This is a genomic window from Chryseobacterium sp. KBW03 (assembly GCF_003852415.1).
GTDB lineage: Bacteria > Bacteroidota > Bacteroidia > Flavobacteriales > Weeksellaceae > Chryseobacterium > Chryseobacterium viscerum.
Window position 1 is genome coordinate 57,672 of sequence record NZ_QAJO01000004.1, and the last position, 55,722, is coordinate 113,393.

At 36.6% G+C, this 55,722-nt stretch carries 67 protein-coding genes (2 of these 67 running past the window's edge); 18 read left to right on the plus strand and 49 right to left on the minus strand.

The window, feature by feature from the left end; genetic code table 11:
- Positions 1 to 247 carry the 5' portion of a winged helix-turn-helix transcriptional regulator gene (locus tag DBR39_RS08210; protein ID WP_124532164.1) on the minus strand. Its footprint begins 140 nt before the window's first position, so only the first 247 of its 387 coding nucleotides appear in the window; the start codon lies at positions 245 to 247; the stop codon falls past the left edge of the window.
- A 121-nt stretch (positions 248 to 368) separates the two neighbouring features.
- Here DBR39_RS08210 and DBR39_RS08215 point away from each other — a divergent pair, with 121 nt between their 5' ends.
- Together DBR39_RS08215 and DBR39_RS08220 are read left to right on the plus strand one after the other, a co-directional pair.
- Entirely contained in the window at positions 369 to 1,163 is a 795-nt protein-coding gene (locus DBR39_RS08215; RefSeq protein WP_124532166.1) for an SDR family oxidoreductase, read from the plus strand.
- Positions 1,164 to 1,180: 17 nt separating this feature from the next.
- Positions 1,181 to 1,504, plus strand: a complete 324-nt coding sequence (locus DBR39_RS08220; protein WP_124532168.1) for a nuclear transport factor 2 family protein — start codon at positions 1,181 to 1,183, stop codon at positions 1,502 to 1,504.
- A gap of 63 nt (positions 1,505 to 1,567) precedes the next feature.
- Here DBR39_RS08220 and DBR39_RS08225 read toward each other — a convergent pair whose 3' ends face one another.
- The 6 genes from DBR39_RS08225 to DBR39_RS08250 form a co-directional block, all read right to left on the minus strand.
- Positions 1,568 to 2,854, minus strand: coding sequence for a citrate synthase (locus tag DBR39_RS08225; protein ID WP_103231534.1), 1,287 nt, complete (start codon positions 2,852 to 2,854; stop codon positions 1,568 to 1,570).
- 84 nt (positions 2,855 to 2,938) lie between these two features.
- Entirely contained in the window at positions 2,939 to 4,231 is a 1,293-nt protein-coding gene (gene eno, locus DBR39_RS08230) for a phosphopyruvate hydratase (protein ID WP_124532170.1), read from the minus strand.
- 309 nt (positions 4,232 to 4,540) lie between these two features.
- Positions 4,541 to 4,870 (minus strand): hypothetical protein, encoded by a 330-nt coding sequence (locus DBR39_RS08235; protein WP_124532172.1) that lies wholly within the window; start codon positions 4,868 to 4,870, stop codon positions 4,541 to 4,543.
- A 97-nt stretch (positions 4,871 to 4,967) separates the two neighbouring features.
- The gene (locus DBR39_RS08240) at positions 4,968 to 5,756 is read right to left on the minus strand and encodes a sensor histidine kinase (protein ID WP_124532174.1); all 789 of its coding nucleotides are present in this window, start codon (positions 5,754 to 5,756) and stop codon (positions 4,968 to 4,970) included.
- A 618-nt stretch (positions 5,757 to 6,374) separates the two neighbouring features.
- The gene (locus DBR39_RS08245) at positions 6,375 to 7,184 is read right to left on the minus strand and encodes a hypothetical protein (protein ID WP_124532176.1); all 810 of its coding nucleotides are present in this window, start codon (positions 7,182 to 7,184) and stop codon (positions 6,375 to 6,377) included.
- 6 nt (positions 7,185 to 7,190) lie between these two features.
- Positions 7,191 to 7,823: a response regulator transcription factor gene (locus DBR39_RS08250; protein WP_124532178.1), complete on the minus strand. Its 633-nt coding sequence runs from the start codon at positions 7,821 to 7,823 to the stop codon at positions 7,191 to 7,193.
- A gap of 356 nt (positions 7,824 to 8,179) precedes the next feature.
- Here DBR39_RS08250 and DBR39_RS08255 point away from each other — a divergent pair, with 356 nt between their 5' ends.
- Positions 8,180 to 8,614, plus strand: a complete 435-nt coding sequence (locus tag DBR39_RS08255; protein ID WP_124532180.1) for a hypothetical protein — start codon at positions 8,180 to 8,182, stop codon at positions 8,612 to 8,614.
- Between the two features lie 47 nt (positions 8,615 to 8,661).
- On the opposite strand, the gene DBR39_RS08260 is transcribed toward DBR39_RS08255, so the two are convergent.
- From DBR39_RS08260 to DBR39_RS08405, 30 genes are all read right to left on the minus strand, one after another.
- On the minus strand, positions 8,662 to 9,486 hold the full coding sequence (locus DBR39_RS08260; protein ID WP_124532182.1) for an N-acetylmuramoyl-L-alanine amidase: 825 nt from the start codon (positions 9,484 to 9,486) through the stop codon (positions 8,662 to 8,664).
- A 113-nt stretch (positions 9,487 to 9,599) separates the two neighbouring features.
- Positions 9,600 to 10,112, minus strand: coding sequence for a 50S ribosomal protein L17 (gene rplQ, locus DBR39_RS08265; protein WP_103231543.1), 513 nt, complete (start codon positions 10,110 to 10,112; stop codon positions 9,600 to 9,602).
- 6 nt (positions 10,113 to 10,118) lie between these two features.
- Positions 10,119 to 11,114: a DNA-directed RNA polymerase subunit alpha gene (locus tag DBR39_RS08270; protein WP_103231544.1), complete on the minus strand. Its 996-nt coding sequence runs from the start codon at positions 11,112 to 11,114 to the stop codon at positions 10,119 to 10,121.
- Between the two features lie 33 nt (positions 11,115 to 11,147).
- Complete coding sequence (gene rpsD / locus DBR39_RS08275) at positions 11,148 to 11,756, minus strand: 30S ribosomal protein S4 (protein ID WP_103231545.1); 609 nt, start codon at positions 11,754 to 11,756, stop codon at positions 11,148 to 11,150.
- Between the two features lie 19 nt (positions 11,757 to 11,775).
- Positions 11,776 to 12,165, minus strand: a complete 390-nt coding sequence (gene rpsK, locus DBR39_RS08280) for a 30S ribosomal protein S11 (protein ID WP_047491454.1) — start codon at positions 12,163 to 12,165, stop codon at positions 11,776 to 11,778.
- Positions 12,166 to 12,177: 12 nt separating this feature from the next.
- Entirely contained in the window at positions 12,178 to 12,555 is a 378-nt protein-coding gene (gene rpsM / locus DBR39_RS08285; protein ID WP_002983260.1) for a 30S ribosomal protein S13, read from the minus strand.
- A 9-nt stretch (positions 12,556 to 12,564) separates the two neighbouring features.
- Entirely contained in the window at positions 12,565 to 12,681 is a 117-nt protein-coding gene (rpmJ, locus tag DBR39_RS08290; RefSeq protein WP_007839480.1) for a 50S ribosomal protein L36, read from the minus strand.
- 63 nt (positions 12,682 to 12,744) lie between these two features.
- Positions 12,745 to 12,960 carry a translation initiation factor IF-1 gene (gene infA / locus DBR39_RS08295; RefSeq protein ID WP_034684855.1) on the minus strand — a complete coding sequence of 72 codons (216 nt, stop codon included), beginning with the start codon at positions 12,958 to 12,960 and terminating at the stop codon, positions 12,745 to 12,747.
- A 3-nt stretch (positions 12,961 to 12,963) separates the two neighbouring features.
- Entirely contained in the window at positions 12,964 to 14,343 is a 1,380-nt protein-coding gene (secY, locus tag DBR39_RS08300; protein ID WP_103231546.1) for a preprotein translocase subunit SecY, read from the minus strand.
- Positions 14,344 to 14,352: 9 nt separating this feature from the next.
- Positions 14,353 to 14,802 carry a 50S ribosomal protein L15 gene (gene rplO, locus DBR39_RS08305; RefSeq protein WP_124532184.1) on the minus strand — a complete coding sequence of 150 codons (450 nt, stop codon included), beginning with the start codon at positions 14,800 to 14,802 and terminating at the stop codon, positions 14,353 to 14,355.
- Positions 14,803 to 14,823: 21 nt separating this feature from the next.
- On the minus strand, positions 14,824 to 15,000 hold the full coding sequence (gene rpmD / locus DBR39_RS08310; protein WP_027371710.1) for a 50S ribosomal protein L30: 177 nt from the start codon (positions 14,998 to 15,000) through the stop codon (positions 14,824 to 14,826).
- A 10-nt stretch (positions 15,001 to 15,010) separates the two neighbouring features.
- Positions 15,011 to 15,532: a 30S ribosomal protein S5 gene (gene rpsE, locus DBR39_RS08315; protein WP_045491132.1), complete on the minus strand. Its 522-nt coding sequence runs from the start codon at positions 15,530 to 15,532 to the stop codon at positions 15,011 to 15,013.
- 19 nt (positions 15,533 to 15,551) lie between these two features.
- The gene (gene rplR, locus DBR39_RS08320; protein ID WP_103231548.1) at positions 15,552 to 15,905 is read right to left on the minus strand and encodes a 50S ribosomal protein L18; all 354 of its coding nucleotides are present in this window, start codon (positions 15,903 to 15,905) and stop codon (positions 15,552 to 15,554) included.
- A gap of 15 nt (positions 15,906 to 15,920) precedes the next feature.
- Positions 15,921 to 16,466, minus strand: coding sequence for a 50S ribosomal protein L6 (rplF, locus tag DBR39_RS08325; RefSeq protein ID WP_103231549.1), 546 nt, complete (start codon positions 16,464 to 16,466; stop codon positions 15,921 to 15,923).
- 17 nt (positions 16,467 to 16,483) lie between these two features.
- Positions 16,484 to 16,882 carry a 30S ribosomal protein S8 gene (rpsH, locus tag DBR39_RS08330; RefSeq protein ID WP_076353268.1) on the minus strand — a complete coding sequence of 133 codons (399 nt, stop codon included), beginning with the start codon at positions 16,880 to 16,882 and terminating at the stop codon, positions 16,484 to 16,486.
- 143 nt (positions 16,883 to 17,025) lie between these two features.
- Positions 17,026 to 17,295 (minus strand): 30S ribosomal protein S14, encoded by a 270-nt coding sequence (rpsN, locus tag DBR39_RS08335; RefSeq protein WP_076353267.1) that lies wholly within the window; start codon positions 17,293 to 17,295, stop codon positions 17,026 to 17,028.
- Positions 17,296 to 17,298: 3 nt separating this feature from the next.
- Positions 17,299 to 17,850, minus strand: a complete 552-nt coding sequence (rplE, locus tag DBR39_RS08340; protein WP_089734598.1) for a 50S ribosomal protein L5 — start codon at positions 17,848 to 17,850, stop codon at positions 17,299 to 17,301.
- A gap of 11 nt (positions 17,851 to 17,861) precedes the next feature.
- A complete protein-coding gene (gene rplX, locus DBR39_RS08345) occupies positions 17,862 to 18,188 on the minus strand; it encodes a 50S ribosomal protein L24 (RefSeq protein ID WP_103231552.1) in 327 nt (108 codons plus the stop codon).
- A gap of 21 nt (positions 18,189 to 18,209) precedes the next feature.
- Entirely contained in the window at positions 18,210 to 18,578 is a 369-nt protein-coding gene (rplN, locus tag DBR39_RS08350; RefSeq protein ID WP_002983226.1) for a 50S ribosomal protein L14, read from the minus strand.
- Between the two features lie 2 nt (positions 18,579 to 18,580).
- On the minus strand, positions 18,581 to 18,835 hold the full coding sequence (rpsQ, locus tag DBR39_RS08355; protein WP_027371715.1) for a 30S ribosomal protein S17: 255 nt from the start codon (positions 18,833 to 18,835) through the stop codon (positions 18,581 to 18,583).
- A 12-nt stretch (positions 18,836 to 18,847) separates the two neighbouring features.
- On the minus strand, positions 18,848 to 19,033 hold the full coding sequence (rpmC, locus tag DBR39_RS08360) for a 50S ribosomal protein L29 (RefSeq protein WP_103231553.1): 186 nt from the start codon (positions 19,031 to 19,033) through the stop codon (positions 18,848 to 18,850).
- A 12-nt stretch (positions 19,034 to 19,045) separates the two neighbouring features.
- Positions 19,046 to 19,471, minus strand: a complete 426-nt coding sequence (gene rplP, locus DBR39_RS08365; RefSeq protein WP_029297776.1) for a 50S ribosomal protein L16 — start codon at positions 19,469 to 19,471, stop codon at positions 19,046 to 19,048.
- Between the two features lie 98 nt (positions 19,472 to 19,569).
- Positions 19,570 to 20,319, minus strand: coding sequence for a 30S ribosomal protein S3 (gene rpsC, locus DBR39_RS08370; protein WP_076353263.1), 750 nt, complete (start codon positions 20,317 to 20,319; stop codon positions 19,570 to 19,572).
- Between the two features lie 7 nt (positions 20,320 to 20,326).
- A complete protein-coding gene (rplV, locus tag DBR39_RS08375; RefSeq protein ID WP_034694674.1) occupies positions 20,327 to 20,725 on the minus strand; it encodes a 50S ribosomal protein L22 in 399 nt (132 codons plus the stop codon).
- 2 nt (positions 20,726 to 20,727) lie between these two features.
- Positions 20,728 to 21,006, minus strand: coding sequence for a 30S ribosomal protein S19 (rpsS, locus tag DBR39_RS08380; RefSeq protein WP_034702850.1), 279 nt, complete (start codon positions 21,004 to 21,006; stop codon positions 20,728 to 20,730).
- 2 nt (positions 21,007 to 21,008) lie between these two features.
- A complete protein-coding gene (rplB, locus tag DBR39_RS08385) occupies positions 21,009 to 21,830 on the minus strand; it encodes a 50S ribosomal protein L2 (RefSeq protein WP_103231554.1) in 822 nt (273 codons plus the stop codon).
- A gap of 22 nt (positions 21,831 to 21,852) precedes the next feature.
- Positions 21,853 to 22,143: a 50S ribosomal protein L23 gene (rplW, locus tag DBR39_RS08390; RefSeq protein WP_047380577.1), complete on the minus strand. Its 291-nt coding sequence runs from the start codon at positions 22,141 to 22,143 to the stop codon at positions 21,853 to 21,855.
- 3 nt (positions 22,144 to 22,146) lie between these two features.
- Complete coding sequence (gene rplD, locus DBR39_RS08395; RefSeq protein WP_124532186.1) at positions 22,147 to 22,776, minus strand: 50S ribosomal protein L4; 630 nt, start codon at positions 22,774 to 22,776, stop codon at positions 22,147 to 22,149.
- Entirely contained in the window at positions 22,767 to 23,390 is a 624-nt protein-coding gene (rplC, locus tag DBR39_RS08400; RefSeq protein ID WP_103231555.1) for a 50S ribosomal protein L3, read from the minus strand. The genes rplD and rplC overlap by 10 nt, the downstream gene beginning before the upstream one ends.
- A gap of 248 nt (positions 23,391 to 23,638) precedes the next feature.
- Positions 23,639 to 24,403, minus strand: a complete 765-nt coding sequence (locus DBR39_RS08405) for a DeoR/GlpR family DNA-binding transcription regulator (protein ID WP_124532188.1) — start codon at positions 24,401 to 24,403, stop codon at positions 23,639 to 23,641.
- 116 nt (positions 24,404 to 24,519) lie between these two features.
- Between DBR39_RS08405 and DBR39_RS08410 the strand changes: the two genes are divergently transcribed.
- The 7 genes from DBR39_RS08410 (at position 24,520) to DBR39_RS08440 (ending at position 33,882) form a co-directional block, all read left to right on the plus strand.
- Positions 24,520 to 26,118 (plus strand): glycerol-3-phosphate dehydrogenase/oxidase, encoded by a 1,599-nt coding sequence (locus tag DBR39_RS08410; protein ID WP_124532190.1) that lies wholly within the window; start codon positions 24,520 to 24,522, stop codon positions 26,116 to 26,118.
- A 10-nt stretch (positions 26,119 to 26,128) separates the two neighbouring features.
- Positions 26,129 to 27,625, plus strand: coding sequence for a glycerol kinase GlpK (gene glpK, locus DBR39_RS08415; protein ID WP_124532192.1), 1,497 nt, complete (start codon positions 26,129 to 26,131; stop codon positions 27,623 to 27,625).
- 25 nt (positions 27,626 to 27,650) lie between these two features.
- Entirely contained in the window at positions 27,651 to 28,382 is a 732-nt protein-coding gene (locus DBR39_RS08420; RefSeq protein WP_103231559.1) for an MIP/aquaporin family protein, read from the plus strand.
- A gap of 4 nt (positions 28,383 to 28,386) precedes the next feature.
- The gene (locus DBR39_RS08425; RefSeq protein WP_124532194.1) at positions 28,387 to 29,199 is read left to right on the plus strand and encodes a hypothetical protein; all 813 of its coding nucleotides are present in this window, start codon (positions 28,387 to 28,389) and stop codon (positions 29,197 to 29,199) included.
- 220 nt (positions 29,200 to 29,419) lie between these two features.
- Positions 29,420 to 29,839, plus strand: a complete 420-nt coding sequence (locus tag DBR39_RS08430) for a hypothetical protein (protein ID WP_124532196.1) — start codon at positions 29,420 to 29,422, stop codon at positions 29,837 to 29,839.
- Positions 29,840 to 30,097: 258 nt separating this feature from the next.
- Entirely contained in the window at positions 30,098 to 31,075 is a 978-nt protein-coding gene (locus tag DBR39_RS08435; RefSeq protein ID WP_124532198.1) for a hypothetical protein, read from the plus strand.
- A gap of 80 nt (positions 31,076 to 31,155) precedes the next feature.
- Entirely contained in the window at positions 31,156 to 33,882 is a 2,727-nt protein-coding gene (locus DBR39_RS08440; protein WP_124532200.1) for a hypothetical protein, read from the plus strand.
- Between the two features lie 58 nt (positions 33,883 to 33,940).
- Here DBR39_RS08440 and DBR39_RS08445 read toward each other — a convergent pair whose 3' ends face one another.
- From DBR39_RS08445 to rpsL, 9 genes are all read right to left on the minus strand, one after another.
- Positions 33,941 to 36,202: a zinc-dependent metalloprotease gene (locus DBR39_RS08445; RefSeq protein ID WP_124532202.1), complete on the minus strand. Its 2,262-nt coding sequence runs from the start codon at positions 36,200 to 36,202 to the stop codon at positions 33,941 to 33,943.
- 158 nt (positions 36,203 to 36,360) lie between these two features.
- Entirely contained in the window at positions 36,361 to 36,852 is a 492-nt protein-coding gene (locus DBR39_RS08450) for a low affinity iron permease family protein (protein WP_124532204.1), read from the minus strand.
- Positions 36,853 to 36,957: 105 nt separating this feature from the next.
- Positions 36,958 to 38,154, minus strand: a complete 1,197-nt coding sequence (locus tag DBR39_RS08455) for a PepSY-associated TM helix domain-containing protein (protein ID WP_124532206.1) — start codon at positions 38,152 to 38,154, stop codon at positions 36,958 to 36,960.
- 275 nt (positions 38,155 to 38,429) lie between these two features.
- Complete coding sequence (locus tag DBR39_RS08460; protein WP_124532208.1) at positions 38,430 to 39,047, minus strand: hypothetical protein; 618 nt, start codon at positions 39,045 to 39,047, stop codon at positions 38,430 to 38,432.
- Between the two features lie 16 nt (positions 39,048 to 39,063).
- A complete protein-coding gene (locus DBR39_RS08465) occupies positions 39,064 to 41,319 on the minus strand; it encodes a TonB-dependent siderophore receptor (protein ID WP_124532210.1) in 2,256 nt (751 codons plus the stop codon).
- Positions 41,320 to 41,648: 329 nt separating this feature from the next.
- A complete protein-coding gene (rpsJ, locus tag DBR39_RS08470) occupies positions 41,649 to 41,954 on the minus strand; it encodes a 30S ribosomal protein S10 (protein WP_002661363.1) in 306 nt (101 codons plus the stop codon).
- A 16-nt stretch (positions 41,955 to 41,970) separates the two neighbouring features.
- The gene (gene fusA, locus DBR39_RS08475; RefSeq protein WP_124532212.1) at positions 41,971 to 44,088 is read right to left on the minus strand and encodes an elongation factor G; all 2,118 of its coding nucleotides are present in this window, start codon (positions 44,086 to 44,088) and stop codon (positions 41,971 to 41,973) included.
- 6 nt (positions 44,089 to 44,094) lie between these two features.
- A complete protein-coding gene (gene rpsG, locus DBR39_RS08480) occupies positions 44,095 to 44,571 on the minus strand; it encodes a 30S ribosomal protein S7 (RefSeq protein WP_089734635.1) in 477 nt (158 codons plus the stop codon).
- A gap of 23 nt (positions 44,572 to 44,594) precedes the next feature.
- Complete coding sequence (gene rpsL / locus DBR39_RS08485; protein ID WP_027381287.1) at positions 44,595 to 45,008, minus strand: 30S ribosomal protein S12; 414 nt, start codon at positions 45,006 to 45,008, stop codon at positions 44,595 to 44,597.
- A 457-nt stretch (positions 45,009 to 45,465) separates the two neighbouring features.
- Between rpsL and DBR39_RS08490 the strand changes: the two genes are divergently transcribed.
- The 4 genes from DBR39_RS08490 (at position 45,466) to DBR39_RS08505 (ending at position 48,578) form a co-directional block, all read left to right on the plus strand.
- Positions 45,466 to 45,942, plus strand: a complete 477-nt coding sequence (locus DBR39_RS08490) for a Dps family protein (protein ID WP_124532214.1) — start codon at positions 45,466 to 45,468, stop codon at positions 45,940 to 45,942.
- Between the two features lie 95 nt (positions 45,943 to 46,037).
- A complete protein-coding gene (gene pncB, locus DBR39_RS08495; RefSeq protein ID WP_124532216.1) occupies positions 46,038 to 47,216 on the plus strand; it encodes a nicotinate phosphoribosyltransferase in 1,179 nt (392 codons plus the stop codon).
- Positions 47,217 to 47,344: 128 nt separating this feature from the next.
- Positions 47,345 to 47,815, plus strand: coding sequence for a YciI family protein (locus DBR39_RS08500; RefSeq protein ID WP_124532218.1), 471 nt, complete (start codon positions 47,345 to 47,347; stop codon positions 47,813 to 47,815).
- The gene (locus tag DBR39_RS08505) at positions 47,787 to 48,578 is read left to right on the plus strand and encodes a hypothetical protein (RefSeq protein WP_124532220.1); all 792 of its coding nucleotides are present in this window, start codon (positions 47,787 to 47,789) and stop codon (positions 48,576 to 48,578) included. The genes DBR39_RS08500 and DBR39_RS08505 overlap by 29 nt, the downstream gene beginning before the upstream one ends.
- 34 nt (positions 48,579 to 48,612) lie before the next feature.
- Here the strand turns inward: DBR39_RS08505 and DBR39_RS24210 are convergent, their stop codons facing one another.
- Positions 48,613 to 48,780, minus strand: a complete 168-nt coding sequence (locus DBR39_RS24210; RefSeq protein WP_185147153.1) for a bacteriocin-like protein — start codon at positions 48,778 to 48,780, stop codon at positions 48,613 to 48,615.
- Positions 48,781 to 49,044: 264 nt separating this feature from the next.
- Here DBR39_RS24210 and DBR39_RS08510 point away from each other — a divergent pair, with 264 nt between their 5' ends.
- From DBR39_RS08510 to DBR39_RS08525, 4 genes are all read left to right on the plus strand, one after another.
- Positions 49,045 to 49,281, plus strand: a complete 237-nt coding sequence (locus DBR39_RS08510; protein ID WP_124532222.1) for a hypothetical protein — start codon at positions 49,045 to 49,047, stop codon at positions 49,279 to 49,281.
- Between the two features lie 71 nt (positions 49,282 to 49,352).
- The gene (locus DBR39_RS08515; protein ID WP_185147154.1) at positions 49,353 to 50,327 is read left to right on the plus strand and encodes a DUF6624 domain-containing protein; all 975 of its coding nucleotides are present in this window, start codon (positions 49,353 to 49,355) and stop codon (positions 50,325 to 50,327) included.
- A gap of 216 nt (positions 50,328 to 50,543) precedes the next feature.
- Positions 50,544 to 50,786 carry a hypothetical protein gene (locus DBR39_RS08520; protein ID WP_124532225.1) on the plus strand — a complete coding sequence of 81 codons (243 nt, stop codon included), beginning with the start codon at positions 50,544 to 50,546 and terminating at the stop codon, positions 50,784 to 50,786.
- A gap of 76 nt (positions 50,787 to 50,862) precedes the next feature.
- Positions 50,863 to 51,618 carry a DUF5995 family protein gene (locus tag DBR39_RS08525; protein ID WP_124532227.1) on the plus strand — a complete coding sequence of 252 codons (756 nt, stop codon included), beginning with the start codon at positions 50,863 to 50,865 and terminating at the stop codon, positions 51,616 to 51,618.
- 59 nt (positions 51,619 to 51,677) lie between these two features.
- Here the strand turns inward: DBR39_RS08525 and DBR39_RS08530 are convergent, their stop codons facing one another.
- Positions 51,678 to 54,776: an efflux RND transporter permease subunit gene (locus tag DBR39_RS08530; protein ID WP_124532229.1), complete on the minus strand. Its 3,099-nt coding sequence runs from the start codon at positions 54,774 to 54,776 to the stop codon at positions 51,678 to 51,680.
- Positions 54,776 to 55,722: the 3' portion of an efflux RND transporter periplasmic adaptor subunit gene (locus tag DBR39_RS08535; protein ID WP_124532231.1), read on the minus strand. 169 nt of this gene lie beyond the right edge of the window; 947 of the gene's 1,116 nt are visible here — the last part of the coding sequence; the start codon falls outside the window, past its right edge; it ends in the stop codon at positions 54,776 to 54,778. Before DBR39_RS08535 ends, DBR39_RS08530 begins: the two co-directional genes overlap by 1 nt.

A 55,722-nucleotide genomic window follows, 5' to 3' on the forward strand; every position in this document is an offset into this window, starting at 1 on the left:
TGTATTCTACTTTTGGGGGTAAAACAGGATAAATTTTCTTAGTCACGAGATCATGCTCTTCAAGTTCTTTCAACTGTACATTCAAAACTCTACGGGAAGCATCAGGAATCTTTCTCTGCAGCTCGCTGGGTCTTTGATATCCCTCATTAATAAACCACAGCAAACGGATTTTCCATTTACCATACAACACTTCTGCAATCAGATCGAGACCGCAGTTCAGGTTGGGTGGGATTTTTCTTTCATACATAAAACAAATGTAGCACAAAGACATGATACCACAATAGGGGATAAATTTATCCCTATGTGATTCGTAACCCCGTACTTGTATGAGCCCGTCATACTCCTGAAATTTGTACAAAAAAGAAATCATGACAGAATCATTTAATTTCAACAACGAATTATCAGATAAAATCGCTTTGGTAACAGGGGGAACAAAGGGAACCGGAAAAGCAATTGCCGAAAGATTATTAGCTGCAGGCGCCATTGTAATTGTCACTGCAAGAAATCAACCTGAAAATATGAACAACCGCCTTCATTTTATTGCAGGCGATCTGAGTCAGCCAAAAGAAACCGAAAAATTGGTACGGGAAGTTCTTTCCACATTTGGCAGACTGGATATTCTGATTAATACCCTTGGCGGTTCAGATACGCCCGGTGGTGGTTTTGCTGTTCTCAGTGATGAAGATTGGGAAAACACCATTCAGACGAATCTTCTCGCGCCAGTCCGTTTAGACAGAGGATTTCTCCCCCAAATGCTGGAGCGAAAGAATGGAGTAATTATCCATATTGCCTCTATTCAGGGAAGATTACCTTTATTTGATTCTACATTACCCTACGCAGCTGCTAAAGCTGGACTTATCAACTACAGTAAAGGTTTATCAAAAGAAGTTTCCCCAAAAGGGATCCGTGTACTCACTGTTTCTCCGGGCTGGATTATGACTTCATCAGCAACCCGAATGATGGAACGTATTGCTGATAGTTCAAAGATCACTATTGAAGAAGCTACGCAAAGTGTTATGGATGCACTGGGAGGGATCCCTATCGGTAAACCGGCACAACCTGAAGATATTGCAGAGTTTGTTGGTTTTCTAGTTTCTCCAAGGGCTGGATATTTAACAGGAACCGAATATGTAGTAGATGGCGGCACCATTCCTACTATTTAATTATTAAAAATAACAATATGAATCTACCGAACATTTTACAGGAATTTTTAAAAGCACAGAAGCTTTTTGACAGTACATCTTTTTCCAATTGTTTTTCGGATCAGGCAACTGTGTTTGATGAAGGAAAAATATATAGCGGAAAAGAGGAAATAAGGCAATGGAATGAGATATCTAACAGTGAATTTCAAACATTGTTTGAAGTACAAGATTTTTCAACAAGGGATCATACAATTCTTTTAAGGATCAATATTTCCGGTTCTTTCGATGGAAGCCCAATACTGCTAAATTTTCATTTCAGAATTGAGAGCAATCTTATAACAGCTTTAATTATTACTGAATAAGTTGTAAAAAAAAAAAATCCCAAAGTAAACTTTGGGATTTTTTTATTATGATAAAAGCAAATATTATCTGCTTGCGATATCGATATAGTTTCTTTCCTGAGCACCTTGGTAAACCTGTCTTGGTCTTCCAATCGGGTCTCCTTTTAGTCTCATTTCTTTCCACTGAGAAATCCATCCTGGAAGTCTTCCTAATGCAAACATTACGGTAAACATTTCTGTAGGAATTCCTAATGCTCTGTAGATAATTCCTGAATAGAAGTCTACGTTTGGATATAGTTTTCTTTCGATGAAGTACTCATCCTCAAGTGCTACTCTTTCTAACTGCATTGCAATGTCAAGAGCTTTATCCTGAATACCAAGTGCAGTAAGGATATCGTCAGCAGCTTTCTTGATGATTTTCGCTCTTGGGTCGAAGTTTTTGTAAACTCTGTGTCCGAATCCCATTAGACGGAAGTTATCATTTTTATCTTTAGCTTTAGCAACATATTTAGATACATCACCACCATCTTTCTCGATAAGCTCAAGCATTTCGATTACAGCCTGGTTAGCTCCACCGTGAAGTGGTCCCCAAAGTGCAGATACTCCAGCAGAGATAGAAGCGAAAAGACCTGTGTGAGCAGAACCTACCATTCTTACTGTAGAAGTAGAACAGTTTTGCTCGTGGTCAGCGTGAAGAATTAATAATTTATCTAAAGCACCTACCACTACCGGATCAATTTCAAAATCAGCGTTTGGTAATCTGAATGCCATTTTGTAGAAGTTCTCTACATAGTTTAGGTTGTTATCTCCGTGGTTTAATGGTAAACCTTGAGTTTTTCTGTAAGTCCAAGCACAAAGGTGAGAGAACTTAGCAATCATCAGCTCAGCTGCATGATCCATTTCTTCTTTAGAGTTTACATTAACTGCTTTAGGATTAAAAGCTGTCAATGCAGAAGTCATAGAAGATAAAACTCCCATAGGGTGAGCAGAACGAGGAAAAACATCAATGATCTTTTTCATTTCGTCTGCGATGAAGTTATATTTTTTAATATTATTGTCGAATGAAGTAAACTGATCCTGGTTAGGTAATTCTCCATGTAATAAAAGATACATTACTTCAGTGAAGTTAGATTTTTCAGCAATTTGCTCAATTGGATAACCTCTGTAGAATAATTCTCCTTTATCTCCGTCTAAGTAAGTGATGTCGCTAATAGTAGCTCCTGTATTTTTGTAACCTAAATCCAGAGTGATCAAACCTGTCTGGTCTCTTAATTTTGAAATATCAATCCCTCTGTCTCCGATAGTACTATCCACGATTGGATATTCATATGAATTACCGTCGTAATTCAATATTACTTTGTTGTCTGACATTATTTATTTATTTTTTTTAAATATACCACTTTCCATAAAATACGGCAAACAAAAATTATCGCTTGCCGTTATTTATAAATTCAATTATCTTTTTATTTTAAATGCTTCTAATCCTGGGAAAATTGCAGTTTCACCTAGTGCTTCTTCAATTCTCAACAGCTGGTTGTATTTTGCCATTCTGTCTGATCTTGAAGCTGAACCTGTTTTGATTTGTCCACAGTTCATTGCTACAGCTAAATCAGCAATAGTAGAATCTTCAGTTTCTCCTGATCTGTGAGACATTACTGAAGTGAATTTGTTATTCTGAGCCATTTGTACCGCTGCCATTGTTTCAGAAAGAGAACCAATCTGGTTTACTTTTACAAGGATAGAGTTGGCAATATTTTCTTTTACTCCTCTTGATAGCCTTTCTACGTTGGTAACAAATAAATCGTCTCCTACTAACTGAACTCTGTCACCGATTTTATCAGTTAACATTTTCCAACCTTCCCAGTCATTTTCCTGCATACCGTCTTCGATAGAAATGATTGGATATTTAGCCGCCAATTCCGCAAGGTAAGAAACCTGTTCACTGCTTGAAAACTGAGCTGCATCCGGAGTCTGGAATTTTCTGTAATCGTAAATTCCATCTTTGTAGAATTCAGAAGCGGCACAGTCAAGTGCTAACATAATGTCGTCACCTGGCTTATAGCCTGCTTTTTCAATTGCCTGAAGTAATGTATCCAAAGCATCTTCAGTTCCTTTGAAAGTAGGAGCAAAACCACCTTCGTCACCTACCGCAGTAGATAAACCTCTTGAATGAAGAATAGATTTAAGATTGTGGAAAATCTCAGTTCCTTTTCTCAATGCATGAGAGAAAGAATCTGCTTTTACAGGCATAATCATGAATTCCTGGAATGCGATAGGAGCATCTGAGTGAGATCCACCATTGATAACATTCATCATAGGAACAGGAAGTGTGTTGGCATTCACACCACCAACATATTTATATAGAGGCATTCCTAATTCTGCAGCTGCAGCTCTTGCTACGGCCAAAGAAACACCAAGAATTGCATTAGCACCAAGATTTCCTTTGTTTGAAGTTCCGTCAAGATCAATCATAATCTGATCGATATAGTTTTGTTCGAAAACCGGTTGTCCAACTAAATTCTCTGCAATTACTTCTTTTACATTTTCAATAGCTTTCAGAACTCCTTTTCCCTGATATTCTGAACCACCGTCACGTAATTCTACCGCTTCGTGTTCTCCTGTAGACGCTCCTGAAGGTACAGCAGCACGGCCCATTGCCCCACTTTCTGTAAATACATCTACTTCGATGGTAGGATTTCCTCTGGAATCTAAAATCTGTCTTGCTTCTATGTAAGAAATTGCACTCATTTTTTATTTTTTTAGTTTAGACAAATTTAATCAAAATTAAACTTTCAGGGGTATTTCAAGGGATTTTTTTGAAATAAATGCAAGTTAAATTTTAGTTAATTTATATTATGATAACTCTACAATTTCTTTGGGTGGAATTTGCAGTTTAAAATGGGAAAAAGAATCATAAAAAAACTCCAGATATCAAAATACTGGAGTTTGAAATTAATTTTAAGGTCACTTATCTTCTCGTTTTGTTCTGATAGCCCTAAAAAAGGACAATACAGCAATACCGTTTCATTTTTAAAGCTTTCATGAGATGTTGTTATTTTATTTTCTGGGGGAAGGAGATAATAAACCCGCTAAAGCGCCTATTGATCCTGAGGAAATGGTTGCAAAGATTGTCACTAATTGAGCATCAGGAGATTTCCCTTGATTCCAGAAAGAGATAAGAATAAGTCCTGCTATAATGGCAATCACTGCCAATCCAAGCATCAGTACAATAATTCTGTAGATCCAATAATCTGTGTCTTTCGGATTTTTTATCTCAACATTTTTAATAGCCTCTACAGGATTTGTTTTGAATTTATCCTGAAGATCACTGTTGTTTTTTAAAGCAATTTCTAAGTCTCCAATACTGTCGTTAATAAGAGTTTTCATGGCTTTTGGTTTTATAGATCAAATTTCCATTAAAAAACCATATCTGTCAATTACACAAAAGGGTAATTTATAAGAGTGATGCTGTCATTATGTTGATCTATAATGTTATTTTGAAGATCAAAGAAGTTCCTGGATTTTGGGATAAGATATTGCATTCACCAGATAATTCAGTCATTCTCCTTTTCATATTTCTGAGGCCGTTTCCTTTTGGCTGGTCATCTGAAATCCCCATTCCATTATCTTCGATTTTCATATAAAAGTTATCTTTATCCTGAGAAAATGAAAGTTTCAAAGTATTTGCCTGACTGTGTTTATACACATTATTGACCGCTTCTTTCAAACAGAGAAAAAGATTACGCCTCATTTCCGCGGAAATAGAAGTTTCAGTAATGATATCTTCACATTCTGAACGTAATACTATTTTTGTTTTCTTTAAAAAATTTCCGGTATACAAGATCGCATAATCGATAAAACTCCCCAATGTGTCATTTCCTGAGTTCAGACTCCAGAGCATTTCTCTCATGGAGATGTTCATTTCTTCAGAGGTCTTCAGAAGTTCATCGATATCACTTTGCAGATCATCGTCTTCTGCTTTCTGTTTCAGAAATTCTGCCTGAAGTTTCAATGCTGAAATTCCTGCTCCCAGGTCATCATGCATATCGAGGGAAATACGTTCCCGTTCCTGTTTCAGCACTTTTTGTTTTTCGAGTTCTTTCTGCAGGAGCTGGTTTTGGTGTTCGGCTTCTTTGAGCTGTTGTTCTTTCAGGTATAAAAGCTGCTTTCGATTGTACATTAATACGACGAAAATGGTAAAAGCAACCAAAAGCACAACCAGTAGTAATGCTATTAAAAAAATAAGTTTTATTTCTGAGGGTAAAGACTTCATTTTTTATCCATCGATTTATATTTGTGTAATGCAATAAAGAATAAGACACAGCATACAATATTGATTATATTTAATATCTGTTTCAGAAGTTTTAGAAACGGTTTATCAATTTCATCCAAAAGATACATCGGAATAATTCTGAAAAGAAAAAAACAGCTCCATAAAAGTATCGAAGTTGAAATCCAAAAGACGGGATCTTCTGTAATTTTTGATTCACTGATATTGTTTAATTTATAACTACACCAATACAATACCTGTAGTATATTGACCACACAATAAGTGATCGCAATATTCAAATTATACTTATCAACATAAAAAAGCTCAATATTCAATAGTATTGCTATTAAAGCTATTATTACAATGGTAATTACTATTTTCTTGTTTTTAATGTAGCGGAAATAAAAGGTGATAAAATAAAAACTATTGAAAAGATTCAGATAATTATACTGAATTGATTTAGTTGAAATAAGATTAATTTCTGAAAAAAAATCTACAGCAAAATTGACGATTAAATACAACAAAAAATAGTCTTGAGAGGATAATTTTCTTCCTCTCAAAACTATGATACCTTTTATCAACACCATAAAAGAAATGATATAGTAGGCTGTAATAAGCATTTTATGGTTCTAAACTTCCTTGATCGTAATATGGGAAAAAGCTTAGGGAGCCTTTATGATCTATCGGGAGAGACACTAAGTAAAATGCTTCCCTAGAATCTTTTGCAGATGGTTTTTCTCCTAGGCAATATGTAAATCCAATCTTAATAATATCTGTATTAAAATCATGGCAATATTTATTTAACGTATCCATGTATTTTGAAACTTTTGCCAAGTCATATTTAATTTCACAAGTAAGGTAATTATCCTTTGAAATATTTTTAAGCTTAAGAGCAGTTGTTGTTTTGCTGAAATCATTTATCATTTTGTCTGAGATAAATTTTGAATCACGTTCTGCATAGCGAACATTAAATAAAAAATAATTTTTTACAATATTATTTGGTGTTTGCTTAAATTTCACAATGATATAAAGGTCGTTTTTAAATTTAGCAAGAGCGTCTTTGTTATCAGAATTAGATATACTGCTTAATAAAGTATCATTTAATTCTACAAATGAAAAATATATTTCATCATATCCTAAACTTTCATAATATTTCACCTTTTGACTAAATACAGTGAAGTCTAAATAGAGATCACATACATCGTTAGGCAATTTAGAAAGGAAATTCATATTGTCTTCAAATACTATATAATCAGGTATTGGCTCTTGAACTCTAATTTTATCTCGATTTCTATCTCGATGCCTTTCTATGAAATTTCTAACTAACATCTCCTCTTCTGTCAATTCTTTATCAGGAGAAAAAAAATCTTCTCCAAATAATTTTTGAGATGCAATACTTAGAATTTCTAACTGATTTTCATTTTTTTCCATAATTTCTTAGTTTTTAAAATTGTTAAACTTATTGATAGCCTCCACTTTATTGTTTACGTGGAGTTTTCTGTAGATATTTCCAACATGTTTTTTGACGGTATCAATACTGATAAATTTCTGATCCGCAATTTCCTTGTATAGAAGACCTTGCGATAGAAGTTCCAGAACTTCTTTTTCCCGTTCCGTAAGTTCGTCGAAGCCTTTAATTTCCGGAAGTTTTTTTTCAAAATGTTTAAGAACTTTTCGGGCAATAGAAAAACTCATTGGAGCTCCGCCATGGTATACATCCCGGATAGAAGAAAGAATCTTGTCCATGCTTTCTCCTTTCACCAAATACCCCATAGCGCCAGCTTTTAGAGAATTAAAGATCTTTTCATCATCGTCAAAACTGGTACACATGATGAACTGCGTATTGGGCATTTCTTTTCGTAGCTTTTCTATGATTTCGATTCCGAGCATATCTTGCAGCTGGATATCCATCATCACTACATCCGGAGAAAAATCGGGTAGATTTTTCATAGCATCATTCCCATCAAAAAACTGAGCGATTACTTTCATGTCCTCCTGGTAATTGATGACTTTCTTCAACGCATTGTTGTAGTTCTTTTCGTCCTCTACTATGGCGATGGAAATGCTCATGACCTTTTTTGTTTGTAGCAAATTTCAACAGAAAACAAATGGAAATCAATTACACCTTTGTGTAATATTGACATCTGAATTGATAGTTATGGTTCAGTCTTTTAGTTTTTACTAAATCTAATCAATTTTTCGTTGCAAAAACAACATTAATTTAAATCAATGCCAACATAATAAAAGAAACAATGAATAAATACCCAATAAAGCTTTGAAAAAGAGGCTCTCTAACATTATTTTATTTTCTTCATTAAAAAAAGAGAATTATATATGAATATCAATCGAAAATTCCCATATTGTCAGGCATGATTTTTGTAAATTTCAAAGAATAAAAATCATAATAAATATCAAAAAAAATAATCATGAAAAAAGGTCTTTTAGCACTTGGTGCTGTACTTGCATTAACAGCAGTAAGCTGTAAAAAAAGCGAAAGCGGAAACAAAAGCGTTATCAAAACAGACAGTTCAACAACTGTAGTTACGGACAACAATGGAAAAATAGATTCGGTAACACAAAGTTCTTCCACTGTAGATATCAATGGACAGAAAACTGAGAAAACAGATTTTGTTTATAAAGCTACAGATGGGACATTGGTAAAAGTTGTTTTCAAAAATGATCCGAAGGAAAGTACAGTAGCCATTACCAGCAATAAGAAAACGTTTACATTACCTAAATCAGAAACTAAAGGTGATGAAACAATTTACAAGAAAGATGATATGACTGCAAGGGTAAAAGGAGACAGTCTCCACCTTGAGCAAGGCAATAATATTATTGAACTGAAAAGAACAAAGATTTAAAATAGAAATGTCCCTTTTATTGAGGGACATTTTATTTATATAAATTTTTAAACTTTCTTCAACAGATCACTATTGATCCAACCATATATAGGTTCACCATCTTTTCCTGCTTCCATCAAAACATATACATAGAACCATCCCAGTTTACTTTTAATAAACTCGACCTGGGTATTTTTCTTAAGTTTAACCACTGTTTCAAATGCTGTCCCTGCACCAGTTCTTACATTAGCATATTCAGCACTTACTTCAAACATATCTGCAGTATCATCTTCTCTTCCCAATAGCTTCGCTCTGAAACTTTCCATAGGAAATGCCGGACCCGGATCGTTTTTTCTGAAAGGAGCGATATCATCATGCCCTAGAATATCTTTAATATTGTAGGTTTCCATCAACAGTTTACAAACCTGAAAACAGGTTTCCAGTTGTTTCTCTGTAAAGCTATGCCAGTAAGAAGTAGTATTTTCATGTTTATGCTTAGCTGCTACTACAACATCTTTAGAATATTCTTTTTCAAACCATGCATAAAACCGTTCATTTACTTTTGTAAGTCTTCCCGGGTTTTCGAGCTCAATACCAATAGAAAAATCATTGAACCCTGAACGGTCGGCCCATCGGCTTCTTCCCGCATGCCAGGCTTTCTTATTAAATTCTACCATTTGGGTAATCCTGCCATCTCTATCGATAATAATATGAGCTGAAGCTTTTGCTGTAGGATCCTGAAACCAGTTTATTGAATTTTCAGCTCCGCGTCCTGCTGTGAAATGAATGATAATGTATTCCGGAATAATAATTCCCTCTTTATTGGGAGATTCTATAAAGGTAATGCTCTCCCCGGAAATTGTTTTTCCTAACTTATCTTTTGCGATGATCATGATCAAGATTTTTTAAACCCTCAAAGTTATTCTAAATATATTAATTAAACATTAATGAAATAAAAAAAAACCATCCGTATTACGAATGGTTTTATTATATATCTGAATGAATATTATTCTTCAGTTTTTTCTTCAGCAGAATCAGCTTTAGCTTCTTCTACTTTCTCTTCTACTACAGGAGCATCAGCAACTACTGCTGTTTTAGCCGTTGTAGATCTTCTGCTTCTTCTCGTAGCTTTTTTCTCTTCAGCATTAGGGTTGTAAAGCTCGTTGAAATCTACCAATTCGATAAGAGCCATATCAGCAGCATCACCTGGTCTGAAACCTGTCTTAATGATTCTTGTATAACCACCGTTTCTTTCAGCGATTTTAGGAGCTACAGTTCTGAATAATTCAGCAACCGCAAATTTATTTTGAAGGTAAGAGAATACTACTCTTCTGTTGTGTGTAGTATCTTCTTTTGCTTTTGTTAATAGAGGCTCAACATATACTCTTAAAGCTTTCGCTTTAGCTACAGTAGTGTTGATTCTTTTATGCTCAATTAGAGAACAAGCCATATTAGAAAGTAAAGCGCTTCTGTGAGAAGCTGTTCTTCCTAAGTGATTGAATTTTTTACCGTGTCTCATTATTAATTATTTATCAGCGTCTAACTTATATTTTGCAACGTCGAAACCGAAGTTAAGACCTTTTGAATGCACTAATTCTTCTAGTTCTGTCAAAGATTTTTTACCAAAATTTCTGAATTTCATCAAATCAGACTTACTGTAAGAAACCAATTCTCCAAGAGTTTCTACTTCAGCTGCTTTAAGACAGTTAAGGGCTCTTACTGAAAGATCCATATCTGCTAATTTAGACTTAAGTAGTTGTCTTGTATGAAGAGTTTCCTCATCATATTGGATAGATGCTTTTACAGCTTCAGTTTCAAGCGTTATTCTCTCATCAGAGAATAACATGAAGTGATAAATTAATATCTTAGAAGCTTCTGTTAAAGCATTCTGAGGGCTAATAGACCCGTCAGTTTCTATATCTAATACAAGTTTTTCGTAGTCTGTTTTTTGCTCTACACGATAATTTTCAATGCTATATTGTACTTTCTTGATCGGCGTAAAAATAGAGTCGATAGCAATAGTTCCTACAGGAGCATTGTTTGACTTATTTTGTTCAGAAGGCACATACCCTCTACCTTTTTCAATATTGAAAGTAATTTCGAAAGTTACATCACTGTTTAGGTTACAAATCACTAAATCTGGGTTTAGAACCTCAAATCCATTGATAGATTTCCCTAAATCACCAGCAGTAATAACCGTCTGACCTGAAACTTTAGCAACAACCTGCTCGTTAGCCTGGCCTTCTGCTGAAGCTTTTAATCTTACCTGCTTAAGGTTAAGAATAATTTCGGTAACGTCTTCGATTACTCCTGGAATAGTTGAAAATTCGTGCTCTACACCTTCTATTTTGATAGATGAAATAGCGTATCCTTCCAGAGAAGAAAGCAACACTCTTCTCAAAGCATTACCGATTGTAAGCCCGAAACCTGGTTCTAAAGGTCTAAATTCGAATTGACCTTTAAATTCATCAGAGTTAAGTAAAATTACTTTATCGGGTTTTATGAATTGTAAAATTGCCATATTATTGGGTTGAGCAAAAATTTGATTAAAAAATTATTTAGAGTAAAGTTCGACGATAAGGTTTTCCTTAATGTCCTCCGGAATCTGGATTCTTTCAGGAGCAGAAATGAAAGTACCTTCTTTCTTCTCATCGTTGAATTGTAACCACTCATAGTTTGACTTAGAAGCCAATGAATTGGTAACAACTTCAAGAGACTTAGACTTTTCTCTTACAGTGATTACATCACCAGCTTTTACCAAGTAAGAAGGGATATTAAGAATTTCTCCGTTCACAGTGATGTGTCTGTGAGAAACCAATTGTCTAGCTCCAGATCTAGTTTTTGCAAACCCTAATCTGTATACTACGTTATCCAATCTTGATTCACAAAGCTGTAAAAGTACTTCACCTGTTACACCTTTGCTTCTGTGTGCTTTTTCAAATAAATTAGCAAACTGTCTTTCTAAAATACCGTAAGTATATTTAGCTTTTTGTTTTTCAGCTAACTGAACTGCATATTCTGATTTTTTAGCACCTCTTCTTTTGTTAGGACCGTGTTGTCCTGGCGGTTGGTTCTTTCTTTTTTCGAAGTTTTTATCATCTCCGTAGATTGCAGCACCAAACTTTCTAGCAATCTTAGTTTTAGGTCCAATATATCTTGCCATAATGGGTAAATTCTAAAAATTAAACTCTTCTTCTTTTTGGTGGTCTACATCCATTGTGTGGCATTGGAGTCACATCAACGATTTCACTCACTTCAATTCCTGAGTTGTGAATAGTTCTGATTGCAGATTCTCTACCTGCACCAGGACCTTTAACGTATACCTTTACTCTTCTTAATCCAGCTTCGTGAGCAACATTAGAGCAATTTTCAGCTGCCATTTGAGCAGCAAATGGAGTATTCTTTTTAGAACCTCTGAAACCCATTTTACCGGCAGATGCCCAAGAGATAACTTCTCCGCTTTTATTTGTTAAAGAAATGATGATGTTATTGAAAGAAGCTTGAATATGTGCTTCACCAATAGCTTCAACTTTTACTTTTCTTTTTTTAACTACTTTACTTTGTTTTGCCATAATTCCTAACGATTATTTACTTGCCTTTTTCTTGTTAGCAACTGTTTTTCTCTTTCCTTTACGGGTTCTAGAGTTGTTTTTCGTTCTCTGGCCTCTTAAAGGTAATCCTAGTCTGTGACGTATTCCTCGTTGGCATCCTATGTCCATCAATCTCTTGATGTTCAATTGCACTTCAGATCTCAATTCTCCTTCTACTTTAACGTTTTCGGAGATATATGTTCTGATTGCAGCCAATTCATCGTCATTCCATTCGTTGACTTTCTTGTCTTCGCTGATACCGGCAGCTTTAAGGATTTCAGAAGAAGTACTTCTTCCTACTCCATAGATGTAAGTTAAACCGATAACACCTCTTTTGTTTTTTGGTAAATCAATACCTGCAATTCTCGCCATAATTTAATGTTAACCTTGTCTTTGTTTAAATTTTGGGTTCTTCTTGTTGATTACGAATAGCACACCTTTTCTGCGTACAATTTTGCAATCAGCGCTTCTTTTTTTAATTGATGCTCTTACTTTCATTTTGATAGTATTTATTTTTTACAAATGCCAAATGGAATGTGTATTCCATTTGGCTAAATGTTTTTAGTATCTAAATGTGATCCTCCCTTTTGTTAAATCGTAGGGAGACATTTCTAGTTTTACCTTATCACCAGGTAAAAGTTTAATATAGTGCATTCGCATTTTGCCGGAAATATGAGCAATAAGAATATGCCCATTTTCAAGTTCTACACGGAACTGGGCGTTCGAAAGTGCTTCCGTTATAACGCCGTCTTGTTCAATATGTTTTTGTTTTGCCATAAATTAATATCCAGTCGTTCTAGACAGTTTAGACTGCATTAAGCCATCATAATGATGGTTCAGCAGATATGTATTAATCTGTTGAACTGTATCTAAAATTACACCCACCATAATCAACAATGATGTTCCCCCGAAAAATAGGGCAAACGCATCTGTCTGAACAAAGCTTCCATGCACAATTGCCGGAAGGATTGCAAAGATAGATAAAAAAATTGCACCTGGCAAGGTAATTTTTGATAAAATATCATCTAAGTAATCAGCTGTCTCTTTACCGGGTCTTACTTTCGGTACTAAACCTCCATTTCTCTTTAAGTCATCAGCCATCTGGTTTACCGGAATTGTAATTGCAGTATAGAAAAACGAGAAGATAATAATTAATAGCGCAAACAATACATTGTACTGCCAGCTAAAAACATTCTTGAAACCTGCAAGAAAAGTGTTGGACTCATCGAATTTTGTTAATAATCCTGGTACGAACATCAATGCCTGAGCAAAGATAATCGGCATTACACCAGCAGCATTTACTTTCAATGGGATCCATTGTCTTGCGCCCTGCATAAGATTCTTGTTTACACCTCCTCTTGCTTGAGCTCTGCTTACATACTGAATAGGGATTTTTCTAACAGCAACTGATAAGATCACCGCTAAAAGAACTACCACCATCCAGAATAATACTTCAATAAGGATCATGATAGATCCCATTCCTCCTTTTCCGTTCTGCACGGCCATCTCCTGTAAGAATGCTTCAGGCAGTCTTGAAAGAATACCTACCATAATAAGGATGGAAATACCATTTCCGATTCCTTTGTCGGTAATCTTTTCACCTAACCACATTGCGAACACTGAACCAGCAACCAGAATAACAATACTTGGTAACCAGAACATGATAGAATTTGGCTCTACAAAATATGCAGATTGGAACTGAGCATACGGTAAGAATAATTGAGTAATAGAAGTTAGGTAAGAAGGTGCCTGTACCAGACAAACTCCAATCGTTAACCATCTTGTAATTTGGTTCAATGTATTTCTACCTGACTCTCCATCTTTCTGAAGCTTCTGAAGATAAGGAATAGCCATCCCCATCAACTGAACAATAATAGAAGCAGAAATATAAGGCATGATTCCCAACGCCATTACGGAAGCGTGGCTGAAAGCTCCCCCCGTAAACGACGAAAGCAAGCCAAGGAGACCTGCTCCTTGCTTGTTACCGCCTTGATTTTTATAATGCTCTAAGAGATCTCCCACTTCTGCAAGATTAATTGCGGGAAGTGAGATATAAGATGCGAATCTATACACAAGGATAATACCTAACGTAAAGAGAATTTTATCTCTTAATTCCTTTAGGCTCCATATATTTTTAAGTGTTTGTATAAATTCTTTCATTAGTAAGTATTATAAGGTAATTGCTTTTCCTCCTGCCTTAGCAATAAGCTCTTCAGCAGACTTAGTGAATTTGTCAGCAGAGATTGAAACCGCAGATTTCAATTCTCCTCTACCCATAATTTTCACTAATTCGTTTTTAGAAACTATTCCGTTTGCTACTAAAACTTCTTTCGTGATTTCTCCAGTAATGGATTTGTTCTCGATTAAAGTTTGAATAGTATCAAGGTTAATTCCTCTAAACTCTTTTCTGTTTACGTTTTTGAATCCGAATTTAGGTAATCTTCTTTGTAAAGGCATCTGTCCACCTTCGAAACCGATTTTCTGAGAATAACCAGCTCTAGCTTTTTGACCTTTGTGTCCTTTTGTTGAAGTACCTCCTTTTCCACTACCTTGACCTCTACCAATTCTTTTTGAGTTGAAAGTAGATCCAGCAGCAGGTTTTATGTTATTTAAATTCATTTTAATTTCTCTTTTATAAAATTATTTTTGAACTTCAAGTAAGTGTCCTACTGCAGCGATCATTCCTAAGATGGAAGGAGTAGCTTCATGTTCTACAACTTGGTGAAGTTTTTTTAATCCTAATGCTTCAAGCGTTCTCTTTTGGGTTTTTGTTCTACCAATAGCGCTTCTTACTTGTTTTACTTTAATTGTTGCCATTGTTTTTATATTAACCGTTAAACACTTTACTTAGAGAAACTCCTCTCATTCTAGCGATCTCTTCAGGTCTTCTGATGTCTAATAACGCTTTGAAAGTAGCTTTCACTACGTTGTGAGGGTTAGAAGATCCTTTAGATTTTGAAAGGATATCGTGAATACCAGCTGATTCTAATACTGCTCTTACCGCACCACCGGCGATAAGTCCTGTACCGTGAGAAGCAGGTCTTAAGAAGATATCTGCACCACCGTATCTAGCAGTAGTTTGGTGAGGAATAGTGTGGTTCATTACAGGAACTTTCACAAGGTTTTTCTTAGCGTCTTCAACTGCTTTAGCAATTGCAGAAGCAACCTCTTTAGATTTTCCTAAACCGAAACCAATAATACCTTCTTCGTTTCCTACTACAACAATAGCAGAAAATCCGAAAGCTCTACCCCCTTTTGTTACTTTTGTTACTCTGTTAACAGCTACGAGACGATCTTTTAATTCTAATCCTCCCGGTTTTACTCTTTCTATATTATCTAGTCCTAACATATTTTCCGAAATTTAATGATTAGAATTTAAGTCCACCTTCTCTCGCACCGTCAGCTAGAGCTTTCACTCTACCGTGATATACGAAACCGTTTCTGTCAAATACAATACTTCCGATTCCTGCAGCGATAGCTTTAGCAGCGATAGCTTTACCAACAGCAGCAGAAATTTCAGTCTTAGTACCTTTAGCGTCTACACCTTTCTCTCTAGAAGAAGCTGATGCTAAAGTTTTACCATTTTTATCGTCGATTAACTGAGCGTAAATTTCCTTATTACTTTTGTATACAGATAATCTTGGCAATTCAGAAGATCCAGAGATTTTCCCTCTTACTCTTCTTTTGATTCTTATTCTTTTTTCTAATTTACTTAATGCCATAATACTTATAATTTATTAAGCAGATTTACCAGCTTTACGTCTAACAATTTCTCCTACGAATCTTACACCTTTTCCTTTGTATGGCTCAGGCTTTCTGAAAGAACGGATCTTTGCAGTAACCATTCCTAGAAGTTGCTTGTCATGAGACGCTAAAGTAATAATTGGGTTTTTACCTTTTTCAGTCAATGTATCAACTTTCACTTCACCTGGAAGTTCTAATACGATACCGTGAGAGAATCCTAAAGCCAACTCAAGTTTTTGACCTGTGTGAGAAGCTCTATATCCTACCCCTACTAGTTCTAGTTTCTTTTCGAAACCTTCAGTTACACCAACGATCATGTTGGCGATTAACGCTCTGTATAAACCGTGAAGCGCTTTGTGTTGCTTAGAATCAGATGGTCTGTTTACATTAAGCTCACCATCTTTTTGTTCTAAAGTAATTCCTGCTGTAAGCTCTTGAGAAAGTTCTCCTTTTGCTCCTTTTACAGTTACTACACCGTTATTTTCAGTGATTGTAACTCCAGCTGGAATTGTTATAATTGCTTTACCAATTCTTGACATTTTCCTCTGATTAAAAATTAATAAACATAGCAGATTACTTCACCGCCTACTTTCTCTTCTCTAGCTTTCTTGTCAGTCATTACTCCTTTAGAAGTAGAGATGATAGAAATACCCAAACCGTTTAGTACTCTTGGAAGTTCCGTAGAACCTTTGTACTGTCTCAAACCTGGTCTAGAAGCTCTTTGAATAGACTTAATAGCAGGTTTGCTAGTTTGCTTATCGTACTTTAAAGCGATTTTGATCACTCCTTGAACAGCGTTATCTTCAAACTTGTAGTTTAAGATATACCCTTGATCAAATAGGATCTTAGTAATCTCCTTTTTGATTTTCGATGCAGGAATTTCCACCACTTTGTGGCCTGCGCTTTGTGCGTTCCTTACTCTTGTTAGGAAATCTGAAATTGGATCTGTTACCATTTTTCTTTTATAAATTATTGGTTAAAGACAATCAGTATTGAAAAGACTTGAAGATAAAAATATCAGACTTCAGAAAACCTCGGTCTGATATTTATTCTTTAGTATCTAAACAACTTAATTGTCTCGATTTTAATTAGTAATTATTACCAACTAGCTTTTCTTACACCTGGGATAAGACCGTTGTTTGCCATTTCTCTGAAAGTTACTCTGGAAAGTCCGAACGTTCTCATATATCCTCTTGGTCTACCTGTTAGTTTACATCTGTTGTGTAATCTTACAGGAGAAGCATTTTTAGGTAATTTCTGAAGTCCTTCATAATCACCAGCTTCTTTTAAAGCTTTTCTTTTGTCAGCGTATTTAGCAACTAGTGCTTCTCTTTTGCGCTCACGCGCTTTCATTGATTCTTTAGCCATTTCTTAGTTCTTTTTAAATGGTAAACCGAAGTGAGTTAGTAATGCTTTAGCTTCTTTATCTGTCTTCGCAGTAGTAACAAAAGTGATGTCCATCCCTTGGATTTTTTTCACTTTGTCGATTACGATTTCAGGGAAGATAATTTGCTCAGTAATACCTAAGTTGTAGTTACCTCTACCATCGAAACCATCAGCTTTGATACCAGAGAAATCTCTGATACGTGGCAAAGCAGAAGAAGTAAGTCTGTCTAAGAACTCATACATTCTGTGAGCTCTCAATGTTACTTTCGCACCTACAGGCATTCCTTTTCTCAATTTGAATGCAGCTTCGTCTTTCTTAGAGATTGTACCTACTGCTTTCTGACCTGTGATGTTTGTAAGTTCTTCTACAGCATAATCGATAATTTTCTTATCTGCAGTAGCGTCTCCTAAACCTTGTGATACAACGATTTTCTCTAATCTAGGTACTTGCATGATTGACTTGTACCCGAATTCTTCCATCATTGCAGGAACAATTGTTTCTCTGTATATTTTTTTGGGTCTTGCTATAAATTCCATGTTAATTCAAATTATAAAGTTTCACCCGTTTTTTTGTTGATTCTTACTTTCTTATCTCCTTCGATTTTGTAACCGATTTTGATAGCTTTTCCATCTTTACCAACTAAAGCTACGTTTGAGATATGAATAGAAGCTTCCTTTTCAGTAATTCCTCCTTGAGGATTTGAAGCTGAAGGCTTAACGTGTTTTTTAACGATGTTAAGTCCTGCAATAATTACTCTTGGGTCTCTTCCTTCTTTCTTGATCACTTCAATAACTTCACCAGTCTTACCTTTGATATCTTTCTTACCAGTAGTAATGATTACGTTATCTCCTCTTTTTATTTTTAACTTTGACATTTCTTTTAAAAATTTTAAAAATTAAAGTACTTCAGGAGCTAATGAAATGATTTTCATATATTCTTTATCTCTCAACTCACGAGCAACTGGTCCGAAAACACGAGTTCCTCTCATTTCTCCCGCTGCGTTTAGTAATACACAAGCATTGTCGTCGAATTTGATGTATGAACCATCTTTTCTTCTTACTGCTTTTTTAGTTCTTACTACTACAGCTTTAGATACCTGACCTTTTTTAGCGTTTCCTGATGGTGTAGAATCCTTGATAGTAACAACGATTTTATCACCAACTGAAGCATATCTTCTTCTGGTTCCTCCCAGAACTCTGATAACTAGTACTTCTTTTGCACCTGTGTTATCAGCAACTTTTAATCTTGATTCTGTTTGTAACATTATTACTTAGCTTTTTCAATGATTCTTACTAATCTCCATCTCTTGCTCTTGCTCAAAGGTCTAGTTTCTTGGATCAAAACTGTATCACCTTCTGTGCATTCGTTGTTCTCGTCATGTGCAGTATATTTTTTCGTTTTCAAAACGAATTTACCGTACATCGGGTGCTTTACTCTTGTAGTTTCACTAACAACAATAGTTTTTTCCATTTTATTGCTGGAAACCACTCCGATTCTTTCTTTTCTTAAATTTCTATCCATTGTAAAATGAAATTATTGTTTGTTAGTTAACTCAGTGTTTAGTCTTGCGATTGCTTTTCTCAAATCTCTGATTTGAATCGGGTTTTCAATTGGGCTGATTGCATGAGCCAACTTCAATTTAGAATATTGAGCTTTTGCTTCAGTTAATTGAGCTTGAATATCACCCGCGCTTAAATTTTTAATATCAGCATTTTTCATTGTATTCAAAGATTATAGAGGTTTAACAAAATCGTTAGCAACGATGAATTTAGTAACTACTGGTAATTTTTGCGCAGCAAGTCTTAAAGCTTCCTTAGCGATATCGTAAGGTACACCTCCGATTTCGAACATAATTTTACCAGGTTTTACTACAGCTACCCAATATTCAACAGCACCTTTACCTTTACCCATACGTACTTCCGCTGGTTTTTTAGTAATTGGCTTATCTGGGAAGATTTTGATCCATAGTTGACCTTCTCTCTTCATATATCTTGTCGCAGCAATACGAGCTGCTTCAATCTGTCTTGCAGTGATCCAAGCTCCTTCCGTCGCTTTGATCCCAAATGTTCCGTAAGCAAGTTGACTACCTCTTTGGGCATTCCCCTTCATCTTCATCTTGTGAACTCTACGGAATTTGGTTCTTTTTGGTTGTAACATAATTTCTAAATTTTAGATTTTAGATTTTAGATTTTAGATTTTTTTTAATTTTAAAAAAGTAACGGTAATTTAAAATTCAAAATTTCTAATCTAAAATTTTAATTATTATTGTTATTGTTGTTGTTTTTTCTAGGTCTTCTGTTGTCTCTGTCTCCACCTCTGTTTCCTCTATCTGACTGACCTCCTTTTTTCTGTTGTCCCACTAGTGGAGAAAGTTCTCTTTTACCGTAAACTTCCCCTTTCATGATCCATACTTTTACACCTAATCTACCGTAAGTAGTGTGAGCTTCTGCCCAGTGGTAATCGATATCTGCTCTGAAAGTAGACAATGGAATTCTTCCGTCTTTGAAAGATTCTGATCTTGCCATTTCAGCTCCGTTCAATCTACCAGAGATTTGAACTTTGATACCTTCAGCACCCATTCTCATAGTACTTGCCATTGCCATTTTAACAGCTCTTCTGTAAGAAATTCTGTTCTCAATTTGCTTAGAAATACTATCAGCAACTAGTACAGCGTCTAATTCAGGTCTTTTGATTTCGAAAATGTTGATTTGAATATCCTTACCTGTAAGTTTCTTCAATTCTTCTTTCAATTTATCAACTTCCTGACCTCCTTTACCGATGATAAGTCCCGGTCTAGCAGTAGTAATTGTAACTGTTACTAATTTAAGTGTTCTTTCGATATAAATTTTTGAAATACCACCTTTAGATAATCTAGCCTCAAGGTATCTTCTGATTTTGTAGTCTTCAGCGATTCTGTCTCCATAATCGTTTCCACCAAACCAGTTAGAATCCCATCCTCTGATGATACCTAATCTATTACCAATTGGATTTGTCTTCTGTCCCATACCTTGATTAATTTTCTTTTTTACCTAAGATTAATGTAATGTGGTTTGATCTTTTTCTGATTCTGTACCCTCTACCTTGTGGAGCTGGTCTTAGTCTCTTCAATTGTCTTGCACTGTCTACAAAAATTTCTTTAACGATAAGATTTGCTTCTTCAATATCAGCACCTTCGTTTTTAGTTTGCCAGTTAGCCATTGCAGAAAGCAATACTTTTTCTAACTTGTTAGATGCGTCTTTTTTAGAATATTTTAGAATGTATAAAGCTTTGTCTACCTGCTCTCCTCTAATGATATCAGCTACTAATCTCATTTTTCTTGGAGAAGATGGGCAATCATTGTGTATTGCTTTTACTACATCTTGGTTTGTCAATTTACGTGCTAATGCACTTTCTCTTTTTCTTGATCCCATGATTATCTGCTTCCTTTGTTTTTGTTACCACCATGACCTCTGAAAGATCTTGTTGGAGAAAATTCGCCTAGCTTGTGACCAACCATGTTTTCTGTAACATAAACAGGGATAAAAGATTTCCCGTTGTGTACTGCAATAGTTTGTCCTACGAAGTCCGGAGAGATCATTGATGCTCTAGACCAAGTTTTGATAACTGTCTTCTTACCAGACTCTATATTTGTCTGAACCTTCTTATCTAAAGTATGATGAATGAATGGTCCTTTTTTAAGTGATCTTGCCATAATTATTTACGTTTAGATATGATATGACGGTTAGACGCTTTATTTTTCTTTCTGGTTTTGTAACCTTTAGCAGGCATACCGTTTCTAGATCTTGGGTGACCTCCTGAAGAACGACCTTCACCACCTCCCATTGGGTGATCAACTGGGTTCATTACAACAGCTCTTGTTCTTGGTCTTCTACCTAACCATCTGCTTCTACCAGCCTTACCTGATACAGTTAACTGGTGGTCAGAGTTAGAAACTGATCCAATCATTGCATAACATTCAGTAAGGATCATTCTAGATTCTCCTGAAGGCAATTTGATGATTGCATATTTCCCGTCTCTTGAAGTTAATTGAGCTGAAGAACCAGCACTTCTTGCTAAAATTGCACCTTGACCAGGCTTCATTTCAACACAAGAAATAACAGTACCCAAAGGAATGTTTTTCAACTTCATTGCGTTCCCTACATTTGGTTCTACGCTTTCACCAGAAATTACTTTCTGATCAACTTTGATACCGTTTGGAGCGATGATATATCTCTTCTCTCCATCAGCATACTCTAATAAAGCGATAAATGCAGTTCTGTTTGGATCATATTCTACAGATTTTACAGTGGCTTCAACGTTTGCTTTGTTTCTTTTGAAGTCAATAATTCTGTATTTCTTTTTGTGTCCACCTCCGGTGTAACGCATGGTCATTTTACCAGTTTGGTTACGTCCACCTGACTTACTAATACCAACTGTTAGAGATTTCTCTGGTTTGTTGGTAGTAATTTCTTCAAAATTGTTTACAATTCTGAATCTCTGTCCCGGGGTGATAGGTTTTAATTTTCTAACAGACATTACTATTATTTATAATTAATAATTAATTTACAGCAAAAATATCGATAACCTCACCTTCAGCAAGTTTGATTACCGCTTTTTTCAATTTGTTTGTCTTTCCTACTTGAAGACCTTTTTTAGTGTACTTTGAAGAAACCTTCGGAGCATAAATCATTGTGTTAACGTCTGCTACTTTTACACCGTAAGCTGCTTCAACAGCTTTTTTAATCTGGATTTTATTCGCCTTAGGTTCAACTAAGAAAGAATAAGAACCTCTTAAATCTGTAAGGTAATTAGCCTTTTCTGAAATAACTGGTTTAATAATAATAGACATGACTTATTTCTTTAAATTTTCCTGGAATTTTTCAACTGCACCTTCGAAGAAAATAATCTCACCTGCGTTTACTAAGTCGTAAGAACTGATCTCGTTGAAGTTCATTACTTTAGTTTTAGGTAAGTTTCTTGAAGACAAATACACATTCTTGTTAGCTTCAGGAAGAACGAATAAAGATTTTTTACCGTTAAGTTCCAATGCATTCAATACACTGATAAAATCTTTAGTCTTAGGAGCACCAAAGCTCAAATCTTCTAAAACTTTAATGCTGTTGTCTCTCATTTTCTGAGATAAAACAGATTTCTTAGCTAATCTCTTAAGAGCTTTGTTCAATTTGAATCTGTAGTCTCTTGGCTTAGGTCCGAATACTCTACCTCCACCTCTGAAAGTTGGAGATTTAATATCACCATATCTAGCAGATCCTGATCCTTTTTGCTTCTTAAGCTTTTTAGTAGAAGCAGTAATTTCGCTTCTTTCTTTTGCTTTATGAGTCCCTTGTCTTTGTGCAGCAAGGTACTGTTTAACTTCTAAGTAAACCGCGTGCTGATTTGGCTCAATTCCGAATACTGTTTCGTCTAGAGTTACTTTTCTTCCGGTCTCTTTTCCTGATGTATTTAATACTACTAGTTCCATTTTCTGATAATTACATAAGAATTTTTAGCTCCCGGAACAGCACCTTTTACTACTAAAAGATTTTGTTCTTGATCAACTTTTAACACTTGAAGGTTTTGAACAGTTACCTGCTCACCTCCCATTCTTCCAGCCATTCTCATCCCTTTGAATACTCTTGAAGGGTCTGATCCAGCACCGATAGAACCTGGAGCTCTAAGTCTGTTGTGCTGTCCATGAGTTGCCTGCATTACACCTCCAAATCCGTGTCTTTTAACAACACCCTGGAAGCCTTTACCTTTTGAAGTTCCTGTTACGTCAACATATTCACCTTCAGTGAACAAATCAACTTTTACTTCTTCTCCTACTTTCACATCAGCGAATCCGTTGTGGAATTCTACCAATTTAGCTTTAGGAGCAGAACCAGCCTTTTTAAAATGGCCAGCTAACGCTTTACCAACGTTCTTCTCACTCTTGTCATCGAAACCCAATTGAACAGCTGTATAGCCGTCCTTTTCCAAGGTTCTGACCTGTAAAATCGAGCATGGACCTGCTTGAATAACGGTACAAGGCATGTTTTTGCCGTTCTCGTCAAACAGAGATGTCATCCCGATTTTTTTTCCAATAATACCTGACATTGTTTATATTATAATAAAATTTATCCTTTATTCATTACCATTTTTCCGAGTCTGAAGTAATTTCTACTTTTGATATAGGCATACTACGCCCGTAAAATGAGTGTGCAAATGTATGAATAATTTTATAACTGACAAATATTTCAAGTAAAATATTTTGATTTTTAATCAATTAGATGATTTTGAAAAAATTCAGAACAAATTTCCCAAAGATTTATTTTGATTTTAAAAAAGAAATTAAGATGAGGGTATTATTTAGCAATAATATTTACCCCTACTTCCTCCAGTTCAGCCCTTTCTTCAACAGAAATACCATGATCCGTGATCAGATAATCCACCTGATCCAAAGCTGCTATTTTACCAAACCCTTTCTTATTCAATTTTGAAGAATCCGCTAGAATCACCGTTTGATCTGCACATTCCATCATGATCTGATTCAGGTGAGCTTCTGCAGCATTGGAAGTACTGATTCCGAATTCAGGATCAATCCCATCAACGCCCAGAAAAAGTTTATTACAGGAAAACTGCTTAAGAATTCCTTCGGAAATAGAACCTACTATAGAAGTAGAACTCTTGCGTACTTCACCTCCCAACTGAATGATATTAATGTTAGGATTATTACAAAGTTCAATCGCCACCCTTAAAGAAGAGGTCAGAACTGTCAGCGGTCCAAAATTCACCAGCATTCTGGCAAGGTAGTGCATGGTTGTTCCGGAAGCCAATATAATACAATCGTTTTCCTGGATCAGAGACAAAGCTGCCTTTGCAATAGCCTGCTTCGCTTCCACATTGATATTTTCTTTTTCTCCTACATTTTTCTCATAAGCATACCTCACCTGCTTACTCGCCCCTCCATGATTTCTGAAAAGAAGCCCCAAACTTTCGAGATAGTTCAGATCCTTTCGGATCGTAACCGAAGAAACACTAAGCTTTTCGCACAGATCCTGAACAAGCACATGTCCTTTCTCATCAAGCTCTTTTAGTATTTCATCCTGCCTTGGTAGTAGCTTTTCCATTTTATTCGTTTCATCAAAAATACCGATTTTTTTTCACATCTAAAAATTTCATTTATTTTCTTTTTGCTTTCATTTTTAATTTATATATTTGAAAACGAAACATAAACGAAACATTTATGAAACGAAACGAAGAACTAAGTAAGTTAACCGATGTAAAAGAATGGGACTTTATTGTCATAGGAGGAGGAGCCAGTGGTTTAGGTTCAGCATTAGATGCGGTAAGCAGAGGATTCAAAACTTTATTGCTTGAATCTCATGACTTCGCAAAAGCAACATCCAGCAGAAGTACCAAATTGGTACACGGTGGAGTTAGATATCTTGCCCAGGGAGATGTCGGATTGGTAAAAGAAGCATTAAAAGAAAGAGGTCTCTTGGCAAAAAATGCAGCGCATATCGTAAAAAATCAGTCTTTTATTATCCCAAACTACACCTGGTGGGGCGGAATCTATTATAAGATCGGGCTATCCGTTTACGACTTCCTTGCCGGAAAACTAAGTCTGGGAAAAACAAGATACATCAGTAAATCAAAAACCATTGAAAAGCTTCCCACTATTGAACAAAATCACTTAATGAGTGGTGTTGTTTACCAGGACGGACAATTTGATGATGCAAGGCTTGCTGTAAACCTTACCCAAACCATTATCGAGAAAGGGGGAACTGCTGTTAATTATGTAAAAGTAATCAACCTTTTGAAAGATGCCTCTGATAAAGTAATAGGTGTCGTTGCTGAAGATCAGTTTTCAAAGCAGCAATATCAGATTCACAGTAAAGTGGTCATCAATGCAACAGGTGTATTTACGAATGACATTCTTAATATGAACAATCCTAAGCATGGTAAATTAGTTGTACCAAGCCAGGGAATTCACCTTGTACTGGATAAATCATTCCTGAAAAGTGATGATGCGATTATGATCCCGAAAACTTCAGACGGAAGAGTTTTGTTTGTTGTCCCTTGGCATGACAGAGCCCTGGTAGGAACTACAGACACCCTTCTGAAAGATGAAAGTTTTGAACCCCGTGCCTTAGAAGAGGAAATTAATTTTGTCTTAAATACAGCCAGACAATATTTAGCTAAAAAGCCGACCCGCGAAGATGTAAAATCCGTTTACGCAGGACTTCGCCCTCTTGCCGCTCCCAAAGACGGAAGCAAAAGCACAAAAGAGGTTTCCCGAAGCCACAAAGTCATTACTTCAGATACAGGATTAGTTTCTATTATCGGAGGAAAATGGACCACATACCGTAAAATGGCAGAAGATACAGTAGATGAAGCCATGAAAGTTCACCGATTGGGAAATTCTCCTTCTAAAACAGAACACCTTTCCATCCATGGAAATGTGAAACCTGAACAGGTAGACAGAACCAATCACCTTTACGTTTACGGATCTGATATACCTGCTATAAAGGCTCTTCAGGAAAGTAATCCGCGCTATGCACAGAAAATCCATCCTGACCACGCTTTCACCGTAGCAGAAATAGTATGGGCAGTAAGAAATGAAATGGCAGAAACTATTGAGGATATTCTTGCAAGAAGAGTACGTCTCCTATTTTTAGATGCAAGAGCAGCGATAGACTGCGCTCACAATATTGCCAGAATCATTGCCGAAGAAAAAGGTTTTACCGAAGAATGGGCACAGCAACAGGAAAATGAATTCATTGAGTTGGCAAGAGGATATCTATTAACTCCTTATTCGCCAAAAGTTATCAACCTATATTAACATCCTACCTATGAATGAGAAATTGATTCTCGCTTTGGATCAGGGAACAACATCTTCCAGAGCGATTTTATTTAACCACAGTGGAGAAATAAAATATGTATCACAAAAAGATTTCGAACAGATCTTTCCTACCCCGGGCTGGGTAGAGCATGATCCCAACGAAATCTGGTCATCACAAATCTCCGTAGCAGCAGAAATTATAGCGAAAGCAGGAATCTCCGGACTGGAAGTTGCCGCCATCGGGATTACAAATCAACGTGAAACCACGATAGTTTGGGACAAAGAAACGGGTGAACCCATCTACAATGCTATTGTGTGGCAGGACCGCAGAACATCAAAATATTGTGATGAACTGAAAGACCAGGGACATGCTGAGATTATTAAAGAAAAAACAGGACTTGTTCTGGATGCTTATTTTTCAGCGACCAAACTAAAATGGATTCTTGACAATATAGAAGGAGCCAGACAAAAGGCTGAAGAAGGTAAATTATGTTTCGGGACCGTTGATACCTGGCTTGTCTGGAAGCTGACCCGTGGAAAAATGTTTATCACAGACGTTTCCAATGCCAGCAGAACAATGCTTCTGAACATCCATACTTTAGAATGGGACAATGATCTTTTAGAATTATTCAATATTCCTAGAGCAATTCTTCCTGAGGTTAAGCAAAGCAGCGAAATCTATGGAGAAACAGCTACCACTCTATTCTCTACTAAAATTCCGATTGCTGGTATTGCCGGTGATCAGCAAGCTGCCTTATTTGGTCAGATGTGTACCACTCCGGGAATGGTAAAAAACACTTACGGAACAGGATGCTTTCTATTAATGAACACAGGTACAGAAGCAGTTTCTTCTAAAAACAATCTTCTTACAACCGTAGCCTGGAAAATCAATGGAGAAGTGAACTATGCACTGGAAGGAAGTGTATTTGTAGGAGGTGCAGCCATTCAATGGTTAAGAGACGGGCTTAAAATCATTCATTCTTCAGATCAGGTGAACGAACTGGCCGCTTCCGTACCCGATAATGGCGGAGTATATTTCGTACCGGCACTTACGGGTCTTGGTGCTCCTTACTGGGATCAATATGCCCGCGGAACGATTGTAGGAATCACCCGTGGTACTACCGACGCACACATCGCGAGAGCTACACTGGAAGGAATAGCATTCCAGGTTTATGAGATTGTAAAAGCTATGGAAGCAGATTCAGGAAGAGAGAGTCTTGAGCTAAGAGTAGACGGAGGTGCATCAGCAAGCAATCTTTTGATGCAGATACAGTCTGATTTATTCGGGGTTAAAATAACACGTCCAAAAACTCTGGAAACTACAGCGCTAGGTGCCGCTTATCTTGCCGGTCTTGCAGTAGGATACTGGAAAAATATAGACGAAATCCAGGAACAATGGATAGTAGACAAGGACTTTTACCCTCAACTGGACAGAGAGCAAGTGGATAAAATGACCCACTTCTGGAAGAAAGCTGTAAAAAGCGCTCAAAGCTGGATAGAAGATTAATTCACTCACTTAAAAAAAAACTTATATGACCCCATTTATTGCAGAAGTTATCGGAACGATGCTTCTTATATTGTTAGGCAACGGTGTTGTAGCCAATGTTGTCTTAAAAGATACGAAAGGAAATAATTCCGGATGGATTGTTATTACTACCGCATGGGCACTAGCCGTTTTTGTGGGAGTAACCGTTGCAGGGCCAATAAGTGGGGCCCATCTGAACCCAGCTGTGACCATTGGTCTTGCAGCTGCAGGAAAATTCTCATGGGACCTGGTTCCATCTTATATCGCTGCACAAATGATCGGAGGAATGCTGGGTGCATTTCTGGTATGGCTGTTTAATAAAGATCATTTTGCCATTACCGAAGATGAAGGAGCAAAACTAGCCTGCTTCAGTACGAGTCCTGCCATCAGAAAAACATCTTCTAATCTTATCAGTGAGATTATCGGAACATTTGTACTGGTATTTGTTATTTTCCATTTTTCTGATCCTAGTATTTCATTACAAGCCGATCCGACAGCAAAAGTAGGATTGGGTACTGTAGGAGCTATTCCCGTTACTTTTCTGGTATGGGTAATAGGTTTGTCTCTGGGAGGAACAACAGGATATGCCATCAATCCCGCAAGAGACCTTGCTCCAAGAATCATGCACGCAATCCTTCCTGTAAAAGGGAGCAGTGATTGGGGATATGCCTGGATTCCTGTAGTAGGTCCAATTATCGGGGCTGTTATTGCTGCACTATTATATGGATTTTTAAAATAAACATATGATGAGAAAAATCTTAAAAGGAATCTTCCTTCTGGCAATAGGCACGGGAAGGTTATTTTCACAGGAAAGTGGTGAAGCCAAGGAAACCAAAGAAGGGAGGCTTGATTTTACAGCCAATATTCAGAACAATCATTTATGGAGGGGGCTTATCATTACTGATAAACCTGTGGTAATGGGAAATCTTTCCTATGCTTTGGATGCGGCGAAAAAATGGAAAGTGGGAATTTGGGGAGCTTCTGCATTAGCAGATGATAAGGACAATACCCATTACAAAGAGATCAATTATTATGTTCAATATTCTGACGGACGTTTTTATATTGGATTATGGGACCTTTACAACTCCAGGAATATTAATACTGCAGTGGCGGCAGATGATATATTCAGCTATTCACAGAGAAGAACAGCTCATATTATTGATCTAAGAACGAACTATACTTTCGGACCTTCATTTCCCATTAATATTGAGGCAGATATTATGCTTTATGGAGGCGCCAATGCGGGAGAAGTTATTCTGGAAGCAGACGGAAGCTATAAGAAAAACAGATATTCTACCTATGTACAGGCAAGCTATCCCGTCATAAAAGACCAGAAAGTAAATCTGGATGCTTTTGTAGGAGCCGGATTTGCTCTTAATGATAAGACTTTTCTATATGGCAACGGCAAAAACAGCTTTGACATCGTAAATGTGGGCGTAAAGGCAGGAAAAGTAGTAAAGATAACGGATCATTACAACCTTCCTGTATCTATGATGGCTATGTGGAATCCGTCTAATAAGTATGCAAGAATTCAGCTTGCTGCAACTGTTTTTTAATTAAGCTTTAACGAAATTATATACAGCCACTTCTTCTTAGGAGTGGTTTTGTTTTTGCAATGAACCACTCTCCGTTACATTATAGATTTGCTCCTTCAAAGAAAGAGAATGGTTATACGTATTCTGTCGATATTCTAAAGTCACAATCAATGATCTGCAATAACCGGGTTTTTACGGTGTTTGTTTTGCTCAAATATATTTACTTTTGAAAAAAATATATATGAAAAAGATTTTCTGCTTAATTATATTCTGCATCAGCATTTTTTCTTTAGCACAAGTAAAGGTTCCTTTTGTTGGACATAGAAGTTTTGATATCATGAAAGGATATAGTGGTACGGGTACGCCCCAATATTATCTGGATATCAAAAAGAATGGAGATGTTCATTTTGGTTATGTTCAGGTGAATCAAGCTAACGGAAAAGAGACAAAAGAAGAAATAAATGCCGGTAAATATACTCCTAATAAAGTAATGAAAGTCGTTTTCAAAAAATTCGAAGAAACATTCCTGGTGAAATTTGACAAAAATAAAATCTATCTCACCGACCAGAAAGGAAATGTTCAAAACCTCGAGGGCTGCTGTTCTTCCAGTGAAAGTATTGATAAAGAAACCTGCGCCTGCGAAAGTGAACTGTACAAGTAGTTAAATAGTATATAGAGAAAGCCGCTCCATCTGGGGTGGTTTTCTTATTGTAAGACACTACCTCGCCGGAGGAGGGGAATAGTTATACAATCTACTGCATTTGAACAAATCATAATACATAAATACGATATTCTTTTGCTTCCTGCCTTTATAATCACCAATCACCGGGATTTTACGGTTTATATTCTGCTTAAATATCTTTACTTTTGAAAAAATTATGGCTGAACCGAATGATGGTTGCAAGAGTGATTTATACCAATGAAAAATTTTAAAATTTTATTTCTACTTCTTCTTTTCCTTATTGTGTCATGCAACAGGAAAGAAAATCATCCTTATACGTTTTATTACTGGAAAACCAAATTAAAGCTTGACGGTGAAGAGAAGAAAGCATTAGACAAGGCAACGGTTCCCTATTTGTATACAAGATTTTTTGATGTAGATAAAGTGAACGGGAAATTTCAGCCGGTAGCAGTTATTACTAAAGACCAGAGTTTTCAGACCGATAAACAGATTGTTCCTACAGTTTTCATTACCAATCAGACATTGCTGGGTATTTCTGCAGAAGAGATCAAGTTTCTGGCTGAAAGCATTCATCTTTTAATTCAAAAGAAAGTGGAAGAATATCAACTGAAAACAAATAATGAAATCCAAATTGACTGCGACTGGACTGCCGGAACACGGAATGATTATTTTAAATTTCTGAAAGAACTCAAAAAGATTTCCGGAAAAGCAATTACCTGTACCCTTCGTCTTCATCAGGTGAAAGATAAAAAGCAGACCGGAATTCCTCCTGTGGAAAAAGTTTATCTGATGTGCTACTCCACTTCATCACCCTTGGAAAATTCTGATAAGAATTCTATTCTGGATGTCAATATTCTGAAAAGCTATCTTTCTAAAATGGAAGACTACCCTATCAAAAAAATTGAAGTGGCACTTCCTATTTATTCCTGGGGGATTGTCACCAATCATTTAGGAAAACATAAATTAATTAATGCCTTATCCAAAAGAGATCTGGAAAACCCCAACTTCAAAAAAAGATCCGATCATGAGATTGAGGTTCTGAAAGATGGGTTCTACTTTGGAAGTTATTTAAACAAAGGTTTCAAAATAAAGGCAGAGGAAATATCTGAAGAACAGCTTGAAGAGGTAATTTATTTTCTGGAGAAAAAAATCCCGCATTTTAATATTATTTATTATCAATTAGATAGTAAATTTGTGTTAGATCGGAAACTGTAAATCTCCCGGAGATAGAGACATACCCACTGTCAAGACCAAACCATAAACTATTAAGAAACTAAAAACACACTACAAACCCTATGAAAAAGTACATTCTTTCACTTGCGGTTGTATCACTTTTCTATACACAATCTGATGCGTGCGCGTGGTCAGATCCTGATTATGATTACTTCAACCTTTTTACGCAAAGTATTATCAAAGACAAGGCTTATCTTCCTTTTCTGCACAGCTATTCAAGCAGGTTCTATGGAGGATACAACCCATCATTGATTCCTGATGACAATATTGAAACATGGAAAAAGTTCTTTAATAATCAGCTTAGCTATTCTGAAACTCAGAATCTGGTGTATAAGATCAGCATGAACGATCTGAATGCTTTAAAAAACGGAAATCCGTCCAATCCTCTTTTACAAAAACTGGGTTCCGGATTTTACCAGAAATATAAGGAAGGCGTTGATTATTTAATTGAGGCCAAATATCTGGAGCCTTATATGAGCATCAATTATGTTGAAAATGACAATTCATTTTATTACGACCGGGATGCCAACAGAAAAAATGCCACAGCTCTTGATTATAATAAAACTATTGCTGCCTTAACGTCTTTGTACAATGCAGCAAGAAACCCTGAAATCAAACAACGATACGGATATCAGCTGGTACGTCTGAATCATTATACCAGAAACTATGATTCTGCCGTACAGGCTTTCAAAAGCTATGTTGCTCCGATAAAACTGAAAGGATCGGTTTACTTCATGTCTCTGGATCAGCTGGGGGGAGCACAAAGAGGATTGGAAATGAACAGTGACGCCAACTGGAATTTCTTCCAGGTATTCATGAACAGCAAAGACCGCAAGGAATCTGCATTTGTTTCTATGAAACTTTCTGATACGGCATCTTTCAGCAATATCATGAAAAGAGCCAATACCAATGAAGAAAAGAATATGGCTTATTTCCTTCTGGGATATGAGGACTTCAACAATCCTATTCCTACCATGGAAAAGATGTATGAAATAAACCCTGATTCTGAAATCCTGAAGGTAATGGCAGCAAGAAGCATCAATGAACTGGAAAGAAGTTACCTGCCTACTTATTATTATACTTCAGATGCGGCCAATAATCCGTATGTACAAAGAGGAAAAGCTGATACCAATACTACTTCAAAAGATGCTGATACCACGACCAAAACTGAAGTAAAAGAGGAAAAATTGTCTTTCTGGCAAAAGATTGTAAGGTTCTTTAAAAATCTCTTTGGAGGTTCAAAATCTAAAGAATCTGCCGATGGAAGTAAAACAGATCAGAGTGATGATGAATTACTGAATAATCCGAACCGAATTCCGTTCTATACTACTTCCGGCTATGGATACGATGATAAGATGAAGGATTATCTTGACGATCTTGAGAAATTCACTGACAAAACCAAAGAGAAATCTAAGGATGAATATTGGCAGATTGCCAATGCCTATCTTAAATTCCTGAAAAAGGATTACAAAGAAAGCACAGAAATTCTGAATGATATCAAAACAACCAATCCTGAATATCTGGAAGAGATCAAACGAATGAAAGTTCTTAATGATATTGTTTCCCAGCCAAAAATTGATGCCGAATATGAAGATCATCTGATGAAAGATTATGCGGAGTATTTCGTAGAGAAAAAAGTAGTGAAAGACACAGCCACTACAGATAATTTCGATTATTATGGTGAAGTACCTTCTACTGCTGACTTCCTGAAGGATGTTATGGCCAACCGTTATTTACTTCAGGGTGAAGACGGAAAGTCTTTCCTGATGAACAATAAACTTTCTGATCTTCAGTACAATCCAAACTCCGGCTTGGTAAAAAGTGTAGAAAATTTCTACAGAAAGGCTAATAAAACCCAGTTTGAGCAGCAGATCATCGCCAAAAACATGGACAGTGTAGGTAACATTGATGCATTCTTCAGTACAATTTACGGAGACAGAGCCATGAGACTTGCCGACTTTGAAAAGGCGAAATCTTATTACGAAAAAGCAAAAAGCTTCGCAGGCATTCCAAGACAAAATTACGAATGGACAGAAAAGAGCGGTCAAACCATAACGACCAAGCAATATACTCCTGCAGAATATGACGGATTTAAAAACATTTCAGATCTGGTATTCGGGCATAATGTATGGGAAAGTTTCGGAAGTCCGGACGCAGAAAGTATGAAAGCAGAAAACTACACCGATTTTCCTTTCATCAAAACGAGCATGGATAAACTTGAACTGGCAGATGTACTGATTCAACTTAAAAAGATTGGAAACGGAACGGGTGAAAAAGCAGCAAAGGCCAACCAGCTTATCGGAAACCTGTTATATAATACGTCTATTTTAGGATACTACCGCGAATTGTTTGTCATGGACATTGACAACAGCAACGGAGGTAAATACAACTTCTGGAACACCGACAGAAAGAATCCTTACAAGTATTATTATAAAAACTTCCTTGACACTTCTTATATTGAACCTGATAATTTTGATCTGTCAATAAGCTATTATCAAAAAGCTCTTAAGCTTTCTAATAACAAAGAAGAAAAAGCAAGACTGCTATTCCAGATGGCAAGTGCTGAACAGGGTAAATATTACCAGTACGAAGCAAAAGCTCCAAAAGACTTTGATTATTCCGATCCGAAATGGTCTGAGAAAGAAGATGCCCGCCAGAAAGAAATGGACCATCTTAAGAATCAAAAATACAGAACCTATTTTGCTCAGTTAAAAGCTCAGTATTCTGATACAGAAACTACGAAAAACCTGATGGGAAGCTGTAGCTATTTTAGTTATTTCATGAAATAATATCTTCATAAAAAAACCTCTGATGACTCAGAGGTTTTTATTTTTATTGTTTATTAAATTATTTCTTAACAAACTTTGTGGTACTTTTTTCTTCTTTATTGTTGATTGTAATAAAGTAAACTCCTTTTACAAGATTTCTAACATTAATTTTACCATCTCCGATACTTCCTTTTGAAATCAATTGCCCTGGAGCATTGAAGATTTCATAAGATGCGTTTGGAGAGATATTCAGAACATTCAATACATCCTCCGCAGGGTTTGGATAAATCTTAACAGACTTCACACTTCCAGCTTCAGAAACAGCCAGTAGACTGGCTACAGTAGCCTGTTTCACTGCATAAAACACATTTCCGATTGCAGAAACTCTCAAATAAATTGTTTTACCAGCTAGTGATGCAGGAATGAAAACACTTGCTGATCCGCTGTTTGGCACTGATGCCGCCAGGTTATTCCAGGTTGCTCCATTATCTTCTGTATAATCAATTTTAACATTAGCTACGTTGTATGGAGAAGCTGTAGTTCCGGAAACCGTCCATGCAATAGTAGAGTTTACATTAGGGCTAAGAGATGTTGTATTAGCCGTAAACGCAGCCGCAGATCCTACCACAATAGTCTGTGTTGCATAAGCCGTCTGAGCCTGTCCTCCAGGTTTGTTATCTCTTACGGTTACTCGGAAGCTTGTATTTCTCGCCACAGTACTTGCAGCTTCAAGATCTGTCGTATTTTTTACGGCTCCTCCTAAAACAGTTGCCAATTTAGGAAAATACCTTGTAGGACTTGTTGTTGCTGGCCAAGATCTGAAGCTTGCTCCAGATGTTGTATTCCCTATCGCTGCAGCTCCATCGCCTGTACCCGATGCTTTACCAATACCATTGGCCAACGAACTTAAATTAACCTGTTCCCAGTTATATGACAATGCATCACCATCCGGATCTGTTGCTGAAGCTGTTAAAACAAAAGCAGTTGATTTCGGAATAGTATAACTTGTCGTCATTGGAGTAACAACCGGTGGATTATTTGTGATTGGCGTTTCTACATCAGCTGTTACTGTTACCATGTTGGTCTGTACCTGATCAATACTTACACTATGAAAATAGGCATCAGAATGTTGCTGAACATCGGTATTTGCACCTGTGATACCAGCATATCCCATAATGGTAGATCCAGATCCTGGTTCCACACAAACACCTGTTCCTTCATTATAACTGTATGTATGATTATCTCCCAATTGATGCCCTATTTCATGAGCTACATAATCTATATCAAAATTATCACCCATAGGAACATTACTGGCAGGAGAAGTAATTCCACTTCCTTTGTAGTTATCCGGAGATATATAAGCATAATAATTGCCTCCGCTATCCTGACAGTCACTTTGAGCTACTGTATAAGAGGTTGTAGAGATATCATTACTTCCTATACAACCAATACAACCTGCATTTCCTCCTCCTCCTGAAGCTCCGAACAAATGTCCGATATCAAAATTAGTATCAGTAACACCGTAAGATCCTCCATGCAAAACATTCATCAATTCATAATTCCACTTACACATGAATTCAGATGTACTGTAAGGGTCGGTAGCTGCGTTGGTAAAGATAAGATTAGGAGCATCGATCGCATTGACGTGAAGATTAAATTCTTTTTCAAATACACCGTTTACTCTTGACAAAGTAGCATTGATCTGTGCGAGTGCTCCGGCAACACCACCAAAATAAGCTGTATACTCACCTGTCACTGACATAGCCAATCTAAGGGTATGAAAAGTTTTGTTATTGGATTTAGCTGTAGCACCTGCATTCATTAGTTTCTGCAGGTTTTCCACAGATTCTTTACTTTCTTTAGTCTTGCAGGTAAAAGCGTGTCCACTCTTATTGGTCTTTCCGTGTATAGAATAATAAGATTTATCTGACGTTGCCGGCTCTATAAATTCATATTTACCATCTAAGCCAATGATCATCGATTGGAAATCATTGGGAGCCACACTAAATCTGATATACTTCGTAGGATCATCAATTCCTATCCCTACATATGATCCTAGCTGGTATTTATTGGCCAAAGTCTCATCCATTACCGGAAAACTATTTACGGTAAATTTTTCAATTTTCCCTTCAAGGGTAGGAATACTGATTGTAATGGGAGCACCCTCACCCATTTTTGGAGCTCTCAGAAGTTGTGTTCTTATCTGATCTATATCAAGCTGATAATAAACAGAATTGTCACTTTGTTTAGTGATCTTCTGGCTAGGGATGCCTCTATTCCATTGTGCATTTGCCGCTATTGCTAAAAATAATACTGGCAAACAAAGTAATTTTGTTTTCATTTATTTTTTTTAACAAATGTAAATATTTATCAAAGAAAACACTAAAAAACAATTAAAAAATTAAAAATATAAAGTAAAATATAAATTACCGATACGCGAAATTAAAATAATATCACAATATTGATAATTTAAAGAATCTTTTCAACCAAAAAACCCCATTATTTTCTCTGTTCATGCTTCTGCATCCATTCTTCATGTTTTCTTTTAAAGAATTCATATTTATAATCCTGATTTCTCTGTGCAGCATCAATGGAGTGAGAAGTATGGATATCTGCATCTTTTTTGGCAAGCTCACCTAATTTTTCATAATAGATATGAAGCTGATCCAATTCTGCTTCTGTAAGATCTTCAATATCTACAATCCTGTTGCTGGCTTTTTCGTGAGCTGCAATAAGCTCGTTCAGCTTTATCTGTATTGCTTTTGAATCTTTATTCTGAGCTTTCTGAATCAGGAATACCATTAAAAAAGTAATGATTGTAGTGCCGGTATTGATCACCAGCTGCCAGGTTTCTGAATAGTCAAAAAAAGGACCTGAAACCGCCCAGACCACAACAATGAGGAAAGCTCCTATAAAAGCATATGCACTTCCTGTAAACTTTACAGCCCAGTTTGAAAAATTTTCAAAAAAATGATTCCCTTTATGACCCATAACTTTTACTTTTTTATATACTAAATGTATAAAAAAATAATCTGAAAACGGAAAAAGAAATGAAGATATGGTACCAAAACACTTCAGACCATTGCATATCCTATCTTATTTCATCTTTCTAAACCTGTGCCACCAGATGAAAAATCCAGTCACAGGCAGAGAGCAGCCAATAAGAGATACTATAAAGTAGAGAATGATGCTCGGCAGCCCCATGATCTCTCCTGTATGCAATGGCTTTGCTAAAGCTGTAAATTGTTTATTCAAAGGTTTGTCTGAGAATAGCTCTTTGGTCTTGAAAACTCCTGTTTTATCAAATGTTACTTCATCCGGGAACATCATTCCAAGGAAGTTCTGTCTGTTGGTTTTGATCACAACATAACGCGGATTTTCCTTGTTGGGCAGTTCTATACTGGTAACCGCAGGATAAGGGAGGTGATGATCTGCCAGCTTTAAAATCTTATATACAGAAGCTGAAGCAGTGTTCTTTAGGTTTTTCTTTTCATCCTGCTTTTGAAGCATGTCTTCAAGAAGTCCTCCAAAGGCATCTTCACCACTGTCTTTTTCTTTTGAAATATCATCTATTGAAGCCCCTCCCAAACTTACAATAAGTGCATTCTTCACCCATGGATAGGTTATATACAATCCGGTAACAGCAATAAAGAAAAGCATTAAAAAAGTATAAAACCCAAGCGTATTGTGCAGATCATAATTGACCCGCTGAAATTTCGCTTTAAACATAACCGTCAATCCCTGTTTCAAAAACTTCAGCTTCTTCGGAAGCCAAAGGATGAAACCAGAGATCAGAAGAATACAAAACATCAGAACCGATGCTCCTACAATCTGTCTTCCTACATTTCCCATCATCAGATTTCTGTGAAGATCAAGAACTATTTCAAAAAATTGACCAGATCCCACATTGGCCTGCCCAAGAATTTCCCCCGTGTACTGATTATAATAAGTGCTTTTATCCAACTGGTTTTCGCGGTAACCAATCACATAACTTTTTCCTTTATCATCAGGAATCATTAAGGAGGTAAGTTCCTTATTCTGCTTTAATAATTCTGCCTGAATCACATCAGGATTTTTGACTTGTCCTGAGTGGGAATTTATATAAACTTTGTCCTTATTGCTAACATCAATGATCTGATTTTTGAATGCATACAGACATCCGGTAAGACACATCACAAAAACAATAGCACTTGATAAAAGTCCCAGCCAGAGATGAATGATCCACATCAGATATTTTGTGATGGATTCGTTTTTTCTTCTTTTCCTGTAAAGGCTTTTAAATAATAATTTCATTGTTTAATAGCAAAAACATTAAGACAGTTGGACCGTCTTAATGTTTTAAATTAAAATTGATATGAATAAATTAAAAAAAGTTAATACAAATTCGGGTTAGGAAGCATGAAGCTCTCGATGGAAGTTATTTTAGAGTAAAAACTTACAATTTAACTTTAATTTACATTCACCAAATTGAATATGTTTTCTCAAAAGTAGTAAGAACTTTTAGCCCAATGCCATATCCATATCCATTTCCTTCTTCCTGCTTCCAGCCCTCACTGGTATCAATGTTGTTATTTTCTTCCTTTGAACTGAACGTCTTTTACGATGTCTTCAAACTTAGTATAATGTTCAGGGCTCAAGACTTTCTGAATAGCTAATTTTCTTTGGACATCAAATTTCTCCCAGTATTGCTTAGCCAGATCATTATTCCCGTGATAGACATCATGTGCATCATTGAATGCTTTTTCAAAGGCATCATTGGATGCATTCACTACTTTGAATTCATCATCAGAAAGCTGAGCTTCAGTTTTGATTTTTTCTAACAGTGCGTTGTCATATCTTGGTCTTTTTCTGGCATTTTCATCCACAAATTTGTTGAACTTTTCCATCTGTGGGGTATCTAAAACCGTAGCAATTTCAATAGACTGCTGTGCTCTCAGTTCTTCACTTTTGATTCCTAAAGCTACGCGGTCCATATTTCCTCCCTGCGCTTTTGCTGCCTGAAAGTTCTGCTCCTGAAGATCCTGATATTTTTGGGTGATCTCGTCAAAGCTTTTTTCCTGTTCTGGAGTAAGCTTTACTTCAGTTTTGAACTGGTTATAATCTATTCCTTTCTTTTTATCTCCGGAACATGACAGCGTAACAGCGCCTAAAGCCAATGCAAAAATTAATGTTTTGATACTTTTCATAATAATATTTTGTTGATTAGAATTTATAATTTACCTGTACCGCAAAGTTTCTAGGCTGGATCTGATCAATGTATCCTCCTCTGAAATAAGAGCTGTACCCTACACTATCAAAAATATTATTAAAGAATACTCTTATTCCCATTCCATTTTTCAGTGAATATCCTGCCTGAGCATCTACTGTGGTATATTCCGGCATATCGAAAGGTTTATCTCCAGGTTTTACACTGTTCAGGTGACCTGCTGTAAACGTTTTCTGAGTCCATTCATCAACCGGTCTTTTTCCTACATAATAAATTCCTGCACCAACATCAAGTCCTGATAAAGTCCCTTTATTGAATTTATAATTAAGCCATCCGTTTGCGGTATGCTTAGGAGCATTCATTGGCGCTGATCCGTTCATGTAAGCAGGGCTGTCCTGATACTGAGCATCCAGATATGCCCATCCTGACATCACCTGAAGGTTTGGAAGAATTCTACCGATCAGTTCTACTTCAATTCCTTTTCTTCTAAGATTTCCTGCAAGACCATACATCGTTTGTTTGTTGATCACAACAGGGTTATAGTTTTCGTCAAGAATAGTGAATGAAAGGTGATCTGTTTTAATGTCAAATACGGTTACGTTAAATCTTAAACGCTCATTAAACCAGTCTGATTTAATACCTGCTTCCCATTGCTTAGTCATTGACGGACCTACTTTACCACCGTCTAAAAGGAAGTTATTAGAAGATCTTAAAGATGTTGTAGTGGTATATGACCCAAATACATTAACGTTTGGAAGTGGAGAAACAATTAATCCGAAATTAGGATTCCAAGTATCTACAGATTCATTAGCAGAACCATTTAATCTGCTATAACGAATTCCCAAATGTGCTTTTACATATTTCCCGATGGTCATTACATCCTGAGCCATTGCACCAATACTTGGAGTCAATACAGCGTTTGATCTTCCCAGATTTTTATAGATAACATTTACCGGAAGCTGATTTGGAATGCTTCCATTCACTACATCAAAAATATCAAGTGGATTAGCAGCATAGGTTGTATTTCCAATTTTTGTAGCACGTGCCGTAATTAAATTTCCAGGTGCGATTGAGTTTTTATATGCTTCGTAGGTTGTAGATGAAGTTTCTGTTTCTCTCCAGTCAAAACCAACCTGGAATGTATGGTTAATAAATCCTGTTTTTATTTGTTCTCCGATGAAGTCTAACTGTAATACTTTATTGATGTCTTCACCCTGTGATTTTCCTATGGTACGCTGTCTGATATTATAGTTGGTTTCACCTGCCGGTAATGATACGGATGAAGCTTCAGAATCTGTATTGCTAACAGAATTAACAAAAGCGGCTCTTACTTTTAACTTATCCGTAAGATTACGTACGATTGTAGTCGCGAAGTTAAAAGTTTCAGTTTTTGAATAATCAGATGCATATCCTAAAAACTTACCTTTTGGCATATGATATAATGCTTCAACAGTTCCCGGAGCAAGGTTGATTGTTCCTCTGTCCGGTGTTCTTTTATCATGCAGATAATCCATTTCCACATTAATGTATGTTTTATCATCCGGACGGAAAGCTATAGATGGATTTACATAGATTCTTTCTCCTTTTACATGGCTTCTGAATGAATTGTTATTCTGATAGGCACCATTGAATCTTACAGCAACTTTGCCCTGAGAATCTAACACTCTCTGGAAGTCTACCGTAGGTCTGTAAAAATCCCAGCTTCCGTAACGGAATCCTACATTAGTCTGATCAATAAACTGTGGTCTTTTCGTTACTACATTGATAACTCCTCCTGCAGATCCCAATCCGTTTCCTATTCCCTGACCAATTGCGGCAGATCCTTTGATCACTTGAATGCTTTCTACTCCCTGCATATCTGTGATCATCCCTGCAGTACGGAAATCTGAATCCAGCTGAACTCCGTTTTTCAATACGGGAACTCCACGATACCCTCTGATGGACATACTTTCGTTTCCTCCGCCATAACTTGAAAACAAGGTTACCCCTGGAACGTTTTTGGCAACATCAGTGACTGTAAGTGCTCCTAATTCTTCAATTGCTTTATGGGAAATTACAGAAATACTCTGAATCTGATCTCTGGTTTTCAAAGGCAATCTTGTAATTGCATCCAGACCTTGCGGCTGTTTCTTTTTTTCACCAAATAGTTCTACTTCTTCAATTTTCTTGTGTTTAACTGAATCATTTACTTTCTGTGCATTGGCAAGAACCCCACCTAATACTAGCAGAGAAAAGGATATTACTTTATTCATCTGATAATTTTTTGCAAAATTATTATTTTTATTAATTCTAAATAAATAAAGAACACTGACATATGTCACCTTAAAAAGAACTATTAATATCAGATCATTAATCCTCCCTAAGGTCTCTTTAGAATCCCCAAACAGATATAATCTATCCTTAATGGTTATCCCTTAAACCTATTTTATGATTACTGAAAGCATAATGCAAAAAAGGGTAAATTCATTGTGATATGAATTTGCCCTTTATGTTTTATTTCATGTTTATCAAAGATTACTGCACAAAAAAATCCGTCCCTAAAAAGGAACGGATTGTATAATCATTGCAAAGTATGCAGTTATCACACTTTAATTTCAACGTCTACACCTGAAGGAAGTTCTAATTTCATTAGAGCATCAACAGTTTTAGAAGAAGAAGAGTAGATATCCATTAGTCTCTTGTGAGCTGAAAGTTGGAACTGCTCTCTTGCCTTCTTGTTTACGTGCGGAGATCTCAACACTGTGAAGATTCTCTTATTCGTTGGCAATGGAATTGGTCCGTTTACAACAGCACCAGTAGCCTTTACCGTTTTTACGATTTTCTCAGCAGACTTGTCTACCAAGTTGTAATCGTAAGATTTTAGTTTTATTCTGATTCTTTGTGACATTTCTTTAATTTAAAAATTAACCTTTTGCTTTAGCTATGATATCTTCAGCAACGTTTTGTGGAGTAGCTTGATACTTCTCTAATTCCATAGAAGAAGTAGCTCTTCCTGATGAAAGTGTTCTTAGAGTAGTTACATATCCAAACATTTCAGAAAGTGGAACAGAACCTTTGATTACAACAGCTCCATTTTTCTCTTCCTGACCACTGATTGTACCTCTTCTCTTGTTAAGGTCACCAATGATGTTACCCATATATTCTTCTGGAGTTACAACTTCCAGTTTCATAATAGGCTCCATAATTACTGGCTTAGCAGCACGTCCCGCTTCTTTAAATCCTAATTTAGCAGCCATTTCAAAAGAAAGAGCATCAGAATCCACTGCGTGGAAAGATCCGTCTTTAAGAACAACTTTAATACCTTCAACTTCGAAACCAGCCAAAGGACCGTTTTTCATTGCAGCTTTAAAGCCTTTTTCAATTGCAGGAACAAATTCTCTAGGAACGTTACCACCTTTGATCTCATTGATGAATTCTAAACCAATTTTACCTTCGTCAGCAGGTCCTAATTCAAATACAATATCAGCAAATTTACCTTTACCACCAGATTGTTTTTTGTAAACTTCTCTGTGTTGAGCAACTCTTGTAAGATTTTCTTTGTATTCAACCTGAGGCTGTCCTTGGTTTACTTCAACTTTGAATTCTCTTCTCATACGATCTACAATGATATCTAAGTGAAGCTCACCCATACCAGAGATAATCGTTTGTCCAGAAGCTTCGTCAGTTCTCACTGTAAACGTTGGATCTTCTTCAGCCAATTTAGCTAGAGCGTTACCCATTTTATCCTGGTCAGCTTTAGTTTTAGGCTCAACAGCGATACCAATTACCGGATCAGGGAAAACCATCGATTCAAGAACGATTGGGTTTTTCTCGTCACACATAGTATCACCAGTTTTGATAGATTTGAAACCTACCGCAGCACCAATATCACCAGCTTCAATATATTCTACTGGGTTTTGCTTGTTAGCGTGCATTTGATAGATTCTAGAGATTCTTTCTTTATCACCTGAACGAGTGTTCAAGATGTAAGAACCTGCATCTAGTCTTCCAGAGTATGCTCTGAAGAATGCTAATCTTCCCACGAATGGGTCAGTAGCAATCTTAAATGCTAAAGCAGCGAACGGCTCGTTTACGTCTGGTTTTCTTGTAATTTCAGCGTCAGTTCTTGGGTCAGTACCTTTGATATCATCTTTATCCAATGGAGAAGGCAAGTATTTACATACTGCATCCAACATAAACTGTACTCCTTTATTTTTGAATGAAGAACCACAAGTCATTGGGATAATAGAAAGATCAATAGTAGCTTTTCTTAGAGCTTCGTTGATTTCTTCTTCAGAGATAGAATCTGGATCTTCGAAGAATTTCTCCATCAAAGTATCATCGTAGTCAGCAACAGCTTCTACTAATTTCTCTCTATATTCAAGAACTTCATCTTTCATGTCTTCAGGAATTGGCACTACTTCGAAAGTAGCTCCTTGTCCTGCTTCATCCCAGATGATCGCTCTGTTTTTAATTAAGTCAACAACACCTTTGAAATCTTCTTCAGCACCGATTGGTAAAACGATTGGAACTGCATTAGATCCTAACATATCTTTAACCTGGTTTACCACGTTAAGGAAGTCAGCACCTTGTCTGTCCATTTTGTTTACGAATCCCATTCTAGCTACTTTGTAGTTGTCAGCAAGTCTCCAGTTTGTTTCAGACTGAGGCTCTACTCCATCTACTGCAGAGAAAAGGAATACCAATCCATCTAATACTCTTAAAGATCTGTTTACTTCTACTGTGAAGTCAACGTGTCCCGGTGTATCGATAATGTTGAAGTGGTAAGGCTTAGTATCCGCAAGAGGTTTTCCCTGGTCTGTTGGAAAGTTCCAAGAACAAGTAGTTGCAGCAGAAGTAATAGTAATACCTCTTTCTGCTTCCTGCTCCATCCAGTCCATTGTAGAAGCACCATCGTGAACTTCTCCAATTTTATGGTTAACTCCTGTGTAGAATAAGATTCTTTCTGTAGTGGTAGTTTTACCTGCGTCAATATGGGCAGCAATACCAATGTTTCTTGTAAATTTAAGATCTCTACTCATTTCTAATTAGAATTTAAAGTGTGAGAAAGCTTTGTTAGCTTCCGCCATTTTGTGAGTATCAGATTTCTTTTTGAAAGCAGCACCTTCTTCTCTTGAAGCAGCTACTACTTCATTAGCTAATTTCAAAGCCATAGACTTATCATTTCTCTTTTTAGAATAGCTAATTAACCATTTCATTGCCATAGAAATCTTTCTATCAGCTCTGATTGGCATAGGGATCTGGAAGTTAGCTCCACCTACTCTTCTAGAACGTACTTCTACGTGAGGCATTACATTTGTAAGTGCATCTTTCCAGATTTCAAGGGCAGTTTTCTCCGTTTCTCCTTTTTTAGTTTCTACGATCTCTAGTGCATCATAGAATATTTTGAATGCAATTGACTTCTTACCGTCAAGCATCAAGTTGTTTACGAATCTCGTTACCAATTGATCATTAAACTTTGGATCTGGTAACAACGGTCTTTTTTTCGCTTTTGTCTTTCTCATTGCTTTTGTACCTTATTTAATGATTATTTTTTCTTTCCTTTTGCAGGAGCAGCAGGTGCTTGTCCTGGTTTAGGTCTCTTAGCTCCGTACTTAGATCTTCTCTGAGTTCTTCCATTTACACCAGCGGTGTCTAATGCACCTCTTACGATGTGGTAACGTACTCCCGGTAGGTCTTTCACCCTTCCGCCTCTAACCAATACTATCGAGTGCTCTTGAAGATTATGTCCTTCGCCCGGGATATAGGCGTTAACTTCTTTACCGTTAGAAAGTCTTACCCTTGCTACTTTTCTAAGTGCAGAGTTAGGTTTCTTAGGTGTAGTTGTATATACTCTCGTACATACACCACGTCTTTGTGGACAAGAATCAAGGGCAGCCGATTTGCTCTTCTTGGCAAGCGTGGCTCTTCCTTTTCTTACTAATTGTTGAATAGTAGGCATTTAATTGCTTTTTATTTTAGGGTGCAAAAATAGTAATATTTTTTTAATCTGCAAACACTTATATAAAAATTAAAATCAAAGACTTACATCCAAAATCAAATACATTTCAATATGATCATCAAAGAAGCCTAATCTACATACGGAAAAGAGACGTGAAAAAATATATTTTACAGCGTAAAAAAAGAGTATTAAATAATTATGAAATCTGCATCATTGAATCTTATTTATAAAGTTTCATATCCAAAATAGAACCCAAGTATTTTATCTGATACATCCAAACTATTTTTAAAAATTTTCTTATAGTTATCATCTATTAATAAAGAGAGGTGTTCGGCACGATATTTCGTAAATTTGGGATATACAAATGATAAACACATACAATTGCCAAACGGAATTTCAAAACATATCCAATGGAAGCCGGCGATTCTATTTAACCTTAAAAAATAAATATATACATATGAAAAATGCTAGTATCATTGGCCTTAAAGAGGCCGATTGTAAAAAGATTTCAGAAAAATTAAATGTACTGTTAGCCAACTATTCTGTATTTTATCAGAATACAAGAGGGTCACACTGGAACATCAAAGGTGAACAATTCTTTACACTTCACCCGAAGTTCGAGGAATTATACAACAGCCTTGTTTTAAAGATTGATGAAATTGCAGAAAGAATCCTGACACTGGGTGCAATTCCTGCCCACAACTATTCAGATTATTTAAAGGTGGCTACAATTAAAGAAAGTAAAGAGGTAACTGACGGAACAAAAAGTGTTGAGTTGATTTTAAGCTCATTCAAAGTAGTGATTGACCTGCAGAGAGAACTTTTAGAAATTACCGATGAAGCGGGAGATGAAGGTACCAATTCGCAAATGAGCGACTATATTACCGAACAGGAGAAAGAAGTTTGGATGTACAATTCTTATCTTGGAAAATAACTCCATAAAAAGGATTGAAATATTTCAAAAAAATCGCCTTACATTTAGGCGATTTTATTTTTTATTTTTATATTTGCGTTAAAATTACACATATTATGAACGACGTAAGATTGAACTCTATTCTGGATAATGATTTCTATAAAATAACCATGCAGAATGCCGTGGTAAAACTATTCCCTGGTTCTATTGTAAAATATGAATTTATCAACAGAGGAAAACACCACTTTCCGGCGGGATTTGATGCTGCTTTAAGGGAAGCTGTTAATAAAATGGCAGAACTTAAACTTACGAAAGACGAAAAAAAGTTCATGGCAAGAACATGTCCTTATATTGACCTTCCCTACCTGGATTTTTTAGAAGGATATCATTTTGATCCATCTGAAGTGAAAATTCATCAGGAAGGAGGAGACCTTTCCGTCACTGTAGAAGGGCTTTGGTACAGAACGATCCTTTGGGAAGTTCCTTTACTGGCATTAATCAGTGAGCTGCACTACGAAATGAACCATATGGAAAGAGATTCCAATGAAGTGGTCATGAGCAAAACATTGGAAAAAGCAGACTCATTGGGCAGGCTTGGAGTAACGTTTGCCGAATTCGGAACCAGAAGAAGACATTCTTATAAGGTACAGAATCTGGTGATGGAAGCTTTAACACAAAAAAAAGAGTCTACTTTCATAGGAAGCTCAAACGTGCATTTCGCGATGAAGTATGGCGTAAAGCCCATCGGGACCCATGCTCACGAATGGTTTATGTTCCACGCTGCGGAATATGGATTCAAAATGGCCAATGAAATGGCTTTGGAACATTGGGTAGATGTATACAGGGGTGATCTTGGAGTTGCCTTATCTGATACCTATACCACTGATGTTTTCTTCCAGCAGTTTGACAAGAAATTTGCAAAGCTTTTTGATGGTGTACGTCATGATAGTGGAGATGCTTTGGAATTTGCCGATAAAACGATTGCTCACTATCAAAGAAACGGGATCAATCCTATGTTTAAATACATTATCTTTTCTGATGCCTTAAATCTTGAAAAAGTAGAAGAAATTACCAACTACTGCAGAGGAAAAATAGGAATATCCTTCGGAATAGGAACTAATCTAACAAATGATGTAGGATTGAAACCCATGAACATCGTAATGAAACTTATTGGAGTACAAGCCACTAATAAAGAATGGATTCCTACAGTAAAATTGTCTGATGAACATGGTAAATATACCGGAGATCCTAAAATGATTGAACTGGCAAAAGAATTTTTAAGAATAAAAGATTAAAATAAACTTATCTGAACAATTAGATATAACCTCGTAACCATCGAGGTTTTTTTGTATCATATCGTTTTTTGAAATTCAGTGCTCATAAATCTTTAAGGTTTTTATTATATTTATCAAAATAAAACAAGATGAAATCAAAACCATTACTAACCGCGTGCCTCCTCATATCCGCATTGTCCTTTGCACAGGAAAAGAAAGCAGAAAAGCTAAAATTTAATCAGGAACTGGCAACTTCTTTAGGAGCCGATCAATATGGTATGAAACCTTATACTATTGTTATGCTGACAACAGGCTCTGTTAAGATTGAAGATAAAACCAAAATGGGCGAGCTTATGAAAGGCCACATGGCCAATATCGGTAAACTGGCAGATGAAGGCAAAATCATCGTAGCCGGACCTTTCCTTGAAAAGAATAAGGAAAACTACCGCGGCATGTTTATCTTCAATACCAAATCTAAGGAAGAAGCTGAACAATGGGTAAAAACAGATCCCGCAGTTCAGGCTGGGGTTTTCGGTTATGAAATTTTCCCATGGTATGGATCTGCAGCTCTTCCTTTATATCTTAAACATCATGATGAAGTTTCAAAAGAAAATCCTTAATAAAAATAAAGCACGAATTCTATTTGTGCTTTTCTCTATATTATTAATGACAAACTGTACAAAACAGCCAGCCATTTTTGAATTTACAACAGAAAAGGTTGACAGAGATATTGTTAATGATTTAAAAAAATTAAAAGCCTTATCCCCTCAGGGGCTACTTTATAGTGATACAACATATGAAGTATGGAAAACCTGTTCAGGAGAATGGGGAGGAACGGTCTATTTTAAAAATAAAAAATCAAAAAAAATATATTACGCAAAAGCAACCTGCCCGGTTGCTGTAAATAAAATCAAAAACAAATATTACATTTCCAATTCTATGTCACATGGTACTGGTAGTTCGGATATTCTAGAAATTACAGATCCAGAAAAGATGGAACAAACCGATACAATCCCTATTTATAATCCTGACATTATTACAAGAAAATATGAGTCTCATTCTTCAAAAGGAACAAAACAAATGGTTGATTCCATCGGAGTAGCCCTCATGACTAGCTTTGTATATGATAAAAAACTGTACTCAATTTTATCAAATTATAACCAAACAAAAACTACCATTTCAGAACTTAGAAACGATAAGTTTCATACTGTACAAACAATTGGTAATGAACTTTTCTCTGACAACCCTTTCATTATAAAAAAATCAGAGAGCCATCAAAGTATTTATCTTCAACATAAACATGGCATTCTGGAAATTATGGATAATAAAGTCAAGCTTATTTTATATACAAACGTAAAAAATCACCTTATTAAAAATAAATAGGCTGTCTTTGAAGACAGCCTATTTTTATTTGCTTTTAATCAAGACAGATATACGGCCTTCTTGGCGGATAGCAGCAATAAGGATTGCTACAGAAAATATATCCTGCCTGACATCCTCCATCTACCGGTGTTTCACAAGCTAATGCTGCACCTCCTAAAACAGTTTTTAACTCTTTCCTGTTTAAGTTTTTTAAATTTTTCATGATTAATTTTGTTTAGTTTAATTTCCTACTCTTGAAGATTTTCGGATTCCTCTTTTTATTTCTCTTTACCTGGAATTAAAAATACAATTTATTTATTAAAAACCTACATTTCAAATCATTATAAATTAAAATTATTTAAATCAACAACAATATCTCTTGTCATAATGAATTAATTTAATTATTTTAGCATTTAGTACACTAAACTTACACAACTCATTGTAAGCAAGTTAACAACAAACCAAGTTAAAATTAAAAATTAATCTCATGAAAAAAATGAATTCAACAAAACTTTCAAGAACAGAATTGAAAGAGGTATTCGGAGGAACACTGTATCCGGCACCATGCCCGGGAGGATGCCATGGTGAAGCTTTGATCAGATGTCCTGACGGTACAACCACGATGACTAATTTTATATGTATGGGGGGAAGCTGCCAACCGGCAGCAATGTGCAAGCCACTGGTTCTCGAACCTTTTCCTGATCCGATTATAATCACCCCATAATCTGAATGAACAATAAATAAAGTGAGCTTCCCGGCTCACTTTTTATTATCTTTAAATAAATAAAATTTACCATGAAAGTAAGACTATTCGTTTTGCTGTGTTTAGCATCAACAAAACTGATCTTCGGACAAACTGTTCCCAAAGAATACACCGATAAAGTAAAAACGGCGGAATCACTTTACCAAGCCAAGGATTTCAAAAACTCTGCCAGCAACTATTCAGAAGCCTTTAAGTCTAACGGCTGGAAAGCATCTCTAAATGACAGGTACAACGCAGCATGCTCTTGGGCAATGGCATCAGGGCCAGACAGTGCATTTTCCCAACTTGACAGGATTGCAGTAAAATTCAGTAATTATAACCATATAACAACGGATACAGACCTTAGCTCTTTACATAGTGATAAACGATGGAAGCCTCTAATCGAAAAAATCAAACAGAATCAGGAGAAAGCAGAAGCAGGTTTGAATAAACCCTTGGTTGCAAAGCTTGGTGACATTTATAATGAAGACCAAAAGTATAGAAAACAAATCGAGGATATTGAAAAAAAATACGGCGGAAACTCAAAAGAAATGAATGAGCACTGGCAGCTTATCAATAAAAAAGATTCTCTCAATCTTATTGAGGTAAAAGCCATTCTTGATAAATATGGCTGGGTGGGCCCTGATGTTGTGGGCGGACAGGGAAGCATTACATTATTTCTTGTTATCCAACATGCAGATCAGGCAACACAGGAAAAATATTTGCCCATGATGAGAGATGCTGTAAAAAAAGGTAAAGCACAAAGCAGCAGTCTGGCCCTTCTCGAAGACAGGGTGGCCCTGAGACAAGGTAAAAGACAAATTTACGGCAGCCAGATCGGACGTGATCCTGAAACACAAATATATTATGTATCCCCACTGGAAGATCCTGAAAATGTAGATAAAAGACGCGCAGATGTTGGACTTCCTCCATTGGCAGAGTATGTAAAGAATTGGCAAATTAAATGGGATGCTGAACAATATAAAAAAGACCTACCTAAACTGGAGGCAAAAACAAAGCACAAATAAACAGAAATTACACCACTCTATTATTCATGGTTAGATTTCAAATCTAATTGACATTCTTCTATTTTAATCTTATTCTACATTTAAAAAAAACTAACCTTCATTTTAACATTTATCATAATATAATTTGCTATTTTAGTTCAATCTTTTTTAAACCTACTTATTTAATTATAAGAGCGTTAAGAATAAATTAAATTACTAAACAAAAAAAATTAAACCATGAAAAAGAACTTAACAAAACTTTTAAGAACAGAATTGAAAGAGGTATTCGGAGGAACACTATATCCTGCACAATGCCCCGGAGGCTGCCATGGTGAAGCGATGATCCGATGTCCTGACGGCACTACCACTATGACTAATTATATATGTATGGGTAACAGATGCGAAGTCAATAGCTGGGCTTGCGGTCCTTTAGTACCCATTGGACCTATTGAAATTGATCCTGGAACATTAGTACCATAAACATAGTCTATGAAAATAAATACAGTGAGTCTTCCCGGCTCACTTTTTTATTATCTTTAAATAAACAAAAACCATCATGAAAACCATTGAGGAAGTTCTTAAAAAACTGGATGAAATCATCATCTGGTGCAAAGAAAACAAGAGTCCTGCAGGATATTTTGCCTGTACCTACCGGATCATGACCGCACAGGTTCTGAAAGGAATTCAGCAGAAAAAATTTGAGGATAATCCCAGAATGACCTCACTCGATATTGCTTTTGCACAAAGATATCTTCAGGCATGGGAAAGCTATAACAGGGGAGAAAAATGTACCAATTCATGGTATATCGCTTTTGAAGCTGCTAAAAACAAAAACCTGCTGATATTACAGCATATATTCCTTGGCATGAATGCTCATATCAATCTCGATCTTGGTATTTCTGCCGCAGCCATCATGCCCTACCGGAAAATAAATCCGTTAAAAAAAGATTTCGAGAACATTAATAATGTCATTGCTTCCATCAATCAGAATGTACAGGATTCTCTGAACAAAATATGTTATCCCGTGGATCTTATTGACAAGCTATCCAACGGAAAAGATAATGTTGTACTTGATTTTGCCATTTCCAAAGCAAGAGATACTTCCTGGGCGACCGCTGTAATAGCCTCCAATACTCCGAATTTCTTAAGAGAATCGGTTATTGGCATCGTAGATTACGCCGCAGCTAAAGTTGCTACACAAATTCTGAATCCGAAGATCCTCACTCCCGCTCTTTTAAAAGAATTTAAAAAGTGTGAAAGCATTGACATCGTGAAAAATATTGAGATTTTGGAATCCACAAAGAGTTCTTAATAAAAAGGCCGGGATCTTCCTCACGGATCCCGGCCTCATAATGAACAAAATAAAAGAAACTATAGTGCCTCCTTATGCTTTTTACGATAGGCATAATGGAAAATAATTGGCAGTATTGTAAATGACAGCAGCATACAGACAATCAGCCCTCCAACAATCATAATGGCTAAAGGTTTCTGAATCTCTGAGCCCATTCCATTCGACATTGCTGCAGGAAGAAGTCCCATAGATCCCATCAGGGCAATCATAACCACCGGGCGTATTCTGCTTTTCACTCCCTGTGCAATGGATTCTTTAAGAGACATTCTGCTTTGCAGATTTTCTTTCATCACTCCGATCAGAACAATACCATCAATCGTAGCTACTCCGAAAAGGATGATAAATCCAATCCCCGCTGAGATTCCGAAGATAGTCCCCGTAAACCAAAGGGATAAAAACCCTCCAATAAAAGCAAATGCCAGTGTAATGGAAGAGATCAGTGTATCTTTTACATTTCCGAAGTTGAAATACAACAGCATCAAAATAAGAACTAAAGATATCGGTACTACCATTGCCAGCTGTTTTGCTGCTCTTTCTTTACTTTCAAATTCCCCAGCCCACGTCATTTTATGATTTTTCGGAAGTTTTACTTCCTTATCTACTTTCGCTTTTGCTTCCTCGATCGTACTTCCCAGGTCACGTCCTTCAATATTAAAACCAACTCCGATATACCTGCTGTTTCCTTCACGGTAAATAAATGATGGTCCGGTATGATAATCTATGGTTGCAATTTCTTTCAATGGGACTTTCTTATTATCCTGTGTAGGAATGAGAATATTCCCCATTTTTTCCGGAGTATCACGATATTGTTTTTCAAATCTCAGCATGACATCAAACATTCTTTCTTCTTCATAAAACTTGGTGGCAGCCTGTCCGCCGATCGTCATTTCGATGACAGCCTGTGCATCTGCTGTGGAAATACCATATTTTGCCATTTTAGAATCATGAAGCTGTATTCTCAATTCCGGAAGTCCAATATTTTTAAACACATTGACATCTGAAATTCCTGGAACTGTTCTGATGGAATTGGCCACTTTATTGGCATAGTTTTCAAGCTCGAAGAGATCATTTCCGAAAATCTTAATAACCAGTGGTGCTTTTACTCCTGCAACATATTCTTCTACATTATCCTGTATTGGCTGGCTGAATCCAAAATTGATTCCCGGATATTTTTCAAGGGAAACTCTCATTTCTTCAAGAAGTTCTTCTTTGGATATTTTTTTCTTCCATTCTCCTTCCGGCTTCAGCTGGATATTAAATTCGATATTAAAGAAACCTGTAGGATCTGTACCGTCATTCGGGCGGCCTGTCTGAGTCATGACAAATTTCACTTCATCATATTTCATTAAAATCTCCTTCATCTCTTTGGTCAACCGTACCGATTCATCCAGATTGACACTGTTGGGAAGTGTTGCTCTCACGTAGATTGCTCCTTCATTCAGTTTTGGTAAAAATTCGGAACCGTAATTTGAGAATCTCCAACCGCAAACAGCAAGTAAGGCAACAAAACCGATGATAAATCCTTTTTTATGGCGGTCACTGAATTCGTAGATCCTATAGATATTTACTTTGAAGAATCTTGAGATGAAATTTTCTTTTTCTTCAATATTTTTGGTCAATAAAATTTTACACATCGCCGGAACATAGGTCAAACTTAATATCAATGATCCTAATAATGCATATCCCAGTGTAAACGCCAAAGGAGAGAACATTTTTCCTTCCACTTTCTGGAATGAGAAGATTGGCATCAGAGCAACAATAAGAATCAGCAGGGCAAAGAAAATATAGCTTGCCACACTTCCTGCGCTTTTCTTAATGATCCCCAGTTTGGAGATTTTGTTGAATCTCCGCACTCCTATTGCCCTGGCTTTAAGTTCGAGAGCCACAAAGACGTGTTCTACGATGACCAGCGTTCCTTCCAGAAGCAGTCCGAAATCCAGCGCTCCCATCGAAATCAGGTTGGCCGGCAGCCCTTGAATTTTAAGCATAATAATGGCAAACAAGAAAGCCAAAGGAATGACTGATGCTACAATGAAAGTTGTTCTCCAGTTATATAAAAATATAAATACGATGATCGAAACCAAAATTACTCCTTCAATAAGGTTTTTGGAAACGGTATGAACGGTGGTATTCACGAGTTCTGTACGATCAATGATCGGAACAATCTGAACATCTCCCGGCAGCTCTCCTCCGTTCAGCTCTTGAATTCGGTCTTTCAGTCTGGCAATTACTTCACTTGGATTTTCACCACGAAGCATAATGACAATTCCTTCTACAACATCATTTTCCTTATTATACCCTACCTGCCCTAGTCTTGGTTTTGCTGAAATTTTTACTTCAGCCACATGTTTTACCAGAATTGGGGTAGAACCTTTTACCTCGATCTTAATATTTTCAATATCTTCTTTCTTCTCCAAAAGACCGATCCCCCGCACTACATAAGCCTGATCTCCTTTTGCCACAACATCTCCTCCTACATTGATATTACTCTTCGAAACTGCTTCATACACATCCAGGGGGGAAAGGTCATAATTGTGTAATTCTGTAGGATTAATTTTTATTTCATAGGTTTTTTCTTCTCCACCAAAGCTCACCACGTCTGCAACACCGGGAACTGCCAGTAATTCTCTTTCCACTACCCAGTCCTGGATTGCCGTAACTTCTTTGATGGGAAGTTTACTTTTAATAATATAACGGTAAATTTCACCCGTAGCTCCGGAAGGAGGCTCAATACTATATTCTGCCCCGGCAGGAAGGTTTACATTTCCGAGTTTATTGGAAGCATATTGCTGGGCATAAAAATCATTGACATGATCATCAAAAATCACGGTTACTACAGACAATCCGAATAAGGAAATAGAACGCACCGATGTTTTATTCGGGATGGCATTCATTTCTTTGGAAATGGGTAATGTGACAAATTTTTCGATCTCTTCAGCACTTCTTCCCGGCCATTGGGTAATGACTCTTACCCTTGTATTGGTAACATCCGGAAATGCTTCAATAGGGGTATGCATATAAGAATAGATTCCTCCGGCCAGCAAAAGAAAAGTCCCCAAAAGAACGATCAATGAATTTTTTAAAGAGAAGGAAACTATATTCTGTACAAACTTTCGCATTACTTGGTGGAATTATTTATTTGGGTTTTCAGGTTTTCGTAGATCAGCAATCCGTTGGAAGCAATGACGTTTTCACCTGGCTTTAAATTTCCTTCTACATATATATACTGGCTATTGGAAGCAATCTCAGTTACCGGTCTGATCTCCAGATCACAGTCTTTTTTGTATACCACTACATAGCTTTGGTTATTATCAAAGATCAAAGCTTTAGCAGGAATAGCCAATGCAGATTTATTCTGTGAGTTAACAGGTAATACAACATCTGCAGACATTCCGGGTCTTAGCTTCATCCCATTATTGTCCATAATGATTTTGGCCTTAAGTACTCTTTCGTTTTCATTGAAGACCTGGGAAATAGTATTGATCTTCCCTGAAAAGCTATCATCCGGATACGCCAGTGTTTTCACTATTACAGGCTGATCTACATACACATGTCTCATATTGGTAGCATACACATTGGCCATTACCCATACTTTATCCAGATTGGAAATGGTAAAAAGCTGATCTCCACCCGCTGTAACAGGCATTCCTTTGGAAATATTCTTTGAAATAACGTAGCCGTCCGCAGGAGCTTTTATCTGAATCGTATTTCCTCCTGCTGAATACAGCTGCATATTTTTCTGGGTCTTGGAAATATTAGACTGCAATATGGCTACTTCCGACCGTGCTTCCTGTAAATCTTTCTGAGAGGCAATATCATCTTTATACATCGCCTCCACGGAGGTCAGCTTTCTTTTGGCTACTGCCAGCTGAGCCTGCAAAGTTTGGGAATCATCCTGCATTTCGTTTACCGCTGTACTTTTTATACTTGCCAGACTCTGTCCTTTTTTCACATAATCACCGAGTGAAAAATAGGTATCCATCACAACTCCATCCACCAGGCTTACAAAAGGAACCGTTTTATCCGAGTTACTTTCCACTTCTCCGGTGAGGGTGATACTTTCTT

What these genes read in the sequence shown, in the direction of transcription:
- DBR39_RS08215 (WP_124532166.1), top strand. Translation starts at nt 369, where the DNA reads ATGACAGAATCATTTAATTTCAACAACGAATTATCAGATAAAATCGCT.
- DBR39_RS08220 (WP_124532168.1), top strand. Translation starts at nt 1,181, where the DNA reads ATGAATCTACCGAACATTTTACAGGAATTTTTAAAAGCACAGAAGCTT.
- DBR39_RS08225 (WP_103231534.1), bottom strand. Translation starts at nt 2,854, where the DNA reads ATGTCAGACAACAAAGTAATATTGAATTACGACGGTAATTCATATGAA.
- eno (WP_124532170.1), bottom strand. Translation starts at nt 4,231, where the DNA reads ATGAGTGCAATTTCTTACATAGAAGCAAGACAGATTTTAGATTCCAGA.
- DBR39_RS08235 (WP_124532172.1), bottom strand. Translation starts at nt 4,870, where the DNA reads ATGAAAACTCTTATTAACGACAGTATTGGAGACTTAGAAATTGCTTTA.
- DBR39_RS08240 (WP_124532174.1), bottom strand. Translation starts at nt 5,756, where the DNA reads ATGAAGTCTTTACCCTCAGAAATAAAACTTATTTTTTTAATAGCATTA.
- DBR39_RS08245 (WP_124532176.1), bottom strand. Translation starts at nt 7,184, where the DNA reads ATGGAAAAAAATGAAAATCAGTTAGAAATTCTAAGTATTGCATCTCAA.
- DBR39_RS08250 (WP_124532178.1), bottom strand. Translation starts at nt 7,823, where the DNA reads ATGAGCATTTCCATCGCCATAGTAGAGGACGAAAAGAACTACAACAAT.
- DBR39_RS08255 (WP_124532180.1), top strand. Translation starts at nt 8,180, where the DNA reads ATGAAAAAAGGTCTTTTAGCACTTGGTGCTGTACTTGCATTAACAGCA.
- DBR39_RS08260 (WP_124532182.1), bottom strand. Translation starts at nt 9,486, where the DNA reads ATGATCATCGCAAAAGATAAGTTAGGAAAAACAATTTCCGGGGAGAGC.
- rplQ (WP_103231543.1), bottom strand. Translation starts at nt 10,112, where the DNA reads ATGAGACACGGTAAAAAATTCAATCACTTAGGAAGAACAGCTTCTCAC.
- DBR39_RS08270 (WP_103231544.1), bottom strand. Translation starts at nt 11,114, where the DNA reads ATGGCAATTTTACAATTCATAAAACCCGATAAAGTAATTTTACTTAAC.
- rpsD (WP_103231545.1), bottom strand. Translation starts at nt 11,756, where the DNA reads ATGGCAAGATATATTGGACCTAAAACTAAGATTGCTAGAAAGTTTGGT.
- rpsK (WP_047491454.1), bottom strand. Translation starts at nt 12,165, where the DNA reads ATGGCAAAACAAAGTAAAGTAGTTAAAAAAAGAAAAGTAAAAGTTGAA.
- rpsM (WP_002983260.1), bottom strand. Translation starts at nt 12,555, where the DNA reads ATGGCGAGAATTGCAGGTATTGATTTACCAAAAAACAAAAGAGGTGTT.
- rpmJ (WP_007839480.1), bottom strand. Translation starts at nt 12,681, where the DNA reads ATGAAAGTAAGAGCATCAATTAAAAAAAGAAGCGCTGATTGCAAAATT.
- infA (WP_034684855.1), bottom strand. Translation starts at nt 12,960, where the DNA reads ATGGCAAAACAAAAACATATTGAACAAGACGGCGTTATAACGGAAGCA.
- secY (WP_103231546.1), bottom strand. Translation starts at nt 14,343, where the DNA reads ATGAAAGAATTTATACAAACACTTAAAAATATATGGAGCCTAAAGGAA.
- rplO (WP_124532184.1), bottom strand. Translation starts at nt 14,802, where the DNA reads ATGAATTTAAATAACATAAAACCTGCTGCTGGATCTACTTTCAACTCA.
- rpmD (WP_027371710.1), bottom strand. Translation starts at nt 15,000, where the DNA reads ATGGCAACAATTAAAGTAAAACAAGTAAGAAGCGCTATTGGTAGAACA.
- rpsE (WP_045491132.1), bottom strand. Translation starts at nt 15,532, where the DNA reads ATGTTAGGACTAGATAATATAGAAAGAGTAAAACCGGGAGGATTAGAA.
- rplR (WP_103231548.1), bottom strand. Translation starts at nt 15,905, where the DNA reads ATGGCATTAAGTAAATTAGAAAAAAGAATAAGAATCAAAAGAAGAGTA.
- rplF (WP_103231549.1), bottom strand. Translation starts at nt 16,466, where the DNA reads ATGTCAAGAATTGGTAAAGCAATTATAACAATTCCAGCTGGAGTTACA.
- rpsH (WP_076353268.1), bottom strand. Translation starts at nt 16,882, where the DNA reads ATGGTAACAGATCCAATTTCAGATTTCCTAACAAGAGTAAGGAACGCA.
- rpsN (WP_076353267.1), bottom strand. Translation starts at nt 17,295, where the DNA reads ATGGCTAAAGAATCAATGAAAGCGCGTGAGCGCAAAAGAGAAGCACTA.
- rplE (WP_089734598.1), bottom strand. Translation starts at nt 17,850, where the DNA reads ATGGAATTTATAGCAAGACCCAAAAAAATATACAGAGAAACAATTGTT.
- rplX (WP_103231552.1), bottom strand. Translation starts at nt 18,188, where the DNA reads ATGTCAAAGTTAAAAATAAAAAGAGGAGATAACGTAATCATTACTACT.
- rplN (WP_002983226.1), bottom strand. Translation starts at nt 18,578, where the DNA reads ATGTTACAAACAGAATCAAGATTAAAAGTTGCTGATAACACAGGTGCA.
- rpsQ (WP_027371715.1), bottom strand. Translation starts at nt 18,835, where the DNA reads ATGGATAGAAATTTAAGAAAAGAAAGAATCGGAGTGGTTTCCAGCAAT.
- rpmC (WP_103231553.1), bottom strand. Translation starts at nt 19,033, where the DNA reads ATGAAAAATGCTGATATTAAAAATTTAAGCGCGGGTGATATTCAAGCT.
- rplP (WP_029297776.1), bottom strand. Translation starts at nt 19,471, where the DNA reads ATGTTACAACCAAAAAGAACCAAATTCCGTAGAGTTCACAAGATGAAG.
- rpsC (WP_076353263.1), bottom strand. Translation starts at nt 20,319, where the DNA reads ATGGGACAGAAGACAAATCCAATTGGTAATAGATTAGGTATCATCAGA.
- rplV (WP_034694674.1), bottom strand. Translation starts at nt 20,725, where the DNA reads ATGGGATCAAGAAAAAGAGAAAGTGCATTAGCACGTAAATTGACAAAC.
- rpsS (WP_034702850.1), bottom strand. Translation starts at nt 21,006, where the DNA reads ATGGCAAGATCACTTAAAAAAGGACCATTCATTCATCATACTTTAGAT.
- rplB (WP_103231554.1), bottom strand. Translation starts at nt 21,830, where the DNA reads ATGTCTGTTAGAAAATTAAAACCTATCACCCCGGGACAGAGATTCAGA.
- rplW (WP_047380577.1), bottom strand. Translation starts at nt 22,143, where the DNA reads ATGTCTATTATTATTAAACCAGTTATTTCAGAAAAGGCTAATTACCTT.
- rplD (WP_124532186.1), bottom strand. Translation starts at nt 22,776, where the DNA reads ATGGAACTAGTAGTATTAAATACATCAGGAAAAGAGACCGGAAGAAAA.
- rplC (WP_103231555.1), bottom strand. Translation starts at nt 23,390, where the DNA reads ATGTCAGGTATTATTGGAAAAAAAATCGGGATGACATCTCTGTTTGAC.
- DBR39_RS08405 (WP_124532188.1), bottom strand. Translation starts at nt 24,403, where the DNA reads ATGGAAAAGCTACTACCAAGGCAGGATGAAATACTAAAAGAGCTTGAT.
- DBR39_RS08410 (WP_124532190.1), top strand. Translation starts at nt 24,520, where the DNA reads ATGAAACGAAACGAAGAACTAAGTAAGTTAACCGATGTAAAAGAATGG.
- glpK (WP_124532192.1), top strand. Translation starts at nt 26,129, where the DNA reads ATGAATGAGAAATTGATTCTCGCTTTGGATCAGGGAACAACATCTTCC.
- DBR39_RS08420 (WP_103231559.1), top strand. Translation starts at nt 27,651, where the DNA reads ATGACCCCATTTATTGCAGAAGTTATCGGAACGATGCTTCTTATATTG.
- DBR39_RS08425 (WP_124532194.1), top strand. Translation starts at nt 28,387, where the DNA reads ATGATGAGAAAAATCTTAAAAGGAATCTTCCTTCTGGCAATAGGCACG.
- DBR39_RS08430 (WP_124532196.1), top strand. Translation starts at nt 29,420, where the DNA reads ATGAAAAAGATTTTCTGCTTAATTATATTCTGCATCAGCATTTTTTCT.
- DBR39_RS08435 (WP_124532198.1), top strand. Translation starts at nt 30,098, where the DNA reads ATGAAAAATTTTAAAATTTTATTTCTACTTCTTCTTTTCCTTATTGTG.
- DBR39_RS08440 (WP_124532200.1), top strand. Translation starts at nt 31,156, where the DNA reads ATGAAAAAGTACATTCTTTCACTTGCGGTTGTATCACTTTTCTATACA.
- DBR39_RS08445 (WP_124532202.1), bottom strand. Translation starts at nt 36,202, where the DNA reads ATGAAAACAAAATTACTTTGTTTGCCAGTATTATTTTTAGCAATAGCG.
- DBR39_RS08450 (WP_124532204.1), bottom strand. Translation starts at nt 36,852, where the DNA reads ATGGGTCATAAAGGGAATCATTTTTTTGAAAATTTTTCAAACTGGGCT.
- DBR39_RS08455 (WP_124532206.1), bottom strand. Translation starts at nt 38,154, where the DNA reads ATGAAATTATTATTTAAAAGCCTTTACAGGAAAAGAAGAAAAAACGAA.
- DBR39_RS08460 (WP_124532208.1), bottom strand. Translation starts at nt 39,047, where the DNA reads ATGAAAAGTATCAAAACATTAATTTTTGCATTGGCTTTAGGCGCTGTT.
- DBR39_RS08465 (WP_124532210.1), bottom strand. Translation starts at nt 41,319, where the DNA reads ATGAATAAAGTAATATCCTTTTCTCTGCTAGTATTAGGTGGGGTTCTT.
- rpsJ (WP_002661363.1), bottom strand. Translation starts at nt 41,954, where the DNA reads ATGTCACAAAGAATCAGAATAAAACTAAAATCTTACGATTACAACTTG.
- fusA (WP_124532212.1), bottom strand. Translation starts at nt 44,088, where the DNA reads ATGAGTAGAGATCTTAAATTTACAAGAAACATTGGTATTGCTGCCCAT.
- rpsG (WP_089734635.1), bottom strand. Translation starts at nt 44,571, where the DNA reads ATGAGAAAGACAAAAGCGAAAAAAAGACCGTTGTTACCAGATCCAAAG.
- rpsL (WP_027381287.1), bottom strand. Translation starts at nt 45,008, where the DNA reads ATGCCTACTATTCAACAATTAGTAAGAAAAGGAAGAGCCACGCTTGCC.
- DBR39_RS08490 (WP_124532214.1), top strand. Translation starts at nt 45,466, where the DNA reads ATGAAAAATGCTAGTATCATTGGCCTTAAAGAGGCCGATTGTAAAAAG.
- pncB (WP_124532216.1), top strand. Translation starts at nt 46,038, where the DNA reads ATGAACGACGTAAGATTGAACTCTATTCTGGATAATGATTTCTATAAA.
- DBR39_RS08500 (WP_124532218.1), top strand. Translation starts at nt 47,345, where the DNA reads ATGAAATCAAAACCATTACTAACCGCGTGCCTCCTCATATCCGCATTG.
- DBR39_RS08505 (WP_124532220.1), top strand. Translation starts at nt 47,787, where the DNA reads ATGATGAAGTTTCAAAAGAAAATCCTTAATAAAAATAAAGCACGAATT.
- DBR39_RS24210 (WP_185147153.1), bottom strand. Translation starts at nt 48,780, where the DNA reads ATGAAAAATTTAAAAAACTTAAACAGGAAAGAGTTAAAAACTGTTTTA.
- DBR39_RS08510 (WP_124532222.1), top strand. Translation starts at nt 49,045, where the DNA reads ATGAAAAAAATGAATTCAACAAAACTTTCAAGAACAGAATTGAAAGAG.
- DBR39_RS08515 (WP_185147154.1), top strand. Translation starts at nt 49,353, where the DNA reads ATGAAAGTAAGACTATTCGTTTTGCTGTGTTTAGCATCAACAAAACTG.
- DBR39_RS08520 (WP_124532225.1), top strand. Translation starts at nt 50,544, where the DNA reads ATGAAAAAGAACTTAACAAAACTTTTAAGAACAGAATTGAAAGAGGTA.
- DBR39_RS08525 (WP_124532227.1), top strand. Translation starts at nt 50,863, where the DNA reads ATGAAAACCATTGAGGAAGTTCTTAAAAAACTGGATGAAATCATCATC.
- DBR39_RS08530 (WP_124532229.1), bottom strand. Translation starts at nt 54,776, where the DNA reads ATGCGAAAGTTTGTACAGAATATAGTTTCCTTCTCTTTAAAAAATTCA.